At 47.2% G+C, this 54516-nt stretch carries 57 protein-coding genes, 5 tRNA genes and 1 other RNA gene (1 of these 63 only partly in view); 40 read left to right on the top strand and 23 right to left on the bottom strand.

Annotated features, from left to right (window positions below; translation table 11 throughout):
• Window positions 1-101: 101 nt before the first annotated feature.
• From ACIFQN_RS16600 to ACIFQN_RS16545, 12 genes are all read left to right on the top strand, one after another.
• Window positions 102-178, top strand: a tRNA-Asp gene (locus tag ACIFQN_RS16600).
• Window positions 179-231: 53 nt separating this feature from the next.
• Window positions 232-307, top strand: a tRNA-Phe gene (locus tag ACIFQN_RS16595).
• Between the two features lie 5 nt (window positions 308-312).
• A tRNA-Lys gene (locus tag ACIFQN_RS16590) sits at window positions 313-388 on the top strand.
• Window positions 389-469: 81 nt separating this feature from the next.
• Window positions 470-545: transfer RNA gene (locus tag ACIFQN_RS16585), tRNA-Gly, on the top strand.
• 146 nt (window positions 546-691) lie between these two features.
• Window positions 692-2335 carry a tetratricopeptide repeat protein gene (locus tag ACIFQN_RS16580; RefSeq protein ID WP_429834133.1) on the top strand — a complete coding sequence of 548 codons (1644 nt, stop codon included), beginning with the start codon at window positions 692-694 and terminating at the stop codon, window positions 2333-2335.
• 64 nt (window positions 2336-2399) lie between these two features.
• Window positions 2400-3359, top strand: coding sequence for a thioredoxin-disulfide reductase (gene trxB / locus ACIFQN_RS16575; RefSeq protein ID WP_429834132.1), 960 nt, complete (start codon window positions 2400-2402; stop codon window positions 3357-3359).
• 230 nt (window positions 3360-3589) lie between these two features.
• A complete protein-coding gene (rapZ, locus tag ACIFQN_RS16570; RefSeq protein WP_429834131.1) occupies window positions 3590-4471 on the top strand; it encodes an RNase adapter RapZ in 882 nt (293 codons plus the stop codon).
• 84 nt (window positions 4472-4555) lie between these two features.
• Window positions 4556-5566: a gluconeogenesis factor YvcK family protein gene (locus tag ACIFQN_RS16565; protein ID WP_429834130.1), complete on the top strand. Its 1011-nt coding sequence runs from the start codon at window positions 4556-4558 to the stop codon at window positions 5564-5566.
• Window positions 5567-5572: 6 nt separating this feature from the next.
• Window positions 5573-6520, top strand: a complete 948-nt coding sequence (gene whiA, locus ACIFQN_RS16560) for a DNA-binding protein WhiA (protein ID WP_429834129.1) — start codon at window positions 5573-5575, stop codon at window positions 6518-6520.
• Between the two features lie 50 nt (window positions 6521-6570).
• Window positions 6571-6828 carry an HPr family phosphocarrier protein gene (locus ACIFQN_RS16555; RefSeq protein WP_289142633.1) on the top strand — a complete coding sequence of 86 codons (258 nt, stop codon included), beginning with the start codon at window positions 6571-6573 and terminating at the stop codon, window positions 6826-6828.
• A gap of 126 nt (window positions 6829-6954) precedes the next feature.
• Complete coding sequence (locus tag ACIFQN_RS16550) at window positions 6955-7131, top strand: hypothetical protein (RefSeq protein WP_429834128.1); 177 nt, start codon at window positions 6955-6957, stop codon at window positions 7129-7131.
• Between the two features lie 23 nt (window positions 7132-7154).
• Window positions 7155-7334, top strand: coding sequence for an H-type small acid-soluble spore protein (locus ACIFQN_RS16545; protein ID WP_429834127.1), 180 nt, complete (start codon window positions 7155-7157; stop codon window positions 7332-7334).
• A gap of 57 nt (window positions 7335-7391) precedes the next feature.
• Here ACIFQN_RS16545 and clpP read toward each other — a convergent pair whose 3' ends face one another.
• Both clpP and ACIFQN_RS16535 read right to left on the bottom strand, forming a co-directional pair.
• Window positions 7392-7994 (bottom strand): ATP-dependent Clp endopeptidase proteolytic subunit ClpP, encoded by a 603-nt coding sequence (gene clpP / locus ACIFQN_RS16540; protein WP_007720441.1) that lies wholly within the window; start codon window positions 7992-7994, stop codon window positions 7392-7394.
• 132 nt (window positions 7995-8126) lie between these two features.
• A complete protein-coding gene (locus ACIFQN_RS16535) occupies window positions 8127-8339 on the bottom strand; it encodes a hypothetical protein (RefSeq protein WP_429834126.1) in 213 nt (70 codons plus the stop codon).
• Window positions 8340-8568: 229 nt separating this feature from the next.
• Here ACIFQN_RS16535 and ACIFQN_RS16530 point away from each other — a divergent pair, with 229 nt between their 5' ends.
• On the top strand, window positions 8569-9033 hold the full coding sequence (locus ACIFQN_RS16530; protein ID WP_429834125.1) for a copper amine oxidase N-terminal domain-containing protein: 465 nt from the start codon (window positions 8569-8571) through the stop codon (window positions 9031-9033).
• 366 nt (window positions 9034-9399) lie between these two features.
• Window positions 9400-10638 (top strand): branched-chain amino acid ABC transporter substrate-binding protein, encoded by a 1239-nt coding sequence (locus ACIFQN_RS16525; protein ID WP_429834124.1) that lies wholly within the window; start codon window positions 9400-9402, stop codon window positions 10636-10638.
• A gap of 382 nt (window positions 10639-11020) precedes the next feature.
• Here ACIFQN_RS16525 and ACIFQN_RS16520 read toward each other — a convergent pair whose 3' ends face one another.
• Together ACIFQN_RS16520 and ACIFQN_RS16515 are read right to left on the bottom strand one after the other, a co-directional pair.
• Window positions 11021-11158, bottom strand: a complete 138-nt coding sequence (locus ACIFQN_RS16520) for a DUF4023 domain-containing protein (RefSeq protein ID WP_429834123.1) — start codon at window positions 11156-11158, stop codon at window positions 11021-11023.
• Between the two features lie 34 nt (window positions 11159-11192).
• Window positions 11193-13064 (bottom strand): PAS domain S-box protein, encoded by a 1872-nt coding sequence (locus ACIFQN_RS16515; RefSeq protein ID WP_429834122.1) that lies wholly within the window; start codon window positions 13062-13064, stop codon window positions 11193-11195.
• A gap of 195 nt (window positions 13065-13259) precedes the next feature.
• Between ACIFQN_RS16515 and ACIFQN_RS16510 the strand changes: the two genes are divergently transcribed.
• Window positions 13260-13415, top strand: a complete 156-nt coding sequence (locus ACIFQN_RS16510) for a hypothetical protein (protein ID WP_429834121.1) — start codon at window positions 13260-13262, stop codon at window positions 13413-13415.
• A 70-nt stretch (window positions 13416-13485) separates the two neighbouring features.
• Here ACIFQN_RS16510 and ACIFQN_RS16505 read toward each other — a convergent pair whose 3' ends face one another.
• Complete coding sequence (locus tag ACIFQN_RS16505) at window positions 13486-14088, bottom strand: TetR/AcrR family transcriptional regulator (RefSeq protein ID WP_429834120.1); 603 nt, start codon at window positions 14086-14088, stop codon at window positions 13486-13488.
• A gap of 204 nt (window positions 14089-14292) precedes the next feature.
• Here ACIFQN_RS16505 and ACIFQN_RS16500 point away from each other — a divergent pair, with 204 nt between their 5' ends.
• Complete coding sequence (locus ACIFQN_RS16500; protein ID WP_429834150.1) at window positions 14293-15258, top strand: ABC transporter substrate-binding protein; 966 nt, start codon at window positions 14293-14295, stop codon at window positions 15256-15258.
• Between the two features lie 85 nt (window positions 15259-15343).
• On the opposite strand, the gene ACIFQN_RS16495 is transcribed toward ACIFQN_RS16500, so the two are convergent.
• Window positions 15344-15418 (bottom strand) — tRNA-Arg (locus tag ACIFQN_RS16495).
• Window positions 15419-15601: 183 nt separating this feature from the next.
• Here ACIFQN_RS16495 and ACIFQN_RS16490 point away from each other — a divergent pair.
• From ACIFQN_RS16490 to eno, 12 genes are all read left to right on the top strand, one after another.
• A complete protein-coding gene (locus ACIFQN_RS16490; RefSeq protein WP_429834149.1) occupies window positions 15602-16612 on the top strand; it encodes a FecCD family ABC transporter permease in 1011 nt (336 codons plus the stop codon).
• Window positions 16605-17645: a FecCD family ABC transporter permease gene (locus ACIFQN_RS16485; protein WP_429834119.1), complete on the top strand. Its 1041-nt coding sequence runs from the start codon at window positions 16605-16607 to the stop codon at window positions 17643-17645. Before ACIFQN_RS16490 ends, ACIFQN_RS16485 begins: the two co-directional genes overlap by 8 nt.
• A gap of 164 nt (window positions 17646-17809) precedes the next feature.
• Window positions 17810-19183 (top strand): RNA polymerase factor sigma-54, encoded by a 1374-nt coding sequence (rpoN, locus tag ACIFQN_RS16480; RefSeq protein ID WP_429834118.1) that lies wholly within the window; start codon window positions 17810-17812, stop codon window positions 19181-19183.
• A 6-nt stretch (window positions 19184-19189) separates the two neighbouring features.
• Complete coding sequence (locus ACIFQN_RS16475; RefSeq protein ID WP_429834117.1) at window positions 19190-19459, top strand: glutaredoxin family protein; 270 nt, start codon at window positions 19190-19192, stop codon at window positions 19457-19459.
• A 180-nt stretch (window positions 19460-19639) separates the two neighbouring features.
• A complete protein-coding gene (locus ACIFQN_RS16470) occupies window positions 19640-20653 on the top strand; it encodes a sugar-binding transcriptional regulator (protein WP_429834116.1) in 1014 nt (337 codons plus the stop codon).
• 29 nt (window positions 20654-20682) lie between these two features.
• Window positions 20683-21708, top strand: a complete 1026-nt coding sequence (locus tag ACIFQN_RS16465) for a Na+/H+ antiporter NhaC family protein (RefSeq protein ID WP_429834115.1) — start codon at window positions 20683-20685, stop codon at window positions 21706-21708.
• The gene (locus tag ACIFQN_RS16460) at window positions 21696-22046 is read left to right on the top strand and encodes a hypothetical protein (protein WP_429834114.1); all 351 of its coding nucleotides are present in this window, start codon (window positions 21696-21698) and stop codon (window positions 22044-22046) included. Before ACIFQN_RS16465 ends, ACIFQN_RS16460 begins: the two co-directional genes overlap by 13 nt.
• Window positions 22047-22065: 19 nt before the next feature.
• Window positions 22066-23070 (top strand): type I glyceraldehyde-3-phosphate dehydrogenase, encoded by a 1005-nt coding sequence (gap, locus tag ACIFQN_RS16455; protein WP_429834113.1) that lies wholly within the window; start codon window positions 22066-22068, stop codon window positions 23068-23070.
• 101 nt (window positions 23071-23171) lie between these two features.
• Window positions 23172-24356: a phosphoglycerate kinase gene (locus ACIFQN_RS16450; protein WP_429834112.1), complete on the top strand. Its 1185-nt coding sequence runs from the start codon at window positions 23172-23174 to the stop codon at window positions 24354-24356.
• Between the two features lie 11 nt (window positions 24357-24367).
• Window positions 24368-25126: a triose-phosphate isomerase gene (gene tpiA, locus ACIFQN_RS16445; protein ID WP_429834111.1), complete on the top strand. Its 759-nt coding sequence runs from the start codon at window positions 24368-24370 to the stop codon at window positions 25124-25126.
• A gap of 13 nt (window positions 25127-25139) precedes the next feature.
• Entirely contained in the window at window positions 25140-26681 is a 1542-nt protein-coding gene (gpmI, locus tag ACIFQN_RS16440) for a 2,3-bisphosphoglycerate-independent phosphoglycerate mutase (RefSeq protein WP_429834110.1), read from the top strand.
• 90 nt (window positions 26682-26771) lie between these two features.
• Window positions 26772-28058 carry a phosphopyruvate hydratase gene (eno, locus tag ACIFQN_RS16435; RefSeq protein ID WP_429834109.1) on the top strand — a complete coding sequence of 429 codons (1287 nt, stop codon included), beginning with the start codon at window positions 26772-26774 and terminating at the stop codon, window positions 28056-28058.
• 225 nt (window positions 28059-28283) lie between these two features.
• Here eno and ACIFQN_RS16430 read toward each other — a convergent pair whose 3' ends face one another.
• Genes ACIFQN_RS16430 through ACIFQN_RS16420 form a run of 3 tightly spaced genes read right to left on the bottom strand, consistent with a single transcriptional unit; the run spans window position 28284 to window position 31176 of the window.
• Window positions 28284-29111 carry an ABC transporter ATP-binding protein gene (locus ACIFQN_RS16430; RefSeq protein ID WP_429834108.1) on the bottom strand — a complete coding sequence of 276 codons (828 nt, stop codon included), beginning with the start codon at window positions 29109-29111 and terminating at the stop codon, window positions 28284-28286.
• Between the two features lie 20 nt (window positions 29112-29131).
• Complete coding sequence (locus tag ACIFQN_RS16425; protein WP_429834107.1) at window positions 29132-30169, bottom strand: FecCD family ABC transporter permease; 1038 nt, start codon at window positions 30167-30169, stop codon at window positions 29132-29134.
• Window positions 30169-31176, bottom strand: a complete 1008-nt coding sequence (locus ACIFQN_RS16420) for a FecCD family ABC transporter permease (protein WP_429834106.1) — start codon at window positions 31174-31176, stop codon at window positions 30169-30171. The genes ACIFQN_RS16425 and ACIFQN_RS16420 overlap by 1 nt, the downstream gene beginning before the upstream one ends.
• Window positions 31177-31385: 209 nt before the next feature.
• Between ACIFQN_RS16420 and ACIFQN_RS16415 the strand changes: the two genes are divergently transcribed.
• A complete protein-coding gene (locus ACIFQN_RS16415; RefSeq protein ID WP_429834105.1) occupies window positions 31386-32396 on the top strand; it encodes an ABC transporter substrate-binding protein in 1011 nt (336 codons plus the stop codon).
• Window positions 32397-32480: 84 nt separating this feature from the next.
• Here ACIFQN_RS16415 and ACIFQN_RS16410 read toward each other — a convergent pair whose 3' ends face one another.
• From ACIFQN_RS16410 to ACIFQN_RS16390, 5 genes are all read right to left on the bottom strand, one after another.
• Entirely contained in the window at window positions 32481-33740 is a 1260-nt protein-coding gene (locus tag ACIFQN_RS16410; RefSeq protein ID WP_429834104.1) for a YjgB family protein, read from the bottom strand.
• A complete protein-coding gene (locus tag ACIFQN_RS16405; RefSeq protein WP_429834103.1) occupies window positions 33730-34254 on the bottom strand; it encodes an RNA polymerase sigma factor in 525 nt (174 codons plus the stop codon). The genes ACIFQN_RS16410 and ACIFQN_RS16405 overlap by 11 nt, the downstream gene beginning before the upstream one ends.
• 116 nt (window positions 34255-34370) lie before the next feature.
• A complete protein-coding gene (locus tag ACIFQN_RS16400; protein WP_429834102.1) occupies window positions 34371-35114 on the bottom strand; it encodes an ABC transporter permease in 744 nt (247 codons plus the stop codon).
• Window positions 35111-35872, bottom strand: a complete 762-nt coding sequence (locus tag ACIFQN_RS16395; protein WP_429834101.1) for an ABC transporter ATP-binding protein — start codon at window positions 35870-35872, stop codon at window positions 35111-35113. Before ACIFQN_RS16395 ends, ACIFQN_RS16400 begins: the two co-directional genes overlap by 4 nt.
• 78 nt (window positions 35873-35950) lie before the next feature.
• Window positions 35951-36352, bottom strand: coding sequence for a YqzM family protein (locus tag ACIFQN_RS16390; protein ID WP_429834100.1), 402 nt, complete (start codon window positions 36350-36352; stop codon window positions 35951-35953).
• Window positions 36353-36716: 364 nt separating this feature from the next.
• Between ACIFQN_RS16390 and secG the strand changes: the two genes are divergently transcribed.
• The 4 genes from secG (at window position 36717) to ssrA (ending at window position 40801) form a co-directional block, all read left to right on the top strand.
• The gene (gene secG, locus ACIFQN_RS16385; protein WP_429834099.1) at window positions 36717-36959 is read left to right on the top strand and encodes a preprotein translocase subunit SecG; all 243 of its coding nucleotides are present in this window, start codon (window positions 36717-36719) and stop codon (window positions 36957-36959) included.
• A 142-nt stretch (window positions 36960-37101) separates the two neighbouring features.
• The gene (gene rnr, locus ACIFQN_RS16380) at window positions 37102-39603 is read left to right on the top strand and encodes a ribonuclease R (RefSeq protein ID WP_429834097.1); all 2502 of its coding nucleotides are present in this window, start codon (window positions 37102-37104) and stop codon (window positions 39601-39603) included.
• Between the two features lie 146 nt (window positions 39604-39749).
• Window positions 39750-40223, top strand: coding sequence for an SsrA-binding protein SmpB (gene smpB, locus ACIFQN_RS16375; protein ID WP_376909284.1), 474 nt, complete (start codon window positions 39750-39752; stop codon window positions 40221-40223).
• Window positions 40224-40445: 222 nt separating this feature from the next.
• Window positions 40446-40801, top strand: a transfer-messenger RNA (tmRNA) gene (gene ssrA, locus ACIFQN_RS16370).
• 280 nt (window positions 40802-41081) lie between these two features.
• On the opposite strand, the gene ACIFQN_RS16365 is transcribed toward ssrA, so the two are convergent.
• From ACIFQN_RS16365 to ACIFQN_RS16355, 3 genes are all read right to left on the bottom strand, one after another.
• Entirely contained in the window at window positions 41082-42692 is a 1611-nt protein-coding gene (locus ACIFQN_RS16365) for a recombinase family protein (protein ID WP_429834096.1), read from the bottom strand.
• Between the two features lie 102 nt (window positions 42693-42794).
• On the bottom strand, window positions 42795-43646 hold the full coding sequence (locus ACIFQN_RS16360) for a recombinase family protein (RefSeq protein ID WP_429834094.1): 852 nt from the start codon (window positions 43644-43646) through the stop codon (window positions 42795-42797).
• Between the two features lie 146 nt (window positions 43647-43792).
• Window positions 43793-44524, bottom strand: coding sequence for a helix-turn-helix transcriptional regulator (locus ACIFQN_RS16355; RefSeq protein ID WP_429834093.1), 732 nt, complete (start codon window positions 44522-44524; stop codon window positions 43793-43795).
• Window positions 44525-44804: 280 nt separating this feature from the next.
• Between ACIFQN_RS16355 and ACIFQN_RS16350 the strand changes: the two genes are divergently transcribed.
• Complete coding sequence (locus ACIFQN_RS16350) at window positions 44805-45887, top strand: hypothetical protein (RefSeq protein WP_429834092.1); 1083 nt, start codon at window positions 44805-44807, stop codon at window positions 45885-45887.
• 87 nt (window positions 45888-45974) lie between these two features.
• Here the strand turns inward: ACIFQN_RS16350 and ACIFQN_RS16345 are convergent, their stop codons facing one another.
• From ACIFQN_RS16345 to ACIFQN_RS16320, 6 genes are all read right to left on the bottom strand, one after another.
• Entirely contained in the window at window positions 45975-46583 is a 609-nt protein-coding gene (locus tag ACIFQN_RS16345; protein ID WP_429834091.1) for a JAB domain-containing protein, read from the bottom strand.
• A gap of 19 nt (window positions 46584-46602) precedes the next feature.
• Window positions 46603-47217: a RadC family protein gene (gene radC / locus ACIFQN_RS16340; protein ID WP_429834090.1), complete on the bottom strand. Its 615-nt coding sequence runs from the start codon at window positions 47215-47217 to the stop codon at window positions 46603-46605.
• 116 nt (window positions 47218-47333) lie between these two features.
• Window positions 47334-47510, bottom strand: a complete 177-nt coding sequence (locus ACIFQN_RS16335; protein ID WP_429834089.1) for a hypothetical protein — start codon at window positions 47508-47510, stop codon at window positions 47334-47336.
• Between the two features lie 214 nt (window positions 47511-47724).
• Entirely contained in the window at window positions 47725-48009 is a 285-nt protein-coding gene (locus ACIFQN_RS16330) for a hypothetical protein (RefSeq protein ID WP_429834088.1), read from the bottom strand.
• A gap of 145 nt (window positions 48010-48154) precedes the next feature.
• Window positions 48155-48583 (bottom strand): antirestriction protein ArdA, encoded by a 429-nt coding sequence (locus ACIFQN_RS16325; protein ID WP_429834087.1) that lies wholly within the window; start codon window positions 48581-48583, stop codon window positions 48155-48157.
• A gap of 347 nt (window positions 48584-48930) precedes the next feature.
• Window positions 48931-49275 carry a helix-turn-helix domain-containing protein gene (locus ACIFQN_RS16320; RefSeq protein WP_429834086.1) on the bottom strand — a complete coding sequence of 115 codons (345 nt, stop codon included), beginning with the start codon at window positions 49273-49275 and terminating at the stop codon, window positions 48931-48933.
• 152 nt (window positions 49276-49427) lie between these two features.
• Here ACIFQN_RS16320 and ACIFQN_RS16315 point away from each other — a divergent pair, with 152 nt between their 5' ends.
• The 6 genes from ACIFQN_RS16315 to ACIFQN_RS16290 form a co-directional block, all read left to right on the top strand.
• A complete protein-coding gene (locus tag ACIFQN_RS16315; RefSeq protein WP_429834085.1) occupies window positions 49428-50294 on the top strand; it encodes an ankyrin repeat domain-containing protein in 867 nt (288 codons plus the stop codon).
• 73 nt (window positions 50295-50367) lie between these two features.
• Window positions 50368-50970 carry a zinc ribbon domain-containing protein gene (locus ACIFQN_RS16310; RefSeq protein WP_429834084.1) on the top strand — a complete coding sequence of 201 codons (603 nt, stop codon included), beginning with the start codon at window positions 50368-50370 and terminating at the stop codon, window positions 50968-50970.
• A 313-nt stretch (window positions 50971-51283) separates the two neighbouring features.
• Window positions 51284-52654 carry a flagellin gene (locus tag ACIFQN_RS16305; protein ID WP_429834083.1) on the top strand — a complete coding sequence of 457 codons (1371 nt, stop codon included), beginning with the start codon at window positions 51284-51286 and terminating at the stop codon, window positions 52652-52654.
• 286 nt (window positions 52655-52940) lie between these two features.
• Window positions 52941-53627, top strand: coding sequence for a restriction endonuclease (locus tag ACIFQN_RS16300; protein WP_429834082.1), 687 nt, complete (start codon window positions 52941-52943; stop codon window positions 53625-53627).
• A 4-nt stretch (window positions 53628-53631) separates the two neighbouring features.
• Entirely contained in the window at window positions 53632-54153 is a 522-nt protein-coding gene (locus tag ACIFQN_RS16295) for a UvrD-helicase domain-containing protein (RefSeq protein WP_429834081.1), read from the top strand.
• Window positions 54144-54516: the start of an ATP-dependent helicase gene (locus ACIFQN_RS16290; RefSeq protein ID WP_429834080.1), read on the top strand. Its footprint extends 1376 nt past the window's final position; only the first 373 of its 1749 coding nucleotides appear in the window; its start codon is at window positions 54144-54146; its stop codon lies off the right edge, out of view. The genes ACIFQN_RS16295 and ACIFQN_RS16290 overlap by 10 nt, the downstream gene beginning before the upstream one ends.

The raw sequence follows: 54516 nt of genomic DNA, 5'->3' as shown, positions 1-54516 counted from the left end.
TCGGTCGAGGACTTATCCACAAATTCTTAGCAATCATGCGTATTCAGTTTTGAAGGAACGAATTGCTTGAAATAAAGCATGATGTAATGTTTCTTTCATACGGAGCTGTGGTGAAGTTGGAGTTCACGCCGGTCTGTCACACCGGAGGTCGCGGGTTCGAGTCCCGTCAGCTCCGCCATTTTTTTAGTCCTCGATAGAGGTTTTTTTATGGCGATTTCTTTCATAGCGTGTGGCTCGGTAGCTCAGTCGGTAGAGCAGAGGACTGAAAATCCTCGTGTCGGCGGTTCGATTCCGTCCCGAGCCACCATGTACGAGCCATTAGCTCAGTTGGTAGAGCATCTGACTTTTAATCAGAGGGTCGAAGGTTCGAGTCCTTCATGGCTCACCAGGATTTACCCCCCAAAAAAAGGGAAGTACATCCTTGCAGCATATTTCAGTGCCTTTCGGGGACCCCACTATTAATAAACTTGCGGACGTAGCTCAATTGGTAGAGCGTCGCCTTGCCAAGGCGAAGGTCGAGGGTTCGAGACCCTTCGTCCGCTCCATTTTAGTTCGTAAACACCACTTGCTATGGGCCAGTGGTGTTTTCCTGCTTTTACCAAGAGAACATTTAAAAGACGTGTCAGCTTGTGGGGTAGCAGCGCTTCTGGTACGATACTTGGAGTGCTGCTCCTACGATGTTGGAGGTTCTATGAAACATAACAAAAGTATTTTGAAAAAAACGACTGTCGTTGACTTTAAGCAAGATGCCGCTTTTTTTGTAGACCGCGGAATGCGCTTTTTGAATCGCTACGACTATGAAAAAGCATTACGGTCATTTCGTCGGGCAATCGAACTTGCGCCCACAAGTGCTGAGTGTCATTGCCATCTGGCAAGCGCGTTAGCGGAAACAGGACAGTTTGAGGCATCGAATGATGTTCTCTATGAGGTTATTGAAAAATGGGATACGTCCATGACGGAAGTGTACTTCTACATGGCGAATAATTATGCCAATCTGGAAGACTTCCAAATGGCCGAAGAGCTAGCTATCCGCTACTTGCAGGAAGATAGCAATGGTCCGTATCGTGAAGAGGCAGAGGAACTGCTTGATTACATTTACTTTGAACTAGACATGCCACCGCGCCATTTCCTTCCGAGCGACAAAGAAGACGTCTACAGCAAGCACGAGCGTGCGAGACGGAGTCTAGAAGAAGGACGTTTTTTAGAAGCGCTTGATATTTTGAAGGAAATCGTCGAGGCGGATCCTGAATTTCTACCTGCTTGGAACAATTTGTCGCTCGCCTACTATTATGTCGGGGACTTTCAAAAAGCGATGAACACGATTGAGAAGACGCTGGAGATGGAAAACGGAAATTTGCATGCGTTGTGCAATTTAGCCGTTTTACTTTCCCATCACAACCATGCCACAGAACTGCTCACATTGATGGACATGCTAAAGAAAGTGGTTCCGTTTCATCCGGAAAACACGTATAAGCTGGCAACTACGATGGGCGTGCTGGGACAGCATGACGAAGCGTACTTCCATTACCAGCGAATGCTGCGTGCAGGGCTGCCACAAGAAGCGTGCACATATCACTATGCGGCCATTTCTGCTTATCTGAGTGGACGTAAAGACCAAGCGCTCCGCTGGTGGCAAAAGGCCAAGCAAATGGACCCAGCAGCAGGTGTGGCCGACCAATACATTCAAATGGTAAAGAACGAACAAGAAGGGGAAACTATAAAACCGATCCCTTATCAATACAATCCGCCACAGCGGGATGTTTCATGGGAACAAGCCTCGTTCACGGGTGTACAGGACTTTAAAACCGATCCAATGATTCGTGCTTCGCTTCTCTGGGCACTGCAGCATGGTCGGGATGAGGTGAAATTTGCGGTTCTACAAACATTGTCGCTTATTGGCGATGATGAGGCTGAAACAGCCGTCCGCCAATTTTATTATCAGACGGACAACCAGCAACTGCAAAAGCTCGCTTTGCTCGCACTCGCAGACATGGGAGCTGCCATGCCAGAGGGAATACCAGAACAGACAGAATGCCGGATTGCCGATGTACATTATGAGGATAGTGTAGAAGTAGGGATCCGCAAACTTATGCTCGCAGAAGGACAAAAAGAAGCAGGAGAATGGTGCTTACGTATATGGAGTAAATATCAGGAGTATGCACAAAACCATGTACAAGTGCGGAAATCAGTAGCATGGGTCGCTGCATTAGAATATGTATACGGAACTGTAAGTAACGAGAAAAAATCGCAAACCTATCTGGCAAAGAAATACGGAATCTCTGTCCATACTGTGGCAAAGTGCGTCAAAGTATTGTCGACACTTGATTTTAAATAGATTATTACATTATAATTAATTTAAACAAGGAAGAGAAACCGTGTCAATCGAGGAGGCAATAGATATGAGCGATCCAAAAATTTATGATGTGATTATCGCTGGAGCCGGACCTGCCGGAATGACGGCTGCTGTATACACATCTCGTGCGAATATGAGTACACTTATGCTGGAGAGAGGGATACCCGGAGGCCAGATGGCTAACACGGAAGATATCGAAAACTACCCAGGATTCAGCTCTATTCTCGGTCCAGATTTGTCTACGAAAATGTTCGAGCACGCACAGCAGTTCGGTGCAGAATACGCATACGGTGAAATTAAAGAAATTCGTGACGAAGAGCCGTACAAGCGTGTCATTGCCGGAGACAAGGAATATCTGGCAAAGTCTGTCATTGTAGCTACAGGAGCAGAACACCGTCTACTGGGCGCTCCAGGTGAAAAAGAACTGTCTGGCCGTGGCGTATCTTATTGCGCGGTGTGTGACGGGGCCTTTTTCCGCAATAAAGAGCTGGTTGTCGTCGGTGGCGGGGATTCTGCGGTGGAGGAAGCTGTGTTCTTGACTCGTTTCGCTTCCAAAGTAACTATCGTTCACCGTCGTGATCAATTCCGTGCACAAAAAATCCTGCAAAAACGTGCGTTTGAAAACGAAAAAATTCACGTTATCTGGGATTCTGCTGTAAAAGAAATCCGTGGTGAAGGCAAAGTACAATCCGTGCTGCTGGAAAACATGAAAACAGGTGAGCAAACCGAGTATCCTACCGACGGCGTGTTTATTTACGTAGGGATGGATCCATTGACTGAGAGCGTACGCCCGCTTGGTATCACGAACGATGCAGGGTATGTCTTGACTGATGAAAAGATGTACACCAAAGTAAAAGGCGTATTCGCAGCTGGGGACGTACGGGAAAAAATGCTCCGCCAGGTTGTAACAGCAACAGGAGACGGTTCGATTGCAGCTCAATCGGCTCAGCACTTCGTAGAAGAGTTGAATGAGAAACTAAAAGAACAAAATGTCACAATCTCTTAATTTGCTTGTAACATAGTTGAAACATTCAAAGGGTAAGATAAAGACAATGAATTGACCCCCTTATCTATATAAACATTGTTGCGTGGCTGGAATTTCAGTCGCGCATCTTTTTTTGTCCAAAACAGCTTGTACAAATTTGTGTGAGTGGATGGAAACGATGGGTTTCAAAAGGGTGCGAATAGGGCAGCCAATATGGTATGCTATTGACAGAATCGTAGGAGGCGAGTTGCGTGACGGAATTGGGAAACGACAAGGCCATTAATCTCCTGATTATTACCGGAATGTCAGGTGCGGGAAAAACAGTTGCTGTTCAGAGCTTGGAGGACTTAGGTTATTTTTGTGTAGATAACTTACCGCCAGTACTGATTCCCAAATTTGCAGAGTTAGTGCAACAATCTGGTGGGGGTATTGAACGGGTCGCACTGGTTATTGATTTACGGGGGCGAGAGTTTTTTGAAAGTCTGTCCGTGACAATCGAAAGCCTGAACCAGATGAACGGACTTTCCTTTCACATCTTGTATCTGGATGCGAGTGACCAAACCCTGGTTTCCCGATACAAAGAAACGCGTCGTCGCCATCCGCTTTCGCCAAATGGTTCACCGCTTGAAGGGATTCACGCTGAGCGTCGCTTATTGCAGGAAATGAAAGGATGGGCGCATCAGATTATCGACACAAGTCAAATGAAGCCAACACAGCTTCGGGAGAAAATTATCAGCCAATATGGACAACATGGATCTCCACTTACAATCAATGTGTTGTCGTTTGGCTTCAAGTATGGGACACCAATTGACGCAGATCTGATGTTTGATGTCCGATTCTTACCAAACCCGCACTACGTAGAGGAGCTGCGCCCGAGAACAGGGTGTGACCCAGAAGTGGCACAATACGTAATGGATCATAAAGAAACCAAAGAGTTTATCGAGAAGCTCACTGATTTTTTGGCGTATACATTGCCGCATTACCAGCGTGAGGGAAAAAGTCAGCTCGTGATCGGAATTGGCTGCACGGGAGGGAAACACCGTTCGGTAGCCATCGCAGAATATCTGGGAGAAACCTTTGGAAAAGATTTTTCGGTACGTGTCAGCCATAGAGACATGGAAAAGACCAAGTAAGCATAGGATGGCAGGAAGAAAACGTACGTTATTACATCAGATCGGGCCACCTATTATGTGTATCAGGGGATAACGAGGTGACATATGCCGACTAAGGGAATGGGGAGGCCGCAGTCAAAACAATTACGGATTGTCGTAATCGGAGGAGGAACAGGTCTATCCGTCCTGTTGCGAGGACTCAAACACGAGCCGGTGCATATTACTGCTATTGTGACTGTCGCTGATGACGGAGGAAGCTCCGGTCGTTTGCGTGAAGAGATGGATATGCTCCCGCCAGGTGACATTCGTAACGTTCTGACTGCTTTGGCCGATACGGAGCCATTGATGGAAAAAGTGATGCAATATCGTTTTTCCACAGGCACGGGATTAGCCGGGCATAATTTGGGAAATCTACTACTTGCAGCAATGAACGAAATTACGGGGGATTTTGTCACCGCAGTCAAAACATTGAGTGGAGTATTAGCTGTTCGGGGAGATGTATTGCCTGCTTCTACTCAATCGATTCGATTGAAAGCGGAAATGACAGACGGATCGCTAGTAATCGGAGAGTCCCAAATACCGCTCACAGGCAAAGAGATTAAGCGGGTTTTCCTCGATCCAGAGGACGCTGTACCACTGAGCGAAGCTTTGCTGGCCATTGCTGACGCCGATGCTATCTTAATTGGACCGGGTAGTTTGTACACGAGTATCTTGCCTAATCTGTTAGTACGCGGGTTGTTTGCAGCAATCAGACGCTCGCAAGCTCCGAAGATCTACATTTGTAATGTGATGACACAGCCGGGAGAGACGGATGGTTTTACTGCCTCCAAGCATGTGAACGTGATGTATGAACACGTGAATGAACCATTTTTAGATACGATCATTGTCAATTCAGCAGAGCTGCCGAACCATGTATTGGAGAAGTATGCAGAAAAGGGAGCAGCTCCTGTCCCATGTGATCTCAAACAGTTGCGCCGCTTAGGATTGCATGTTGTGGCGAAGCCGCTGGTCACATTTGAGGACGGCTACCTAAGGCACGATGCGCATGCGGTTAGCAAACAAGTAGTTGCACTCGTCAAGCGCAGGCGAAAGGTGCTGAAGATAGAGAAGGAGTGAAAGTCAATGTCATTCGCCGCGCATACCAAAAAAGAATTGACCATGCAGGAGGGCAAAGATTGCTGTAGTCTGGCGGAACTGTCAGCATTGATCCGCATGAATGGCAGTCTACAATTTGGAGCCGGACGACTGGTACTGGATGTAACAACGGAAAACGCGGCGATTGCCAGACGTATTTATACGCTGATCAAAAGAATGTTCCATCTCCACGCCGAACTGCTGGTGCGCAAAAAAATGCGGCTGAAAAAAAATAATGTGTACATTGTACGCATTCCGCATAAGGCGAATGAGATTCTGCAAGATTTGGGAATTATGGATAAAAGTCTTTCCTTCATACCCGGGATCGCTCCAGAGATCGTAAAAAAATCTTGCTGCCGGGCTGCCTATTTACGTGGTGCTTTTTTGGCGGGAGGCTCTGTCAATCATCCGGAGGCATCCAGCTATCATCTGGAAATATTCACTTCCTATCAAGATTTTTGCGAAGCATTGACCAAGATCGCCAATCGGTATAAACTAAATGCCAAGTGCATCGAGCGGAAAAAAGGGTATGTTCTCTATATTAAAGAAGGCGAGAAAATCACAGAGTTTTTGAGCCTGATTGGGGCGCACCAGGCACTCCTGTATTTTGAGGATGTCCGAATCGTCAAGGATATGCGTAACTCCGTAAACCGTTTACATAATTGCGAAATCGCCAATATTAATAAAACGGTAAACGCTGCCACCAGGCAAATGGAAAACATCCAGCTTATCGACCAGGAGATAGGCTTAGAGAATCTGCCAAAGCGTCTACGTGAAGTAGCAGAGCTGCGCGTGGCTCATCCCGATATCAATTTGAAGGAATTGGGGGAAATGGTGCCGAGTGGGGTAGTTAGCAAATCCGGAATTAACCACCGCTTGCGAAAAATAAACGAAATCGCTGACAAATTACGAGAAAAACAAAATATTTCGATCTAGATGCATGATATACTATATGATAATAGTCGATGGAGTAAGGAGGTACATTCATGGTTCAACAGCAGGTTGTGGTTGCTTTAAAAACCGGTTTGCAGGCGCGTCCGGCGGCGTTTTTCGTACAAGAGGCCAACCGTTTTGCATCGGAAGTATTTGTAGAGAAAGAAAACAAAAAGGTAAATGCGAAAAGCATCATGGGTATCATGAGCCTCGCAATCAGCTCGGGAACGGAAATTACCATATTAGCAGAAGGGCCGGATGCCTCCCAGGCAGTTACGAGCCTAGTAAACTTGGTAAGCAAAGAGGAATAGTACAAGGATAGACTGCAGGACACTTTCTCCATGAGGAAGTGTCTTTTTTTGTAATGAACACACATTATTTTCCTGTCGACAGGGCATTGCTAATGATTGTAGTGCACGAATAAGGAGGGGAAAAGAATGAGCAACCGTGATGCAAAGCATGAAGGTCGTGATGCTTATGATATGGACATCGACCGTATGATCAATGAAGGCTTGGGCGGGGGCGTCGTCTCTGACCAAAACGGCTTGATCGAAGAGACGAGTGTGGATACGATGGCGGGAGCAAGTTCTGCCGAGCAAGCTCTTGACGACTAAACGATAGCAGGAGGGAACAGTTAGTGGATGTGACTAGAGTACAGGAAATTATCCGCTCCGAGGAAAAGATTCAGGTTCGATATCAAGGGGAGTCTGTCTGGATCGATGACGTAGATGAGGGTACCGCGACTGCGCGGGTTCATACAGAACGCAATCCCGCTCAGAGTGTAACCGTTGACGTGAATCAATTGGTAGAAAAATAAAAAGAAACACCCGGCTCGTTTGTCGGGTGTTTCCCCTTTTTCAAAGAGTATTCATTCTTACTTTTTCGAAGAAGGCTCTGAAGTGATGACTTTGTCAATCAGTCCATACTCTACTGCTTCAGCCGCAGAGAGGAAGTTGTCGCGGTCAGTATCCTTTTGAATGCGCTCCAGTGGCTGCCCAGTGCGTTCGGCCAGGATCGTATTCAAGTGATCGCGCATCTTCAGAATGCGCTTTGCAGCGATCTCAATGTCGCTTGCTTGTCCTTGAGCGCCACCGAGTGGTTGGTGGATCATGACTTCGCTGTTAGGCAGTGCAAAACGCTTGCCTTTCGCTCCAGCAGCGAGCAAGAAAGCACCCATGGAAGCAGCCATTCCGATACAAATCGTGGAGACATCTGGCTTAATAAAGTGCATCGTATCGTAAATCGCCATGCCGGCAGTAATCGAACCACCTGGGCTATTGATGTACAGATGAATGTCTTTCTCCGGATCTTCCGCCTGAAGGAACAACAACTGTGCCACAACAATGTTGGCTACCGTGTCGTTGATTGGGGTTCCCAGAAAGATGATGCGGTCTTTGAGCAGGCGCGAATAAATATCGTAAGCACGTTCACCGCGGTTTGTCTGTTCAATGACGGTTGGAATCAAGTTCATGTGCATCTAGTCTTCCTCCTCTCTTTGTAAGATTAATCATACACAAAAGGTCAGTGAAGGTCAAACACTTAAGTGCATGTCCTCCCTACCATGTTTGCCAAATCCTCACTCCCTAAACCTATTGCAAAAGGAAATGATTTATTCGTCTTCCCAATCAGTTAATTCTACAGCTAGTCGTAGGGCTGCTTTCATCTTTTTCCCTTGAATAATTGTATATTCTTCGATCTGTTTGGTCTGCAATTGATTGATCGCTTCGGCAAGGGCTTGTTTGTCTTTATAGGGTTGAATGGTTAACAGGCACTCCTCGTCACTCGCTTCCTGGTATATCAGATAAAACGGCTCGTTTGCCATCCGAACACCCTCCTTCTTATAGTTATCCACAACTTTATCAACAGGTTGTGCACAAAAACGTTTGTTCGCGGGATATTTAGTAGTCAGCGAAGCATTTTTACATAGTTTGGCATGATTGGCGTTTCTCTTACATAGGAAAAGAATGGGAGAAATAAAGAAGGATATAGTTAATTCGTGTCGAATCTTACATAATTGGTATTCATTTCATTTTGAACAAGGGGTGTTACTTATGCTTCGCAAGGCTTCTGCAATGCTGTTAACTGCTGCTTTGTTGACAGGGAGTGTAGCCGCAACTGCTGCATTCGCACAGACGGCACCAGTACAACAACAAAAGAAAATCACTGTTCAACTGAATGGTAAAGAGTTCCCATTCCCACAAGACATCGTGACTGAAAACGGTGTAGCTTATGTGGATGCGAGCACATTGGCTATTGCTCTTGGTGGTGCTGCAGCTTGGGATACAACGACCAAATCCCTCTTGGTTTCCAAAGACAACAAATACGGACTGCGTATGTACGAAAACAGTAATTTTGCATATAAAAACGGCAAGGAAACAAGAGTAGCGAATCCTCCGCGCCCGATAAAAGGCGGAGTGCTGGTTCCGCTCGTATTTATTGCACAAGAACTGGGTGCAACAGTGACTTATGATGAAAAAACGTGGACGTACCACTTGTCGATTGAAATCAAATCGTAAGAACTTTGGATGAGTCATCCGTTGTAGCACCTTCATCTATTTTCGTATAATAGAAGAAAGAGCAACGGAGAGGGGAACTCGGGCATGCAAGGAAGTACATTTGCCAATGTAGCGTTGTTAATTGGCTTTGTGGCATTGGCAATATACGTTATGTGCAAAGCGTATTCCCAAAAATACAAAAAGTAGTGATAAATTTCCAAAAAGCAGCTACTGTTCCTCGGGAGGTAGCTGTTTTTTACTTGTTGATATGGTAGAAAATAATATTGATGGAGAATGTCATTATTTCTATTGCAAATTTTCTAAAATATTTTACAATAAGATAGTGAATCATAGTTTGCTCGTAAATAAAGAGGGGGATGTTTCGCTATGAAAAAACAGAAAACGCTGTCTATTCTAGCTGCTACGGTAGCACTTGGATCAGTTCTCGCAGGTTGTGGCGGTGGACAAAGTACAGCTCCACAACAAAATAATGGTGGAAGCACAACTCCAGCCCCACAAAGCGGTGGTGGCGGCGGAAGCACAGCGACAGAAAAACTGGTGATTGCGGTAGTAGGACCAATGTCTGGTCAATACTCCGATTATGGCAGCACGGCTAAAGCGGGTGCGGAATACGCGCTGAAAGAAAAGCAAGAAGCATTCAAGCAGCTTGGCTTCGACGTACAGCTCCTGGCTCAAGATGATCAGGCTGACCCGAAACAAGGTGTAGCCGTGGCACAAATGCTTATTTCCAATGCTGACGTAGTCGGTGTTGTCGGTCATGCTACGACAGGCGCTTCGATAACGGCTGCTGCTCAATACGACCAAGAGAAGCTCGTGATGGTTTCTCCTTCCGCTACAGGCTCAGACCTGACGGAGCAAGGCAAAAAGATCGTTCACCGCATTTGCGCGCGTGATGACCAACAAGGTTCCAAGGCAGCCGTTTATGCGAAAAACCAGCTTGGTGTCAAATCAGCGTTCATCATGCATGACAAGGCTGCTTACGGCCAAGGACTGGCTGATGAAGTGAAAAAGCAATTTGAAGCTGACGGTGTACAAATTGTCGGTTATGAAGGCGTAACAGCCGGCGAAAAGGACTACAGCGCCATCATTACCCAAATTCTCGCAAAGAATCCTGAGATGATTTACTTCGGCGGATACTACTCTGACGCGGGTATCATCGTGAAGCAAGCACGTGAAAAAGGCTTCAAGGGAGTATTCATGGGTGGAGACGGTTACGACTCTGCTGACCTGGTGAAAATCGCGGGTGCTGAAAATGCCAATAATGTCGTGTTCACATCGACAGTAGGTGACGTAGGTGCTACAGAGGAAGGTAAAAAGTGGATTACTGACTTCGAATCTTCTACAGGCAACAAAGTCGGGATCTTTACCTCGTTTGGATATGATTCGATGGGCGTCATGCTGAATGGTCTGGAAGAGGCGATCAAAGCAAACGGCGGCAAAAAGCCATCCCGCGAGCAGGTTCTGGACGCCGTTCACAAAACAAAAGATTTCAAAGGTAAATTTGTGAATGTAACCTTTAACGAAAAAGGCGATAACGAGTTCGCTTCTGTATACGTGTACAAGTATGAGAATGGTCAAAAAGTGTACATCGGCGAAGCGAAATAATTCGGTATCATAAAGCCTAAGCCGTTTGGGACATACTACGTTTGGCGTGAAGATCAGCACACAAAGGAAGGGATTCGCATGTCAAACAATCGAAATACCAAAAACGGCGGCAACAAAGGTCACAGCAGCAAGACACAAGAGAGTCAAAAGCAAAAGTCTGAACGTGACCGCAATCTAAACAAACAAGACCCACAATGAAGCTTGGGCCCTGGGGATGACCTTCTCCAGGGCTTTTTCATACAGATAGGAATTTATAAAATTCCTATCCAGTATAAGTGCAATCGCGGCTCCGCCAAAAGGCATGGCGTAGCCAGGTTTTCTAATTGGAAAAGCCCACCCGATTAAGCCGTGCAACATTGCTTGTGGGTGGGCTGATTCCATTTTAGCGGATGCCGTGTTTGGTAGGCAGATTTTTTTCCGGATGACCGTAACCTTGGTGCTGCTTGTTCTTGAGATCTTTCACCTGGGCCTCGTGGATTTTTGCGACAAACTCGCTTGTGCTCATCTTGGTAAAATCCATGTGACACCTCCCTAGAAAATTTGGCATCGCTTTTCTAGGATGACCCATTTTGCTTCTCCACAATCGGTAACGTAATTTCAACGACGGTCCCCTCGTCCTTTTGACTGGTAATTTGGAAGCTGCCGTTGTGATCCTTGATAATTTTGCTGCTGATCATGAGACCGAGTCCAGTTCCATTGTCTTTTGTCGTGAAAAAAGGCTCTCCCAGTTTGGGAATTAGTTCTTCTGGTATACCGCACCCATTGTCTTTCAGCCGGATCAATACGCGATTTTGATCCAGTAAACGAGTGGATACGTGAATTTCACCATGACCTAAAATGGCTTCAATGGAGTTTTTGATGACATTCAGGAAAACTTGCTTGAGCTGATTTTCTTCACCGGCGATAATGGGATTCTCAGGGAAGGAAGTTAGGAAATGAATGTTTTTCAAATTCGCCTCAGACTCCAAAAGCTGCAGAACATTGTTAATTACGTCCACAAGAGAAAGGGATTTGATTTTCACATTTTGTGGCTTGGCCAATACAAGCAGCTCGCTGACGATAAAATTGATTCGATCTAGCTCAGAAAGCATGATGTCAGCATACATCTGCTTGTCCTTCAAAGTCGGATACAGCAATTGGACAAAACCTTTCAAAGCCGTAAGAGGGTTGCGGATTTCATGGGCTATGCCAGCAGCTAATTCTCCAATCATCGAGAGCTTTTCAGCTTTGCGCAGCAAATTTTCGTTATTCCGGCGGTCAGTAATGTCGCGGGAAACGATGATAAACCCGTCGCAATCTCCACTCTTGGTCAAGATAGGGACACCTTTTGATTCCAGCACAATCCAGCTGCCGTTGGCACATAAATAGCGGAACTCACAAGTCTGCGGTTCTTGGGTGGTCATTAGGCGTTTGAAGTGCTGGGTGACCTCTGAACGATCATCAGGATGAACATCAATGAGGGTGATGATCCCTGATTGATTTCGTTTACCGTGAATGCGTTCGTGAGAAGGGGAGAGGTAAATCACATCTCCGTTTTTATCGGCAATCATGATGAAGTCATCCGTGTGTTCAGCGATGATTCTGTGTTTTTCCTCGCTTTTAAGCAACGCGGCCTCTGAGTATTTGCGCTCCATTACATTGCGTGAAACAAGCAAAATATTTTGAACAGCGCCTGATTCATTTACAAACGGTATGCCGCGTACTTCAAATGAGACCCACGTCCCGCTTTTGTCTTGTACCCGGGCTTCAAACTGAACGGGTAATTTTGTAGTTAGAATTTCTTGTTGCTTGGCGAGAAGTAAGGGCTGGTCTTCTGGGTGCAGGAAGTATCGGCCATTTGGTCGAGTATACTCGTCAGGCAAATAGCCGAGCTGTTGTTCAATCGAAGGAGATACATAGCTGAGTTTTAATGAATCGTCGTAAATAGAGACAATGTCCTGGGTGTGATCAATGAGAAGCCTGTACTTGGCTTCTGTTTGCTTGAGGGCTTCTTCTGTTCTTTTGCGATCCGAAATGTCACGGGTAATGCAAGAAGCACCGATAATAAAACCCGTCTCGTCCATGATAGGAGCAGCGGATAATGTTACATCTATCAGGGTACCGTCTTTGCGCTTGCGAATCGTCTCATAATTGGTGATGTGAACCCCCATACTCCTGACTGCTTCGAACAATTGTCTAGTTTCGGGTATCAGTTCATCCGGAATAAAGCAGTAAGGAATGGCACTGACCTCTTCCATCGACCAGCCGTAATAATTTTCAAAAGCCTGGTTCACCAGGATGATGTCGTTATTCATATCGCTAATCGAAATGGAATCTGTCGTGTAATGGAAAAAGGCCTTCAGGATTTGATTGGGAGGCAAGTCACTTGTGTATTCCTGTTTAGAACGCTTTCTTTTCCATCTGAAAGGGGTAGTGGGTTTGTCCATTTGTGTGTCCCCTGCCTTAGGATATTGAGTAGTTTGCGTAACTGCATACGCAAACCGTATATATTCGCCAAAAAGTTCCATTTTCCTATCGGCATTTTTGAAATTGAAAAGTTTGGTTAAAATTCAGGAAGGTTTAAAAATGGGCTCGAAATAGGCTATAATGAAGGGAGAATAGAGAAGGCGGAGGTACGAATCATGACAACAGGCTTTTTTATAGCGGTGGTGATTATTTTCGTCTTTGTCATCGGAATTACGATTATCGTTACGAACAAGGCGTATTCCCGAAAACCGGATGTAATTGATCCCATAAGACCGCTACCGGAAACAACCCAAAAAGAGCTGGATCAATAACGATCATAACGATAAAGCCGAAAGCCTGCGGGATGAACCAAAATCGCAGGCTTTGTTCGTGAATGAAGACCTACAGGAGAAGCTCTCGCATGGAGCTTGTTAATTGATAAGCGATTCGTCCCATTTCCTCAGGGGACTCACGAAAAAGTCCAGTCGTCCATTCGATCAGGAGAATATGCAGCGTGGACGCCAACGACCTTTGCGCATAATAAAGCATTCCTTCTTGCCGACTCGTCCCTCCTTCGTTAGGTCCATTATGAAAAAGCCCCTGGATGTAGTGCTCTACGCTTCTAAAAATAATTTGCCTGATTTTACGGTCTCGGTTCCATATGTTTTCAAGTAAAGAGTCCGGAGTTTGATCCCTCCACATCCGAAACAGCGCCACGTACATCTTTTCTCCTAAAACGTCCTGATCTTCTGGAATACGCCAATATTTCGCATACTGACTGCACAAGTAATCAAATAAAATGTCATCTTTATCCTGATAGTTGCGGTAAAAAGTCTGCCTAGCAAGTCCAGCCTTTCGAGTAATCTCGGTAATGGAGATGAGAGAGTAAGGGTTTTTTTCCATGAGGTGGAGAAGGGCCAGGATGATCCATTCTCGGGACTGCATAGAGCGGGTGCCATGATTCATGGTCAAACGTGACACTTCCTTGCTTTTGTCTATTTTCACGATTGTTTTCCTGAAATCATTTGAAAAAGGGAGAAATCTATATTAGTGTTACAATTGTAACATTTGATCTGCCAGATGTGCATCGGGAGAATTAGTCAGGAGGAGGCAGAAACGGAAGAGCAGAGGTGTATTTTTTTTGAGTGCAAATAAATGATAATGATAATCGTTATTATTTTAAAACGCATAAAGGGGAGAATCAGGTTGCTGAAAAGAGGAAAGATGTCTTTGTTTTTGCTCATGGTCTTGTCGCTCTTGGTGACGGCTTGCGGCAACGAAGCTGGGAGTCCGGCGCAAGCGGCAGGTCAGGCACAAGCGGAACAGACTAGGACGATCACACATGCGATGGGGAAAACCCAAATAACCGGAACTCCAGAGCGAATCGTTGTCTTGACCAATCAAGGAACGGAGAGCTTGCTGGCACTGGGCATCAAACCGGTGGGAGCGGTGAAATCGTGGATCGGAGAACCGTGGTTTGACCATATCAAGGATCAGATGAGCGGTGTAGAGGTCGTGGGCGATGAAGTTCAACCAAACGTTGAATTGATTGCCAGCTTGAAGCCGGATTTGATTCTCGGAACCAAAGTACGCCAGGAAAAAATTTATTCACAGCTCTCAAGCATAGCTCCTACCGTATTTACAGAAAATCTGGGCGACAGTATGATCGAGAACTTTGAATTGTATGGGACGGCGTTGAACAAGGACGAAGAAGCAGCAAAGGTCGTAGCCGATTTTAACAAGATGATTGAGGACACAAAAGCCAAGTTGGGCGAGAAAACAAAAATGACGATCTCGATGGCGCGGTTCCAGCCGAATAAGGCTCGCGTATACTACAAGCAAAATTTCGCCGGCGTCATTTTGGACAAGCTCGGATTCGCACGACCAGATGCACAGAATCAGGACAAGTTCTCTGAAGATATTGCAAAAGAGCAGATGAATGTGTTGGATGGAGATGTCTTTTTCTATTTTGCATCAGACAGAGAAGGCGACACTGGAGCGACGAAGACAGCACAAGAATGGCTCGGTGATCCACTCGCGCAAAATCTGAACGTCACGAAAAAGGGACATACGTATCAGGTGAATGAAGCCATTTGGAATACTGCTGGAGGAATCGAAGCGGCAAAATGGATGATTCAGGATATCGAACAGCGATTTGCTGCAATCAATCCGTAAGAACGCTGCATTTGAGGGAATCAGATGGGGAGCAAGGAAACAAAAAAAGGACTGGAATCATCCAGGCCTTTCGTTTCTTTTCTAATGGTACGCCTGAAGGGAATCGAACCCCCGCACATGGTTCCGGAGACCATTGCTCTATCCACTGAGCTACAGGCGTATAATGGGATACCTATTTATTATATGACAGGTAACTGGCAGATGCAAATGAAAAAAGCGGTGATTTAGTCAATTTTTTCGTTGTGTGTGAAATCTTCAATAAAAGGGGAGGCGGTTGCGAGCTGCAGACCGCTTCTTTTTGCTTCGATTGAAGCAAATGCTATCAGGAAAGAAGGGAATACGCGTGGAATCATTCTTGCGCAGTCGGTATCAAAAATCGGCGGTACTGATTTTAGGAGTCTGTATACTTGTACTGGCCATGATAGCGAGTATTCTGTATGGCTTGCAAAATTTCAAAATCGAGACTGCTGTCCAGTCATTCACTGGCTTCAATGGCAGTACTGAGCATCTCATCATTCAAAATACCCGTGTTCCGCGGGCAATCACAGCAGCCTTTGTCGGGGGGAGCCTGGCTGTCGCGGGTGTCCTATTACAAGCACTCACGCGTAATCCATTAGCCTCGCCCTCGGTGTTTGGAATCAACTCGGGAGCTGCCCTTTTTATCATTCTTGCACTCTTTTTCTTTGGGTCGATCTTTTCGTTCACTGATTTGATGTGGGTAGGATTTGTTGGGGCGGGAATGACCGCTATGATTGTCTATGTGCTCGGGTCAGCCGGGCGGGGAGGGATGTCGCCGGTTAAAGTGACACTATCCGGCGCGGCAGTAGCTGCGTTTGCCTCGTCTTTGACCTCGCTTCTGATGCTGGTAGACAATAAGACGCTGGAGGAGGCGCTCTACTGGCTCATCGGCTCCGTGTCGGGCAGGGATTTGAAGCACGCTGTCATGATCATTCCTTATTTGGTTGGTGGATGGATTTGTGCAGGCATGATGACAGGCTCGCTCAATCTGATGTCTTTGGGGGATGATGTAGCCAAAAGCTTGGGCCAAAGAATCGTCTGGGTAAAGGTAGGGATTGTGCTGGTAGTTGTCCTGCTTGCTGGAGGCTCTGTAGCGCTGACTGGACCTATTGGCTTTGTCGGCATCATCATTCCTCATATCGCCAGGTACTTGGTTGGATTCGATCATCGCTGGATTGTTCCCTACAGCATTGTACTCGGAGCCATTTTTCTCGTCGCAGCTGATTTGATATCGCGGTTTTTGCTGATGCCAAAGGAAGTGCCCGTTGGTGTGGCGACGGCTGTCATCGGTGTGCCGTTCGTTATTGCCATTGTAAGGAGGAGGGCACATGAATAGATATACGGTCGTTCGAAGTCGAAAGCCTCTGTATTCGATTCAAGTGGATAAACGCTCTGTTGTCGTGATAGGTGTATTAGTGTTCCTTCTTGCGGCTGTGATCGTAGCGAGTATTGGGATGGGCAGCATTCGGATACCCGTGTCTGAAGTGTTGAAATCGTTGGTGGGTTTGGGGGACAGTACGTACCAGCTAGTCGTGCTTGATTTACGTTTGCCGCGCATTGTGGTCTCGGTGTTGGTGGGAGCCTCTCTGGCTGTGTCGGGGGCTATTTTGCAAGGGCTTGTACGCAATCCGTTGGTTTCGCCAGATTTGATCGGAACAACAAATGGAGCTACGGCTGCGGCGGTCGCCTTTATTGCTTTTACCAATGGGACCTACAGTATTCACTGGCTTCCGCTCGTAGCGCTGATTGGCGGATTTTTTGCAGCTTCCTTGACCTATATCGCTGCCTGGAAGCATGGACTTTCACCGTTTCGTTTTGCGCTGATCGGTGTCTCCATTTCAATGGCCATGGGTGCCTTGACGATCTTTTTCATGCTCTCTGGTCCGATCTATCTTGCTGGGCAGGCGCTTGGCTGGATGTCTGGCACAGTATATGGGAGCTCGTGGAAGCATGTATTTAGCCTGCTGCCGTGGACGCTTGTTTTTCTCGTGATTACAATAATTCATGCGAGGACACTCAATGCAATGGAATTAGGGGATGATGTAGCGATGGGAGTAGGGGTAAGTGTCGAACGAAAGCGTCTTACATTCGTTGTGATTAGTGTAGCATTGGCAGCGGCAGCAGTAGGAATTGCAGGGGGAATCGGGTTTGTCGGTTTGATGGCGCCGCATATGGCCCGCAAGCTGGTTGGTTCAAGCTACGGCTGCTTGTTGCCAGCTTCAGCACTGCTAGGGGGGCTTTTTGTCCTGCTTGCTGATTTGGCTGCACGCACGCTTTTTGTCCCATTAGATATCCCAGCCGGTGTTTTCACTGCTGCGGTAGGGGCTCCTTTCTTTATGTTCCTGTTGTATCGAAGTCGCCGCACATAAGCCTACATTCATGCAAATGATCCTGCTTCCCTGGGGATCACTTTTTTTGAGTAACTTGATCAATAATTGGCAGGAAAATTGCAAGAAGGAACGAATATAATGAGAATATAGAAAAGTAAGATCGAAATCATCATGAGGGTATAAGGGAGAAGGGGGCGAGCTTCATGAATATGGGACTGGGATTATTTCAAGAACAGACGCTGAAATTAGTGATGACGCCAGAATTACGCCAAGCGATTACCATATTACAGTATTCCGCCGTAGATCTGATCTCCTATTTACAGGAGCAGGCAAATGAAAATCCTGTTATCGACTTAGAAGCGGCTGGAGAAGTGGCTTCGACGAAGGCAGAGAAGCCGACGCCTGAGATTGACTGGAAAGAAATCGTCGGTAATCGTGCTTCAGGTGAATATTCTGTAGCAAAAAATGAAAGCACTTACAATCCTTTGGATTATGTTCAACAAGGCTCTGACACGCTGTATGAGCATTTGGAACGCCAGTTGGGGTATGTCAAAGGCTTTTCACCGCTGCAAAAGCAGATTGCCCTGTTTATCATTGGGAATTTGGACGAAAAGGGATATCTGGAAATTACGCTGGAGGAAGCGAGTGCGACCCTGGAAGCGGAATTGCTGGAGATCGAAGACGTACTTTCCGTATTGCAGCATTTTGATCCGGTCGGTGTAGCTGCACGCAGCTTGGAGGAATGTCTGTTATTGCAATTGGAGCATCTCGCCCTCGATGATGAAAAAATTACCCAGGTCGTTCGGTTCCATTTGCAGGACCTGGCAGATAATCGTTACCAACGGATTGCCGATAAAGTGGGTTGTACCCCGCAAGATGTGCAAACGATGGCAGACCTGGTCCGTACGCTCAATCCACGTCCAGGAGCGGCCTTTTCCCGGTCAGAGACGCGTTATGTCATCCCGGACGTGACAGTCGAAAAAGTAGGGAGCGAGTACGTAGTGCTCGTGAACGACGTCGCGACGCCTCGATTGAAGATCAACAGCTTTTACGAGAAAATGCTGAGCCAGCAAAAGAGTCAAGAAGAAGCGAAGCAGTTTATCCATGAAAAATTGAACGCTGCAATGTGGCTAGCCAAAAGCCTGGAGCAACGCCGGATGACCTTGATGCGCGTAACGCAGGCGATTGTGGAAATGCAGCAAGACTTTTTTGATCGCGGCATTCATTATTTGAAGCCCATGACACAAAAAGAGATCGCCGAGCTCGTCAACCTGCATGAGTCGACGATTAGCCGGGCTACGAGCAACAAGTATGTACAGACTCCACGTGGTATTTTTGAATTGAAATACTTCTTTACCTCGGCACTCTCGACATCCAGCGGGTCATCGACGTCCTCGGAGAGCGTTAAACGCCGAATCAAGTCGCTGATTGAGCAGGAAGATCGAAAAGCTCCCTTGTCAGATCAGAAGCTGGGCGAAATGCTGCTCGCGGAAGGGATTGAAATTTCCCGCCGTACGGTCGCGAAGTACCGGGAAGAGATGCTGATTCCTTCTTCAGCGAAACGAAAGAGGTTTTAACGAATAATGAACGAAGAGCCATTGGAAATTGTATTGTACGGCAGAAAGAAATGTCACCTGTGCGACGAGGTGGAGCTTGCGATCCGCTGCTTGGCAGAAGAGTTCCCCCTCCGCTTGCAACTGGTGGATATTGAAAGGGACGACAAGCTGCATGAGGAAATGATGCTAGAGATTCCGGTTGTCGCCATCGACGGAGAGGTCGTCTTTCGCTCTGTCACGCATGTGGTGACGCTAGAAGAGCTCAGAGAGGAGTTCCTCAAGCGCTCGGTTGGTTAAAAGATTCCCCGAGCGAGAATGGGCTTGGGGGATCTTGAAAGTTTACCATAGATATGCTACATTCAATTTGTAGAGTTTGTTCCTTTTTTTTTGCATCAATTGGGACAAAAAATGTATATGCAGGGACAAAAAATGTCCCTATAAAAAATCAAACACTCAAACAACCAAGGAAGTAAGCACATGCGACATTTACTTGCGCTACAACAAAAGCTAGTGCCAGACCTGATTCCCATTTTGCGGGAAAGATACATGCTGCTGCGTTCCATTTATCATTTGCAGCCGATCGGTCGCAGAGCGCTCGCGCAGGCAATGAATACGACCGAGCGAATCCTGCGAGCCGATGTCGATCTGTTGAAAGACACGGGGTTGCTTCACGTGAATGCTGCAGGCATGACTCTGACAGAAGAAGGACAGCAAGTATTGGACGACATGGAGCCGTTGGTAGGCGAATTGTTCGGTCTGACTGACCTGGCGGAGCGTCTGCAGCTAAAACTGGGCATCGCAGAAGTAATTGTGGTGCAAGGCGATGCGGATCAATCCCCATGGGTGAAGGAGGAGCTGGGACGCGTAGGGGCACGAGTCCTGAAGCAAATCGTTCAAGAAGGGGATATCGTCGCAGTGACGGGAGGCTCCTCAATTGCCAGCGTAGCGAGTCATTTGTCACCATCGGCAGTGTTTAGAACAGTACAGTTTGTACCTGCGCGAGGCGGACTTGGCGAACGAGTCGAGCTGCAGGCCAACACACTGGCCTCAGCCATGGCAGCGAAGACTGGTGCTTCTTACAGGCTTCTACACGTACCAGATCGTCTGCATCCAGAAGCCTTGCAGACACTACTCAAAGAGCCGCAGGTTCAAGATGTACTGTCGCTCCTTTGCAATCCGGGAATCGTCCTGCACGGGATTGGCGATGCTGTGACCATGGCCAAAAGAAGGAACTACTCAGAGGAAGAGCTCGACGAATTGGTTAAAGCAGGAGCTGTATCGGAAGCGTTCGGCTACTACTTTAATGAGGCGGGCGAAATCGTCCAGCGCATGCCGACGATCGGGCTGCAGCTGGAAGAGGTACACAAGGCCAGCGCCGTGCTCTCTATTGCAGGGGGCGAAAGCAAGGCAAAAGCGATCCTTTCCTTTGCCAAACAATCGTGTCAGAATGTACTCATCACAGATGAGGGGGCCGCTCGGTCCCTGATATAACACGATTGTAACGGAAGGAAGTTGATTGTATGTCTATGGCGGCGGTGCTTCCCATTCTGTCGCTGATCGCTGGTATTGTTCTTAGCTTGACGATTGGTTTTCCACTCTCACTAGGAATTGTTTTTGCAATCATGGTGACACTGGTAAGTGTGAGAAGTCTAGGGTATTCCTGGAAACAACAGTTCGCATTCGGCTGGGACGGCGTCAAGCAGACAAAGCCTGTCCTCTTGATCCTTTTCTTTGTCGGATTATTGGTTCCGCTTTTGATGATGGCAGGAACGATCCCGGCGATTATTTACTACGGATTGTCCATCATCAATGTGAACTATTTGCTCGTTCTCGCCTTTCTTTTGACGGCAGCAGTCAGCTATTTGCTGGGGACGTCAGTTGGAACACTCAGTACCATCGGACTTTCTTTGATGGGGATAGCCCACACGGCAGGGATTTCACCAGCAATTGTTGCTGGCGCACTCATCTCAGGAGCGATGGTTGGGGAGAGGTTTTCCCCGATTTCGAGCAGTCGATTGCTGGTGCTGGCCAATGTCGGGATGACAGAAGCGCAGGATGTTAGGACCCGTCGTCCTGCCTTGTTTACGGTCGGGATATGTGCCGTGCTGTTCCTGCTGTTCGATCTGTTTCGCGGGCCAGCGGGATCGACGGATACGATTCCCATGTATCAAGAGCTGTTAGTTAGTCAATTTTCCGTAAATTGGATTCTCGTGTTGCCTCTGATTGCGTTGATCACATCTTTTGCACTACGAGTAAAGGCAGCTGCAGCCTTGGTGTACGGCATTATAGCCAGTGCGGTGCTGGTGGTTATAAAAGGAAATCTGGATGCTAAAACGTTTGTCTCATCCATGCTGAATGGATACGTGCTACATTCGGGGACGCCGCTAGATAAGCTCGTACACGGAGGCGGGATGACTTCGATACTCGGCGTCCTTACGTTGATCATCCTGGCAGGGTTTTTAAACGGCATTTTGAATAAGGCGAACCTCTTGACTCCCATCGTCGACAAGCTGATGGGGGATACAAAAAAACGATGGTGTTGGTAGCCAAGGCATCAGCCTTATCGCTTTTGGTCGTCATCATCAGCTGCAACCAGACGATTCCGATCTTGGTTCTCGGCTCTACACTTCTGGGACGGTTCTCCAAATGGATTGGCGGACGAGAATTGTTGGGCAAGACTATGATGGACTCTACACTCGTGATGCCGGTACTGGTTCCATGGAACGGGCTCGCCATGATGATGGCTGTCACCTTGGGTGTTTCCACCGTACAAACGCTGCCATTCTTATTCTTTTCGTTATTGTTGCCGCTTGTCACGATTCTTTCCACTCTGCGGAAGTCTCCCAAGGGTGGGTTCATAGCCACTGAGAAAAAAGCTAGCTAACGAGCAGGAGGTCTTTTCTATGGTAAAAGTAGGAATTAACGGTTTTGGACGTATTGGACGCAACGTATTTCGCGCAGCTCTAGCCAATCCGAATGTAGAAATCGTGGCGGTTAATGACTTAACAGACGCGCATACGCTTGCTCATCTCTTAAAATATGACTCTGTTCACGGCGTTCTCGATCTGAGCGTAGAAGCAGGTGAAAACACCCTGATTGTGGGCGGAAAAGAAATGAAAGTCCTGGCAGAGCGCGATCCTGCCCAGCTCAAATGGGCTGATTACGGCGTAGAAATCGTCGTGGAGTCAACTGGCCGATTCACCAAGCGTGAGGATGCAGCGAAGCACCTGGAAGGCGGGGCAAAGAAAGTCATCATCTCCGCACCAGCTACAAATGAAGACATTACCGTGGTTATGGGCGTGAATGAAGAAAAGTATGATCCGGCTCAGCATACCGTCATTTCCAATGCATCCTGCACGACCAACTGCCTGGCCCCATACGCCAAAGTGCTGAACGAAAAATTCGGGATCGTACGCGGCCTGATGACGACGGTTCACTCCTATACGAACGACCAGCAAATTCTGGATCTGCCGCACAAAGATTTGCGCCGTGCGCGTGCTGCAGCCGAGAATATTATCCCGACATCGACCGGAGCGGCAAAAGCAGTAGCGCTCGTTCTGCCTGAGCTGAAAGGCAAACTGAATGGCTTCGCGATGCGCGTACCGACGCCAAACGTATCCGTGGTGGACCTGGTCGTTGAGTTGAAAACAAATGCAACCGTAGATGAAATCAACAATGCGCTGAAAGAAGCGGCGGAAGGCCCGCTCAAAGGCATCCTCGGCTACTCGGAAGAGCCGCTGGTATCCTCGGATTACAACGGAAACCCAGCATCCTCGACAATCGATGCTTTGTCCACGATGGTACTGGAAGGCAACATGGCAAAAGTGGTTTCCTGGTACGATAATGAGTGGGGATATTCAAATCGTGTCGTAGACTTGTGTCATTATGTTGCACAGCGCGGCTTCTAACACGTAAAATAGAACTGTTGTGGAAAAAAAGGGAGAGCAATCTCCCTTTTCCCATATCTTTTTTTCGAAAGTAAAAAGCTAATGATTTGGGAGGATCGTTCATGAACAAGAAATCTATCCGCGATGTTGAACTGACAGGCAAGCGCGTTTTCTGCCGTGTCGACTTCAACGTGCCGATGCAGGACGGGGTAATCACCGATGATACGCGCATTCGTGCTGCTGTGCCAACCATCCGTTTTCTGATGGAAGCAGGAGCCAAAGTAATCCTGGCAAGCCATTTTGACCGTCCTAAAGGACAAGTAGTGGAAGAGATGCGTCTGACGCCTGTCGCTAGCCACCTTTCCACGCTGCTTGGTAAACCAGTGCGCAAGCTTGATGATTCCAAGGGAGCAGAAGTAGAAGCGGTCGTAGAACGGATGGAAAACGGTGACGTGATCTTGTTGGAAAATGTTCGCTTCTATGCGGGAGAAGAAAAGAACGATCCAGAACTGGCAAAAAGCTTTGCAGCGTTTGCTGATCTGTTTGTAAATGATGCTTTTGGCGCTGCGCATCGCGCACATGCTTCCACAGCGGGAATCGCCGGGTACATACCTGCAGTAGCAGGATTGTTGATGGAAAAGGAAATTCGCTTCATGGGTGGAGCTCTCACTCATCCGGAGCGCCCGTTTACAGCGATCGTTGGCGGTGCAAAGGTAAAAGATAAAATTGCAGTGATTGAAAATCTTTTGACCAAGGTCGATCATCTGATCATTGGCGGCGGCATGGCAAATACTTTCCTCAAGGCACAAGGGTACGGTATTGGTGCCTCTTTGTGTGAGGATGACAAGCTGGATCTTGCACGCACCTTGATGGAGCAGGCAAAAGAGAGTGGGGTTCAATTGCTGATGCCAGTCGATGTAGTCGTAGCGGACCGGTTTGCCGCTGACGCAGAAAAACAAATTGTCGCGATTGACGCGATTCCAGACGGCTGGATGGCACTCGATATCGGGCCAAAATCTGTGGAGGAATTCCAACGTGTCATTGTGGATTCCCAGACGGTAGTATGGAATGGACCGATGGGTGTCTTTGAAATGGACGCCTTTGCGAAAGGGACGATTGGCGTAGCAAAGGCTATGGCAGAGTGCAAGGGTACGACTATTATCGGAGGCGGCGACTCCGTAGCTGCGGTTGAAAAGGCGGGTGTAGCGGAGCAAATGACCCACATTTCTACCGGTGGCGGAGCTTCGCTGGAATTCATGGAAGGCAAGGAACTGCCTGGCCTGGCAGTACTGACAGATAGCGAATAGGGGGAGAAATCGTGAGAACGCCAATTATCGCGGGGAATTGGAAGATGTTCAAGACGATTGCTGAGGCAAAGGAATTCGCGCAAAATGCCAAAGCAGGCAACACAACGACTGGAGTGCAAAAAGTGATTTGCGCCCCATTTACTGCTTTGCCTGCACTCAGCGAGGTGCTTGCGGGTACAGATATCGCTCTGGGTGCGCAAAACGTGCATTTTGAGGAGCAGGGTGCTTTTACCGGGGAAATCAGCCCGTCCATGCTAAAGGAAATCGGTGTCCAGTATGTCATCATCGGACATTCAGAGCGTCGCCAGTACTTTAATGAAACAGATGAGACCGTAAATAAAAAGGTAGTGGCTGCTTTGAAAGCTGATTTGGTGCCGATTGTGTGCGTGGGAGAGAGTCTGGAACAGCGAGAAGCAGGTGAGACGTCCAGAATCGTGCGTACGCAGACTGAAGCTGCTTTTGCTGGTTTAGAAGCTGCACAGGTGGCTGAGGTCATCATTGCCTACGAACCGATTTGGGCAATTGGCACGGGCAAGTCTTCTACGGCTGAGGATGCAAACGAAACAATCGCAATTATTCGCGGCGTCATTGCTGAGCGGTTCGGTCAGGAGACAGCCGAGCAAGTACGCATCCAGTACGGTGGCAGTGTGAAGCCTGAAAATATCGCCAGCTACATGGCACAGCCAGATATCGACGGCGCATTGGTCGGTGGAGCTAGCCTGGTCGCTGACAGTTATCTGCAGCTCGTAAGCGGAGCATCGCAGCAATAGGAGGAGAAGACAGATGGCACAAAGACCGAAACCCGTTGCGCTGCTCATTTTGGATGGCTATGCCCTGCGCAGCGAAACGTACGGGAATGCTGTAGCACAGGCGAGCAAGCCAAACTTTGACCGTTACTGGAACGAATATCCGCATACAACGCTTGAAGCGAGCGGGCTCGCAGTCGGATTGCCAGAAGGACAAATGGGCAACTCCGAAGTGGGCCATCTCAATATTGGTGCAGGGCGCGTCGTGTACCAGGATTTGACGCGAATCACCAAGTCCATTCGGGAAGGCGGATTTTTTGAAAACGAAACGCTGATCGAGGCAATCCAGCACGCCAAGAAAAACGGCAAACAGCTGCATCTGTTCGGACTGTTGTCTGATGGTGGGGTCCATAGCCATATTGACCATCTCTTTGCGATTCTGGAACTGGCGAAAAAGCAGGACTTTGCGAATGTCTTCATTCATGGCTTCCTGGATGGACGTGACGTATCGCCAGACAGCGCAGTTGGATATGTCGAGCAGCTGCAAGCAAAGATCGCAGAAATCGGTGTAGGCCGTATGGCAACGGTACAAGGACGCTATTATGCGATGGACCGCGACAAACGCTGGGAGCGGGTGGAAAAAGCGTATCGGGCGATGGTATACGGGGATGCTCCGCATTATCAGGATCCGGTCCACGCAATCAAGGAATCGTACGAGAAATCGATCATGGACGAATTCGTCATGCCTACCGTGCTCGTCGACGATGCAGGAGCTCCTATCTCGACGATTCAAAGCGGCGATTCGATCATTTTTTACAACTTCCGACCTGACCGTGCGATCCAAATCTCGCAGGCATTTACGAACGAAGACTTCCGCGGTTTTGACCGAGGGAAAGAGCGTCCGCGCGATCTGCATTTCGTCTGCTTGACCCATTTTTCCGAGTCGGTCAATGGCTACGTGGCCTACAAGCCTTCCAATCTGGATAATACGCTTGGAGAGGTGTTGTCCCAACAAGGCTTGAAGCAGCTGCGGATTGCCGAGACGGAGAAATATCCGCATGTTACTTTCTTTTTTAGCGGAGGACGTGAACAGGAGTTCCCGGGAGAGACTCGCATCCTGATTCCTTCACCCAAAGTGGCGACATACGATTTGCAGCCCGAAATGAGTACTCCTGAGCTGACTGATGCGGTAGTGAGAGAAATTGAGGCGGAAAACTTTGACGCGATCATTCTCAACTTCGCGAACTGTGATATGGTGGGGCATTCCGGAAAAATGGAGCCTACAATCAAAGCAGTAGAGACTGTAGATGCATGCCTGGGCAGAGTCGTCGAAGCGATTGTGGCAAAAGGCGGCGTTGCCGTGATTACGGCAGACCATGGCAATGCGGACCTCATGCTGGATGAGGCAGGACGGCCTATTACTTCGCATAGTACGTATCCGGTGCCGGTGATTGTGACCAAAGCGGGGGCTGTACTCAGAGAAGACGGAATTTTGGCCGATCTTTCTCCGACGCTGCTTGATCTTTTGGATGCAGAACAACCAGTCGAAATGACAGGTAAATCGCTACTTGCAAAATAGTCCACTCTAGCACACACTAAATAGAGTTGGTTTTGGTGAATTCAAATACGTGTGGGGTTGCCTACATAGATTAAAAGGAGATGGAAGAGAATGGCTATGATTACTGACATTTACGCGCGTGAAATTATGGACTCTCGCGGTAATCCGACCGTGGAAGTGGAAGTGTATCTCGAAGACGGCTCCATGGGTCGTGCAGATGTTCCATCTGGGGCATCTACAGGGGCGTATGAAGCAGTTGAGCTGCGTGACGGCGACAAATCCCGTTACCTCGGCAAAGGTGTACTCAAAGCGGTTGAAAACGTGAATGAAATCATCGCACCAGAGCTGATCGGTATGGATGCCCTGGATCAAGTAGGCATCGACATGGCGATGATTCAGCTTGATGGCACAGGCAACAAAGGCAAGCTGGGCGCAAATGCGATCCTCGGTGTTTCCATGGCTGTAGCGCGTGCAGCAGCAGACTCCCTTGGTGTACCACTCTACAACTACCTGGGCGGCTTCAACGCGAGAACGCTGCCAGTGCCAATGATGAACATCCTCAACGGCGGAAAACACGCAGACAACACGGTAGATATTCAAGAATTCATGGTTATGCCTGTAGGAGCAGAATCCTTCAAGGAAGCACTGCGCACAGGCGCGGAAATCTTCCACTCCTTGAAAAAAGTACTCGGCGACAAGGGCTTGAGCACGGCTGTAGGGGATGAAGGCGGCTTCGCACCAAACCTGAAATCCAATGAAGAAGCAATCACCACGATCCTGGATGCGATCAAAGCAGCAGGCTATGAGCCAGGCAAAGACGTATTCCTCGCATTGGACGTGGCTGCTACTGAAATGTTCAAAGACGGCAAATACCACTTCGAAGGCGAAGGCGTTGTGAAAACAACCGAAGAAATGATCGCCTTTTACGAAGATCTGGTTAGCAAATACCCAATCATCTCCATCGAAGACGGTTTGTCCGAGGACGACTGGGATGGCTGGAAGGCACTGACAGACAAACTGGGCAGTAAAGTTCAGTTGGTTGGGGATGACCTGTTTGTAACCAACACAGAGCGTCTGGCACGTGGAATCGAATCCTCCACAGGAAACTCCATCCTGGTTAAAGTCAACCAAATCGGTACGCTGACAGAGACTTTTGAAGCGATCGAAATGGCGAAGCTGGCAGGATATACCGCTGTGATCTCCCACCGCTCCGGTGAGACCGAAGACTCCACGATCTCCGATATCGCAGTTGCAACCAATGCAGGTCAAATCAAGACGGGTGCTCCATCTCGTACTGACCGCGTAGCAAAGTACAACCAATTGCTGCGTATCGAGGACGAACTCGCAGATACGGCTCGTTTTGGCGGACGCGCTGCTTTCTACAACCTGAAAAAGTAAGCTGCTATTTTTATACCGGCAGCTAGCCGAATATAGTGGGCGGTGCCTATGTACAACGTACGTAGAGCACCGCCTTATTTGTTTTTGCTACGGAGGAGGAGGAAAGTTTTCAATGGGCATCTGCGGATTTTGCGTTTCGGCCAAAAGTGTGCGCTTGGATCATACAAAAAGGACTGTAACCGGGGAATCCGGCCAGTCCTTTTGCTGGTTAACATGGAGATTTTTTTACGACATGACTACTGTTTTTTGTTCTGCTGGTGCTGCAGTAAGGCGACTTTTACTGTAAGGAATACACATCGGTGTGCCGTAAAGAGGATCCTGCGTAATTTGGCAATCCATGTGAAAGACCGTCCGCACCAGATCGGTAGTCAGTACTTTATTTGGAGCACCTTCCGCTACTACACTTTGATCGTGGACTGCCACAATGTGATGGGCGTAACGGCAGGCTAGGTTCAAATCATGCAGGACCATGACGATCGTGCGCTGCTCCGTTTCATTTAATTCAAACAACAAATCCAAGATCTCAATCTGATGCGACATGTCGAGGTAAGTGGTCGGTTCATCCAAAAGAATCGTTTCTGTTCCTTGGGCCAAGGTCATCGCGATCCAGGCGCGCTGCCGCTGTCCGCCAGAAAGGGAATCAACGGGGCGGTTTGCCAATGAAGTAAGCTGAGTCGCTTCGAGTGCTCTCGTCACCATTTTTTCGTCTTCCTCAGACCATTGTTGGAGCCAGTTTTGATACGGATAACGTCCTTGTTTGGCTAGCTGCAGAACAGTCAATCCTTCTGGTGCGGTAGGGCCTTGTGGCAGAATAGCAAGGCGTTTTGCTACTTCTTTCGTCGAGCGCTTGGCAATCGATTGGCCTTCAAGCAAAATCGCGCCTTCTTTTGGTTTGAGCAGACGAGCCAGTGAGCGTAGCAAGGTCGACTTGCCACTGCCATTACTTCCAATGAAGACAGTGATTTTCCCCCGAGGGATGTGTAAATCCAAAGCCTCGATAATATTGCGGTCTCCATAGGACAAGGTTAACTGACGTGTTTCCAGAGCTGACATGGTGGGCAGGTCTCCTTTCACTACCGATTTCGGTTTTTATATAACAGGAAGATGAAGAATGGAGCGCCGACAGCCGATGTAAAGACGCCAACCGGCACTTCAATCGGGGAAAACGCCATTCGTGCGACGAGATCGGCAATCAAAACGATCAAGGCACCGATGAATGCTGAGACAGGCAGGGCGCTGCCAAAGGACGGACCGGTCAATTGTTTCGCAATGTGTGGTGCCAGCAAAGCGACAAAACTAATATCGCCCCCTACAGAAACAGCCGTTCCGGTTAAGGCTGCACAAATCATGAGCAAAAGGAAGCGATCCCACTGAAGAAAGCTGCCCAGGCTTGTTGCGACATCATCACCAAGCTGTTGTATGTTCACGCGTCTAGTGAGAACGGCAGCAGTCAGGATCAAAATAAGGACCCATGGCATAATCATCCAAACGTCGTTCCAATCCACACCGTAAATGCTTCCGGAAAGCCAGAGCAATGCTTTATTTTGCAAAAGAAATGGGCTGAAAATAATCAGAATCGTGACGATCGCACCAGTGGCAATTTTGATCCCGACCCCAATCATGACTAGTCGCAGCGGGGTTACGCCTTTTTTCCAGGCGAGCGCATACAAGAGAATGGTAGTTAAGGTTGCGCCGAGAAAAGCGACCGGGGGGAGCCATTTGATGCTGACTGTCTCGAACACGAGCAAAAAGCCAACTGCTGCAACGGAAGCGCCTCCCGCTACACCTAGAATATCTGGAGAGGCCAGCGGATTGCGGACAATGCCTTGCATAATGGCACCAGCTACAGCCAGGGCGGCTCCCACCAAAATGGCGATAATGATGCGAGGCATGCGAAACTGCTGGACGATCAGAGCATGATCTTCAGCCCCGATCCCGAGCAGGACCTTGAGCACATCTAGCGAAGGGATTTTCATCTCACCCATCCCGAGGCTGATAATGGCTACCAACAGGGTCAAAAGGAGCCCGATCACAGAAAACAACAAGGTTTTCTTATGTAGTTGAAAGGACGCAAAGCGCTTGCCTAAACGAAGCGGTACAAATTCTTTCATTATTTATCAAGCCCCTTTCGTGCGACATAGATGAAGAATGGAATGCCGATCAGGGCGGTCATGACACCAATAGGTACTTCAGCAGGCATGGCAATAAAACGTGCACCGATGTCTGCGATAAGCAGCAAAACAGATCCGAGCAATCCGCTGTACAGCATCACCCAGCGCGTATCGATTCCAACGAAATAGCGAGCGAGATGAGGCGTGACCAATCCGACGAAGCCGATCGGTCCTGCGACAGCTACAGCGCATCCGGACAGGAGAACGATGACGATCCCTGTAGCCAGCTTCACGAGGAGAGTACGCTGTCCCAAGCCTTTCGCTACATCGTCACCCATGAGCAAGGTTTGGATTGGTCGTGCTAATGCAAATGCAGCTAGCCAAGCAATAATCATGTACGGAAAGACTGTTGCCAAATACTCGAGCTTTCTTCCACCGACCGAACCAGCCAGCCAAAACAGAACCTCGTCCGCTGCCTTTTCATTTAAGACCATCATGCCGTGGCGGATGGATGCGGCCAGGGCGGTGATCGCTGCTCCGGCGAGGACCAGTTTGACGGGGGTTAATCCATCTCGGCCGAGTGACCCCAGCATATAAACGATCAGACCGGCAACGGATGCTCCGAGAAAAGAAATCCAAGTAAACTGGGTCAATGAGCTTATCCCAATAAAAGTGACAGCAAAAACGACAAAGAGAGAAGCACCTGCATTCAGTCCAAACAGCTCGACGTCTGCAACTGGGTTTCTTGTCAAAGATTGGAGCAAGGTACCGGCTAGACCGAGGCAGAAGCCTACCGTAAGTGCGTTTAATACACGAGGCACTCGTACTTCCTTAATCACAATATGCTCATTCGTACCATTAAAATTTGTATAAGCATCAATCGCAGTTTGCCAACTAGTATCAATGACACCAAAAATCAGACTGGCATAACTGAGATAAGTCAGAAGCAGAATAGCGATTGCCACTCCTGCTATTTTACCAAAGCTGCTTTTTAGCAAAGCGTTCATGAAGGCTACATCCTTATCTATCTATTTGCTTTGATGGTACACACGTATATGTTCTCTAAATAAGTTTAGATGCAGGGTAGGGATGTGTCAATGATGTTGAGAGTCATTATCAATTATTTTGTTGACTTCTGACAGGCAGGATTGTACGATAATCATTGTCATTGATTTAGATTCTCATTACATAGAGATTTGAAAGGGGTCCTCTCATCATGTTTTCTCGTACGAATCGGACCGCAGGCGGTAAAGTGTTCTTTGCTGTTTTGATGGCGCTTTTGCTGATTGTCACTGGTTGTGGCGGCAATCAAGCTAGCGAACAAAAGCCCGCAGAACAAAAGCCTGCTGACCAAGCTGCTGGCAATACAGGTGGTTCTGAACAATCTTATACAGTTAAGCATGCAATGGGTGAAACGACAATCAAAGGAACACCGCAGCGTATCGTCATGCTGACCAACCAAGGTATCGAAACGTTGATGGCTTTGGGCGTGAAACCAGTAGGCGCTGTAGGTGCGGCCAATGATCCTACCCAATTTTATGATTTCACGAAATCTTTCCTGGAAGGTACCAAGTCAGTCGGTACAGAAGGTCAACCAAACCTCGAAGCAATCGCTGCTCTGAAACCAGACCTGATTTTGGGGATGAAATTCCGTCATGAAAAAATTTACCAGCAACTGACTGCTATTGCTCCTACTGTTTTCGTAGAAGAACCGCGCGGCGACTGGAAAGCCAACTTCGAGTTGTATGCTGAGGCCATTAACAAAAAGGCTGAGGGAGAAAAAGTTCTCGCAGATTGGAATAAACGTGTGGAAGATTTCAAAGCAAAAGCTGGCGACAAGCTAAAAACACAAGTATCTGTTGTGCGTTTCATGCCTGGTAAAGTACGCATTTACTATAAGAACACCTTCACTGGCGCAATCTTCCAAGATCTTGGCCTGGCCCGTCCAGCTTCCCAAGATAAAAACGATTTCGCAGCAGAAGTAACCAAAGAGCGCATTCCAGAAATGGATGGCGACATCATGTTCTACTTCACTTATGAGACAGGAAAAGGGGAAGCGTCCAAACTGGAACAAGAATGGACCAACGATTCTCTTTGGAAAAACCTGAACGTAGTGAAGAACAACAAAGCGTTCAAAGTTGACGACACGATCTGGAACACATCTGGCGGCGTAATCGCAGCGAACAAAGTATTGGATGAGCTGGAAGGCTACATCATCGGAAAATAAATGAAATGAAAAAGAAGACGTGGGCATGTGCCTCGTCTTCTTTTTTGTTAGGGGAGATCAGCTTGCCTGAAATAGTTTCTATGATTATCCAGCCATATTATTGATGGTACCGCGTGGGTAGTAAACATTTACATGGTCGATATAGAGCGTGCTTGGTTTCTTACCCATCACACCAGAGAAGATGATTTTCAGCTCATACTTGTCGGTTACTTTGTAGGTGTAAATCGTTTGGCCACCGGCAGTCGTAACGCTTTGTGGTTTACCGAGCGCATCTTGTACTTCTGCAAGTGAGATGGATTGCAGTCGCGGATCATACGAACGGATGTCGACGATCTGCATTCCTTTGTTAAAACCAAAGACAAGATTTCGATCGCGATAGGTGTTATAACTAATTCCGTTTACGAAGGAGACGATATCAGGTTTGCCCCACACTTTTTCAATCTCATCAAAAACATCCTTTTCCACCCGAGAAGAGCTGCCGAGTGTTTGCCCGTTTTTAGCGAGGTCGCGAATGTTCTGCATGAGCTCCACATTGCTTCCGTAGAGCATCAGGTTTTTGTTGCCTTGCGGGTAGTACACATTGTAGCGTACGAGCTTCAGATCGTTGCCACCTGTGCTCTTGGTACCTTGAAAAATAAACTTGACCTGGTATTTGTTTGTGACGTCGTAGGTATAGATCGTCTGGCCGCCAAATTCACTGACACGGCTTGGATTGCCCCACTTCTTTTCGACATCGGACAGTGTGGCTTGTTGAAGGCGTGGATCAACGGACCGGATGTCAACAAGCTGCATGCCTTTGTTGTAGCCTAAAACAATTCCTTTGCTGTTATAGGTCGCGTAAATAAGTCCATTGGCATCGTCTGTGCGATCAGGAGCACCCCAATCTTTTTCCACCTGCTCAAAGACAATAGTTTCTACAGTGTATGGAGCGTTAATGACCATTCCTTTTTCAGCTTGCTTACGGATGAGGGATAAAAGCTCCTCTCCTTGTGGGATGACTTGTGTTGGTTGGGTGCTGCCACTATGATTTGAGCCATTCCCTGTAGAAGCAGTCGTAGAACCAGAACCTGGTGCTGTTGTTTGTGGCAGCGATCCAGGTAGTGCGTTTGGCTGATTCTGGTTGAAAAGGGATGAACCCATCCAGACGGCAGCCAGCAGAACGGAACAGATGGCGACACCTTTACCGAAAGTAGAAAAGCGGCGAAAGGAGACAGAACCATCTGGTTTCTTTGCATCGGTTTGGCGGATGGCCGTTACGATTTGTTGTTTTTTTCCGGGCTTCATTTTCATATCGGGCAGTCCTTTCATTTCATCTAGAAGCTGATCGTCTGTTTTATATGGCATTCCCAATCATCTCCTTTTTTTCCTCCTCCAGCTTTTCCCTGACAGCCTTCATGGCGCGGTGGAGAGTTACATTTACCTTGTTTTCCGACCAATGCAAAATCTCTGCGGTTTCTTTTGGCGACAGTCCTTTGATTCCGCGAAGGATCAAGACTTCTCGATAAGCGGGTTTGACATGCTGCATGGCTTGATACAGGGATTGCTGCTCCTCGTGAAGATGCAAGATCTCCTCGGGTGTTTTCTCTTCGGACTGCAAATGGGTAAGCCACTTGTCAGGCAGCCAGCTGCGCAGTCGTTTTTTTCGACCGTGATCTATTGCGGTATGACGGGCAATGGTTAACAGCCATGTTTTGGGCTGGGACCTGCCTTCGAACGAGTCCAATGACCGGAGCGCCTTGAGGAACACATCCTGTACGAGATCATCTACGTCTTTGTTCCCGGTGTAGTAGACAAGGAACTTGTAGATATCATCGCTATAGCGCAGAAACCATTGTTCAATGATGTCGTTTTTGTCCATAGCTGAACCACCTTTGCTCTTTCTACTTGTAATTTGACGACCAACACATGGTTTCATTACAAAAGATGAAAAAAAACTGCCGGAAAAAAACCGACAGTCGATGGTTCAAGCATTTATTAGCGGAGCATCGCGTCTTTGGTAAACCAGAGCGGGTAGCTGAGCAGGCTGATCAAGACAGCAGAAATGGCCGCAGAAGAAGAAAAGCTGAGCATGATAAGAATTTGGTAACGTACGGCTTCAATCGGGCTAGCACCGGCGACAATCATGCCCGTCATCATGCCGGGAAGCTGTACGAGTCCGATCGTTTTCATGGTGTCAAAGGTAGGGATCATGCTTGCTTTGACAGCGCGCTTCAGAACTCCCTGAACCGCTTGACGGGGCGTAGCTCCTAGGCTAAGAAGTGTTTCAATCTCGCCTTTGGCCATTTCTGTTTCGCGGTTCATATGAGTGAGAAAGAGACTGGATACGATCATCGAGCTGCCGATAATCATGCCGCTCATTGGGATCAGGTACTGCGGGGTAGGGGAAACGAGTCCGAGTATGAGTAGCAGCCCCATGGTAATCAGCTCCGTAATCGCGAGGGAAATCACGATCCGCCAAAAGATTCCGGGCAAGTTTTTGCCTCGGCTTGCAGCGTTCCAGGAGGCTACCGAGATCATCATGACAATCAGAAGCAGAATGAATACAACGCTATCGGAATGGAAGACAAATTGCAAAACGTATCCGATCGCAAGCAGTTGGAGCGTAGAACGAATGGTACCTACCGCGATTTCTTTTTCTAATCCGAGCTTTTGCCAAACAGAAAGCAGCAGGGCAATCAGGACAAAGGCAAAAGCAAACCACATAGAAGTATAAGTCATGAAGTAGCCTCCTCGGTGGCAGGGACCAGAGGGCTCTGATTGTGCAAAAAGTCTTTTGCCTCTGCTGATTGCGGTGCTGTGAAAAAGCATTCGCTCGGGGCATCCTCTAGTAGCCTGTGATTTGCCAGAAACCAGATGCGTTTGCAGGCGTAGCGGGCCTCCTCCAGGTCGTGCGTGACCCAAAGCAAGGTCGTGCCGGTTCGGGTGTGCAGATCGACGAGGAGGCGTTCAGCCGCTTGTTTGCTCAAGGCATCGAGAGAAGCTGTTACTTCATCTAATAGTAAAACAGCAGGCTCTAGCAGCAGAGTACGGACAAGAGCGAGCCGCTGCTTTTCGCCGCCAGACAACTGCTGGGCAGGTTTAGACCAATCCAGATTTTCCAGGTAAAGCTGTTCGAGCAGCTCACGTGCACGCTTCTGATCAAATGGACGCTGATGCAGCGTGCTTACCGTGCGCAAATTATCTTCGACACTGCCGGGAAGCATGACGGCCTGCTGGGCGACGTAGCTCATTTTCATTCGCCAAAGCGCTGGCTCCCAGAGCGTCATCTCTTTTTTATTCAAGATAATCATACCCGTGTCAGGTGAGAGGAGGCGGCCTAGAATCCGGAGTAGAGTACTCTTTCCTTGGCCTGATTTTCCTACGATTCCGATTATGGTAGGTTCTGTGATTTGGGCGTTTAGGTCACGAAACAGCCAATGACCCGAGGGAGAATTGATTTGCTTGCCCAAAGATTCGATCTCGATTGACGTTTGCATGTGAAACCTCCCTCTAACAAAAGAAAACACCAAAGAGGACGAGTCTTCGGTGTTTCTCCCATATAGCTATCTATGTACTTATTTGTGTTCAGACAGCCATTGTGCAACCGCTTGAATTTCTGGTTGCTTTTTAATAATTCCGCCAGGCATTGCAGGTGGTTTACCATCTTTAATGATCTTGGCGATGTCATCAGCGCTGTGAGTTGCCCCGACTTTAGTCAGGTTCGGACCCATGATCCCTTCCAGGTTTTGACCGTGACAGGAAGCGCAGTTTTGTTTGAAAATAGCAGCAGCGTCAATGTTTGCAGTAGGTGCTCCACCATTGCCTTGTGCCTCTCCGCCATGTTGTGGTGGGAAAATAATCGATCCTACGAGTGCAATGAGAAAAACTAGAAACAAGATACCAAACGAAGTAAAAAAGGCCTTCGCGGAATCAATTACGTCGTTTTGATTCATGTCTTTTTTGTTGGACCCAGCCATCTGACAAAGACCTCCCAAAGCAAATTATAAAGGTACAACTGCAATTTTACGGCAAAATCTTGACAGTTGCAAGGAGACTGCCAAACCGACAAAGAAAGTACACAATTTTCCTTTTTATACAGTCCGTACTCAGCTATATTCTACCTTAACTACGTGAATATTATTTCATTGAAATTGTCATATATAATGGAAGGGTTGGCGGGTTGCTGATAGCATTCAAGTATGATAAAGTAGTTACATTGGTTATTTACTGGTCGCTCATCCAAGAGAAGTCCTCGGTAGAGTAAACGCAGTTGCTCCTTGTGAGCAGGCTTCGATCGGGGTGTTTTTACCGCCTTGGAAATACGTTTTGAGGTGAATGAAGATGGCATTGGCTGCTAAAATTTTACTTGTGATCGCAAGTATTGGCTTAATTATCGTCGTTTTGCTGCAATCTGGAAAAAGTGCCGGTCTCTCGGGTGCGATCGGCGGTGGTGCTGAGCAACTGATGGGCAAACAAAAAGCTCGTGGGATTGACGCACTTTTAGGGAAGCTGACTGTTGCATTCGCAATTGGTTTCATGATCTTTGCGATTTTGCTTGGTTATTTCTTAAAAACAGGAGCGTAATAGACGTATGGCCGAAAGACAGCGAGTGCGACTTGCTGTCTTTTTCTCTATTCCGATTGCGACGTGTGCGAACGGTGAATACTACATAGTAAAAGAATAAATGGAAAAGCGCGGCAAAGCCACGCGAAAAGGAGGTTTGTGAATGAATGAACAAGATATCCTAGCGTTTATGCGGGAGCAAGCATACCACCCGATGACGGTAAAGGAACTAGAGGAAGCATTCGGGATTGCAGATTCCGCTACTTTTAAGGAATTAGTGAAGACCCTCAATGCGCTGGAAGCAAGTGGAGAGGTAATTCGTACGAGAGCCAATCGTTATGGCGTGCCGGAGAAAATGAATTTGGTGCGCGGACGGTTGCAGAGCCATCCGAAAGGTTTTGGCTTTGTTATTCAAGAGACACCGGGCATGGAAGATGTTTATGTACATGCGAATGACATGAATGGTGCGCTCCACGGAGATACCGTCTTCGTGCGTGTAGAAAAGGAAGCAGGCGGAAATCGTCTGGAAGGGCGCATTATTCGTGTCGTAGAGCGTGGAATCAAGCAAGTGGTGGGTACGTTCAAGGATGAACAGCACTACGCTTTTGTCATCCCGGACGAGAAGCGGATCGGCAAAGAAGTCTTTATCCCCAAAAATGCTTACAATGGGGCGGTAGACGGTCACAAGGTAGTCGTCAATATCGTTCGTTACCCAGAGGGACGAGTCAATCCGGAGGGAGAGGTTGTCGAGATTCTGGGACATAAGAACGATCCAGGAGTCGACATCTTGTCTATTATCCGCAAGTTCGGGCTGCCGGAGGCGTTTCCTGAGGATGTATTGGCAGAGGCAGAAGCAGCGCCAGACGCCATTTCCGAAGAGGAGATTCGCGGACGTCGCGATTTGCGTGATCGGATGATGGTGACGATTGACGGCGCAGATGCCAAGGACTTGGATGATGCCGTTTCCTTGGAGAAGCTGCCAAACGGGAATGTGCGTCTGGGCGTGCATATCGCCGACGTCAGTTATTACGTGCGTGAGAAATCACAGCTAGATAATGAAGCGTACCGTCGCGGCACCAGCGTCTATCTGGTTGACCGTGTCATCCCGATGCTGCCACATCGCTTGTCCAACGGGATTTGCAGTCTCAATCCACAGGTAGATCGCCTGACGATTTCCTGCGACATGGAGATGGACCAAAACGCAAACCCGGTGAAGTACGATCTCTTTCTCAGTGTGATTCGTACGGATGAACGGATGACCTATGCAGATGTACGCAGCATCCTGGAAGATAAAGACGAAGCACTGATCGAAAAGTACAGCGCGTTGGTGCCGATGTTCCAGGAGATGGAGCAGTTGGCTTTGAAGCTGCGTGCCAAACGGATGCAGCGCGGTGCAATTGATTTCGATTTCCGTGAAGCGAAGATTTATGTGAATGAAGAAGGAACTCCGACAGATATCGGCTTCCGTACGCGCTCCATCGCGGAGCAAATTATCGAGGAGTTCATGCTGGCTGCAAACGAAACCGTAGCGGAGCATTTCCACTGGATGAAGCAGCCGTTTATGTACCGGGTCCACGAAGATCCAAATAGTGAAAAGCTCATGGCTTTCATGGAGTTCATCACCAATTTCGGGTACTCCATTAGAGGAAAAGGGAATTCCGTTCACCCGCGGGCATTGCAACAACTGCTGGAAGAAGTGAAAGGGACTCCGGAAGAGATTATTATCAGTACCGTAATGCTGCGTTCGATGAAGCAAGCGCGTTATGACGCGGAAAGCCTCGGACACTACGGCTTGTCTACCGAGTTTTACACGCACTTCACGTCCCCGATTCGCCGCTATCCCGACCTCATCGTCCATCGCCGTATCCGCGATTGGATCGAGCAGGGCGAGCAATTGTCGGAAAAACGGATCGCGTATTGGGCAGAGCAAATACCCGAGATTGCACAGCACGCTTCGCAGCGCGAGCGTTTGGCTGTAGATGCGGAGCGAGAAACAGATGACCTGAAAAAAGCAGAGTTCATGCTTGAGCGTGTAGGCGAGGAATTCGAAGGCGTCATTTCCAGTGTCACTTCGTTCGGGATTTTCGTCGAGCTGCCGAACACCATTGAGGGTCTCGTTCACGTCAGCTTTTTGACAGATGACTACTACCATTACCATGAGAAGATGTTTGCACTTGTTGGAGAGCGGACAGGCAAGCAGTACCGCATCGGGGATGTCGTGCAGGTTCGCGTGGCAAGTGTCAACGTGGATGAGCGTACCATCGACTTCGAGATCGTCGGCATGACGAAAGCAGCAGGCTTCCGTGGCAGCCGCGAGCGTACTCCGCGCGTCATCGACGGACGAGGGGGAGACCGCAAGCCTACGCGTGGCAAAAAGCCGGATCACTCCCGTTCAGATCGTCCAGATCGTCAGAAGGACAAGGCGCACCCAGCGGCCGTCCGCCAGAAATACAAGGATCGTCGTAAAAACGAAGGGAATAAACCGCCTCGTCGTGCAGGAGCAAGTGCAGGTGCTACACCTGGAAGTGAGGATGTCGTACCACTTGGCACTAGCGAAGGAGATACGCCAACGACGCGCCAGAAGGGATTCTGGGAAGATCTTGTCCGGTCAAAGAAAAAGACTCGGAAGAATGTAGCCAGCCAAGCGAAGCGGAAGCGTCGTTAAACATTTGTGTAAGGGGGCTCTTCTTCACTGGGGCCACGGAAAGTACCCGGAATGCAATTGCTTCCCGGCAAAAGTCTTGTCACAACGAGAAAAATTTGCTAGACTAACTGATACGAAACGCAGTACGAACAAGTGAGGTGATCTCCATGTCAAAAGATAAGGCCGGAACCAAGACAGTTGCCCAAAACCGAAAAGCACGCCACGATTACCACATCGAGCAAGTATTCGAAGCAGGCATTGCCCTGACCGGTACAGAGATCAAATCAGTGCGAGCTGCTCGTGTCCAGCTAAAGGATAGCTTCGCTCGCGTGCAGGATGGCGAATTGCTCTTGTACAACGTACACATCAGTCCGTATGAACAGGGTAACCGTTTCAACCATGAGCCGGAGCGAACCCGCAAGCTTTTGATGGGACGCTTGGAAATCCTCAAGCTAAACGGCTTGATCCGAGAAAGAGGGTACTCGCTGGTCCCGCTCAGCATTTATTTGAAGGGCGGCTGGGCCAAGGTCGAGCTGGCTCTCGTCAAAGGGAAAAAGAACTACGACAAGCGCGAAGACCTCAAGAAAAAGGACGCTGCGCGTGAAGTGGAACGTGCCCTGCGCGAACGGCAAAAGGTATAAAGCTGTAATGCCATGCAACTACGCTTTTTGAGAGCGGTTTGGCGCAAATGGTGCACTCTGGCAAGCTTGGCAAAGAATCAACGTTGAGTTTTGGTTGCCCGATGTGCTATATTTAATAGGCAGCAAGCAGTACACACTGTTAACAACACAGTCTAGGTGTGGAACGGTTAGTCCTTTTCTTCACCTAGACTTTTTGTCACCTTTCCCAACCTCTTATACCTTGGGGGCGTTCTGGATTCGACGGGGATGGTAGAGCATGAGAAGCGAGCCGGGGGGCTGCGGACCTCGTCAACAACGCGGAACGCCATTAACTGGCAACAAACAACTTTCTCTCGCTGCTTAATAACCAGTGAGGCGCTACCATTCCATCGCCCATGTGGCATGACTAGCGCTCAACTTTAGTGGGATACGCCGGAGGCTTCCGCCTGGAGCCGAAGGAAGAAGATCAATCAGGCTAGGTGTTGGGTCAGCGCGTCACTCCGCGAATCCACCACCGAAATTTAAATGAGTGACTGCGCTCGGAGATGCTCATGTATCGCTGTTTTCGGACGGGGGTTCGAATCCCCCCGCCTCCACCAATACATATCAGTGATGTCACCTGTAGAGGTGGCTTTTTTTCGTTTATGGGGAAGGTTCGCTATTCATTGAGATTTGGGAATTGCGTCATATCAAGTGTTTTTGTTAGGGAGTCAATGTATAGCGGGTTAGATCTGATGTTATTCGAGTCGGTGAGCACACCGTTCTGAGAGATTTTGGGCGGATTTTAGGGGAATCAGTAAAGAAGAAAGACGATGATTTGGGATGCGCAGGGGGCACTTTGGAGAGAGATACCCCCTGTGCAAAAAAGACTTGAGTTTGTTATTTCACGACAGTAAACTCAGCAACCAAGGTCTTCTCGTACAAAGTGATATCGCCCGTCTTGAACTGCAATATCATATGCAAGACCTTCGTCTCGCGTTGAATAACCACCCGCGACAAGTATTTGCTTGCAACTTGGTAAATCATCTGCGGGCTTGAATCTTCATTATCAAGCAGGCTGATCAGCGTCTTCATGTCGTATTTGACAGAATCGATGTAGTATTCAGGTATGGTGACCGACTGTATCGTAGCTGATAGGCTGGAGTACTCCGTATCTTTTTCAAGAAGCTCCTGCCGCATTTCGTTTACCATGTCGATGTAGTAAGGCTTTGCTTTGCCTGATGCTATATCTTTCTCGATGACTTCGATGCGCTTTTTCAGGAACGTGATTTCTGTCTCCAAGTCTGACAACTTCATGTAGACATGCTTGTTTTGTTCTGCGTGATGACGATGGATTTCTTCCTCAAAATGATCATCGAGTGAAAGACGGAGTAAGGCATTTCTGAGCTTCATCGATACGATCTCTTCCACGCGTTCTTTTCTCCATCCGACATAACTGCAATAGTCCTTACCATGCCGTTGATAGCCTCCGCAGATGTAGTATTTCTGGCCGCCATTCTTTTTGTGCGTTGACGATGAATTGCCGACCATTTTGCTTCCGCATCTGTCGCAGTACATGATGCCGCGCAACCAGAAAGGGGAGTACGGTTTGATCTGAAATGGGTTATGCACTTGCCCGCCGCCGTTGTGACGCTTCTTCGCCATCTCTTGGCATCTTTCGAACAGGTCTTTTGCGATGATCGACGGATGGGCGTTCTCCGTGATGATCCATTCAGAGCGATCCTTCCATTTCTTGCCTTTTGTCTGGTAGTCCTGTTTGTTCCATACTCTGCGCCCGATGTAGGATTCATTGAAGATGATTGCGCGGATCGTGCTTGCCGACCATTTGCCGCCTTTCAGGGTAGGTACGCCTTTCTGATTAAGCATAGTAGCAATTGCTTTGTATCCTAGACCTTCCTGAGCGTACTGGTTGAAAATCCATTTGATCGTATCTACTTCTTCACGAGGGCCGAGCACCCATACAGTTTTCGTTTTGTTTGCGCTGAGTGCGATATGTTCTGTCCGATAGCCATATGGGGCATTACCGCCGTTACTGTAGCCTTGTTTGGCGTTCTGAGACATGCCTTTTTTCACTTCAGCGGCGAGGTTGACGTTGAAAAATTCTGAAATCAATTCTAGTACCCCCTCAAGCAACATTCCGTGCGGTGTCTCAGGATCGGTTTGTTCCGTTGCAGATACAACCTTTACGCCGAGTTTTTGTAGTAATGCTTTGTAGATGATGTGATCTTCGCGTTTACGCGAGAAACGGTCAAACTTGTGGACGATGATGGCATCAAAATGACGATTCGGACGTTTCGCCATCGCAATCATCTTCTGGAACTCTGGGCGGTCGTCTGACTTTGCAGATTTGCCTTTTTCGAGATATTCGCCGACGATCAGCCATCCTTTCTCTTGGCAGAACTTGTGGATCGCCTTCAGCTGAGCGGGAATGGACAGTTCTTTTTCTGCCTGATTATCGGTTGATACGCGAGCGTAGATGACAACTTTCATGTGGATACATCTCCTTTGTGGTTGTGTTTTTAGTCCTGAAAACGCAAAAAAGGCAGGTATGCTCGATGTGAGCGATACCTGCCTTGAGGACTACGTGTGGCGTTATTTGTTTTTCTTTCGTTGTTGCAGTTCTGTCTGCGCGGCGTCCCATTGCTGTTGACTGATGAGGGGAGGGTGACAGTTGGGTGTGATAATCCATTCATCTTCATCCTTGAACTGCGTCATGCCTTTGGTGCGTTTGTTCCAGATGCGATGACCGAGATAAACTTGGTTGCTCAGGATGGAGAGGACTGACGATGGACTCCAGCGACGATCATTTGCATTCGCGAGGTTGCATTCATTCAGGATGCGTGCGATCTTTTTGCCGCCCATTCCTTCTGTCGCCAGCTTGAAGATGAGTTGTACGGCCTCCACTTCATGTCGTTCGCCGGGGATTAGCGTAACATGTCCATCGACGACGATGGTGCGATAGCCGAATGGAATACGACCACCGCAATGAAATCCTCGCGATGCGTTTTCCTTCAATCCCTTCAATGTTTCATTCTTGAGGTTCAGGCGATAATACTCACTGATCGTCTCTAGCATGCCTTCCAGCAACATGCCATGTGGAGTGTCGGGTTCTGTTTGTTCTGTCGCCGAGTACACAAAAATACCAAGTTTCCTGAGCAGGGCTTTGTAGATGATATGATCTTCCCGACTGCGGCTAAAACGGTCGAACTTGTGGACGACGATGGCCTTGAAATCTTTCTGCGGCTGTTTGGCTTTGGCGATCATACGCTGGAAGGCGGGGCGATCTGCGGTCTTTGCGGATTTGCTTTCGTCGACGAATTCGTCGACGATGATCCATCCCTTTTGATCGGCATATCGTTGGATTGCTTCTCGTTGAGCGGGGATGGACAGTTCGCGTTCGGATTGCATTTTGGATGACACGCGCAGATAGGTGACTATGTTCATTGTGGATGCTCCTTTCCGTTAGTCGTATACAATGCTTCCTTACCGAGACTCGATCTAATAACCACCTCCTTTATTGGTGTATAAAAACAAAAAAGACCCGATCTACAATGAGATCAGATCTAGGACAATTAATAAACAAATTGTGTTCAGACAGTTTCCTTTTGCTTTTGATACTGTTTTGCGTGTTCATTAAAGTCAGCAATAAGGTTATTCCAATATTCTGTTTTCCCTTTTGGATAATCATGAGGGTTAGCTAAAAAGGAGTGGTACTGCTCTACAGCAACATTGTATGGATTGTTAGTCAGCTCAGAGAACTGGATGTGTCTACTAGGTGAAGATGCCTGGTCTAAAATCAATAACTCCGTGCTGATTCGGCACAATGTTTCAACCAATCGTGTTGGCTCAATATTGTTTCTTGTCAGGTGGCTGGTAATAATACGTGTTTCACCTTGGGCAAAATGCTGGGTGATGTAGATGCCCAATTGTGCGTTTTGTTGAAGAGTATCTGTTAAATTGCCGATGTCGTTATCATCTTTTTCCCAATCAAGATCCAGCACTTCATCTTCCTCAGTAAATCCAATTGTAAAAGGTTGAATAGGCTGTGTCTGGTAGTACTCATCAGTGAATACCTCTACTTTCACATGAAACGCCTTGGCAAGACAGTGAATTACATTAAATGATGGATTTTGAGAGTCTCCTCTTTCGATAGCGGTAAGAGTCTGAGGAGTAACCCCAATTGCCTTTGAAAGAGAGTTGGTAGAGTATTTTGTTTTCCCGAAAAGATTGCACATTAACTCTCTGATGAACCTGACCCTTTGTCCGAGGTTCATTGAAGCAAGAATGAGCAATTGAAAATCCTGTACAGTTTGTTTTGGCATACTTTTGTCCTCCCAAATAGGTTCTTTACAGGGATTATAGCATGATGATAAAGTAGATACAAATTTACTTTCAAATAAATTATATTTGTTTTTTTGACAAACGTTTAGGCGATCGCGATGCCAAGAACTAAAGACGATACATCAAAAAGGGGGTCAAGACCAGTCACAGCAAGGGTTAGAGGCGATTTGTAGTAACTACCCCTCATTTTGTACAGACAAAGTGGATTCAGCCTTACAGCCACAAGGCTTCGGAGTACAAAAATACATCGGAGGTTCTGCCATGGTTTACGAATTCTGCATGGACAAGCTGGACTCAGTGCTAAAGAAACACAAGGGTCTGCGCCGCTTGCTTTCCCCAAAAATGAAGACGAGTCCATGCCCCTATGATGGGATTACCTTTTATACGGACAGGAGTATTACACCAGAGTTTTTCATGCTTGTGAGGCCCGCAATGTTCGGCCTTGCAGATGCAGACAGAAGGTATCGTTACTGTCTAAAGCACAGGCGATTTACGATTTTTTGGGCACCGCTTAGTCCTGATATTTCACAAACTATCATCAGATTGAATCCTCACAAGAATAAATACAGCCCCGCCCAGGTTCTGGATTTGATCGGCTTTATAGTTGGAGATTACTCAGGCGTGCACGTAGGGAAGTTTGATGAGAAGGTCGATCTACCTGACCGCACAGTAGAAGATGTTGTGAAGCGTCTCCATGTTCCATATAAGCGAAAAGCCTTGGATTATAAGGAAAAGGGGGAGACTTATTACTTTGGATCTCGTAAGGGTCAACAAGTTAAGGTATATAACAAGGGTAAACAACGGGGAATACATAAGAAACTGGTCAGGATCGAACGGACGACAAAATATAAGAAAAACCAACGCCCAGCAGTCGCCGATTTCTTCCTAAATAGCAGAAATGACATTATGAGCCAACTTTTGCTGGTGGATACAGATAAAATCGACAATCGGACAGCTATCAAGAAGCGTCTAAAAACAAGTAAAACGTTTTTTGAGGGGTACAAGATGTTAGATGACAAACAGAAGCGAGAACTTAAACGTCATTCCGCGTTTAAGCACCCCCTGATCGATCTCCAACAAGTGGTACAGGATGAACTGAAGGAATGGTTGAACTCATCGCCTCACCTTTTTATAAAAGTACAATTTGGTCATTTAAAGCTAGTACTAGATGCTTGGAGGTCGGGAACATGGAGATTTGGCAAGACGGAAAAGTTCTCGCCAGTTTTGAAACGCAAACCACAAAATATTCATGTATGCCTCGATGCGTTAGGATGGGGAATTTCCTGTCCAAACTTCATGAAGAAAGGCAGGATGAACTTCGATGAGACAAAGCTCATCATTTAAGAATGACTGTCCCAAGCTTTTAAATGCTAGCTGGGGACAGTCATGGTAGTGATAGCGCTTAGAAATAATAATCTGATTTCCTAACGACTAAATCCATCCGCTTTCCTTGAAGCTAAGGTACTTAACTTCTGTGATTACTATTGCATCTAAAAGCGAGATGCCAATTACATCAGCCGCCGCTATTATCTGCTTAACCAAGCTTACTTCCTCCTGAGATGGATTGATGTCGCCAGCACTAAGCATGTGAACTAAAATACCCGATGCACACTTATGGATGATCAGATGACGGAATACAGCCCGCTGATAGGCAGTAAGGCACTGCATCGTTTCGTCGGCAATACACATGGTTGTCGTGATCATGTTCTTGGTATTTAACCCGATTAGGAACGTGTTTCTCTCGCCGATAGTCGCAATGTTGTCTCTGCAATACTGGACAATATCTCTAGGATGACGAACAGTAACATGATGTCGTTTTTGTGGAACGGCAAGGAGATGAGCAAGATGTAGGGTAGCCCGCAATTGTTTCGTCGCGGTAGCGTTATTGCCTGCGATACGTTGGATATCCTTGTCGGAAAGCGTAGTAAGCTGTTGAGGATGGGAAACCTGCGTCATCAGAGTGTGAAAGGCATCGACTAGCTGTGTTTCTTTCAGGATATGTTGATGATGCGGTTTGCTCGTGAAAGGTTGATTTATCATAGCTTTGGCCTCCTGTATGTTATAGATGCCCTTGTTCGGCTAAAGAGCAATATGTCTCGAATCCAACAATAATGTGATCGATAACCCGGACATCCAGAATTTCTCCTGCCTGTCGTAGTCTTTTGGTTATTTCGATGTCCTCTTTGGATGGGGTTGGATCGCCAGAGGGATGATTGTGAACAAAGATCACTGCATCTGAGTTCCTATTCAACACGGGGCGGAACGCTTCTCGTGGATGAATGATTGCCGCATCCAACGATCCGACTGCGACTATCTCCCAGAAAAGAGTCCGTATTTTGTTATCCAGTCCAACGACCACAAAATGCTCTTTGGGGAGATACTGCATTTCTACCCTGAGATGATTGAAAATGTCTCTTGCAGATCGGACAATTGATGGGAAGGTCGCTCGTAAGCATATGGAGCGAGCCATATCCAATGCAGAAATGATTTGCCGGGCCTTGACCACCCCGATACCAGAAACGGCTCTCAGTTCGTCTTCTGTGGCGTCTAGCAGAGCGGGCAGGGTAGGGAAGCGTGTCATCAATTCATTGACGATTCTACCTTCTGGTTTCTCCTGTATGATTTGGGCCAGTACTGTCGATAGTGTTGCTTGAGCGATGTATTTATCTGTCATGCTTTTTCCTCCATATAATGAAATAAGGAGAGCGGCGCCGCCCTCCTTGTGCTTGTGAAGTGAAATCCTGTACAATACAATCAGCAAAGTTAATTAGGTGTGATTCCTATCTTGGATCACATCTTTTTTTGTTTTTCGATCTGTTCAATCTGCATTTCTATGAGAACCAGTCGTGAAAGGGTACGCGCATATAACCGTCCCCAATCAGGACGCATCTGCTTGATTCCTCTCAAATGGCGCAATGCCGCCAACAGCCAGTTTCGTTGTTCGTACAAGTCCACTTTCCTGCGCATTGATCTTCACCTCCCTTCAATAGCTGAAATGAAAAAATGACCCATCTGCGTGATAATTGCATGCAGATGAGTCATCTAGGTTTGCTGTAGCTTTTTCAAATGATGCTGAAAGAGTTTGTGCGGGTACTTCTTTATAGGGCTGATAACAGAATCGCAATCAATCTTCCTGTAGCGGATAATGTACGACTGCAAGACATGTCCGGCCATACGAATATCATCGTTGTGAGCCAAACGGTTCAACAACACCGGAAGATTGTCGTCCGACAGCTTCAGTTTTTTTTGTTGCACTTGAATCATTCCTTTCTCTGGTGAACTCATTCTCAATGGATCGCAGAACGTCAATCATATCGATCTGGATTTGCAGGCTCTTAATTTGACTGCGAATCTGCTTTAGATTACGAGCAATGAGGGGATGGTAGGTATCGCTGTTTCGTAGCATTCTTTCACGTATGAGCAAATCTGCATGTTTCAACTCCAGCCTTTTTAACAACTCTCTCATAGGCGTGTTTCACCTCCTTTCATTGCAGATAACCGCGGTATTGGCGATGCTACTGCGTGACAACGACAAATAACCCGCTTTGACACAGGCAGGCTTGATCGCAATTATTCATTTGAGAGTTAAGAGAAAATTTAGCTTCAGGGATTCATGGGTGAGGACGAACGGCAACCTTTAGGTCATAATGCATGTACCATCCGTCCATCTTCAAATCTCTCGCAATCTTTTCGTAATCAATGTAGCAGGATAAGGATGGGGGAATCGGGCCAAAGTAACCTCCATCTACCATATCCGCCGCGACATCGAGTAAATTGTCCACGTCAAAATACAGGCTGTAGTCACCGCTCTCCAACAGCCTCACAACGTCATCTACATCGTCCATGCATTCAGAGAGGGTAACAACAACCCTGCTGTCGTAGCGGCTTAAGACAGCGGCGATTTCATTGGTTGCATATACGTCGGAATACTCGCCAAGACGAAAAGGTGCTTCGTAATCGTGGATGGCGTATTCTTCATCCTCACCCAGAATCCCTTCGTTGTACTTCGCCAGATTGGCTACATAGAGCTTTACATCCATGCTCATTCCCTCACTTTGCAAGATTTTGTCTACTGCGATACGTCATGACAATCAGCACACTGTAATCCGGGCAGTCTTTCTAAACAACAATGCCTCGATTATATGAACCACCTCCTTTCAGTGATGGAAGCCTCTCACCTTCCCTGTCGCTGTCGTATTACCCAGACGACCAAACAAAAAAAGGACTGCAACCTACTGACGAACAGTAGATCACAGTCCATATGAAACCGGGTGGGGCATGAAACGCTTGGTACCCCCCTTGTATTCTTTATTGTGGAACTGGGGAAAATTTTGTGCAATTTTTTGACCTGATAAGGCTTTCGGAACCTGAGAAAGAAAGGAAATACTTACTGTCTGTCGGGCTTCAGGGTGGATTCCAGTGATAGAAGTTCTTGCCCGATATTGTTTAGGGTTTTGCGTCCGGGTTCACTAAGGGTTCGATAAATACGATTCAAACTCTCCCAGTCTTTTTCCGATGGTGAGGCATCATGCCCAAACAGTATCACATCTGTAGACACATTTAACAGAATCGAGCTTCTCACCAACAGATCGATGCTGGGTAGACCAAGACCGTTTTCTATACGTTTCACATTACCTTCAGAGGTTTGCAAGGCTTCTGCAAACTCAGTGCGGTTACGATATTTCTTCTTGCGTAACTCCTGTATCCGATTGCCGATTTCGATGGGATTCAAACATACCACCCCTTTATTGCAAGCCTATCGGAAATATCAGACAGCAATAAGGGTATTCAAAATGACTGTTTTTCGGTTATTATTAATGCCATATAACTAAATTTTCCATGAATGGAGTACGATCAGGAATGTCACTAGGAGAAGAGTTGATCTTGGCAACAAAATCGAAAGACGATGATAAAGTTAGATATTTGCTTGGTACAGGTGCTGATCCCAATTACAAGGGGCAATATGATTACACTGCTTTAAGATGGGCTGTCATAAAGGAGTCCGAGAGTATCGTCAAGTTACTTCTTGACGCTGGTGCCGATCCCAATTCAACAGATATGGTTGGAGACCCCGTGATTAAATCCGCGATTGATAAGAACAATGTCGTCATCCTTAGAATGTTATTGGATGTGGGGGTGCTGACAGCATCTCTTCCGCATTTTCAACAGGAATCTTTGCGAGCACTAAGACTTCTACCGGTTAACAAGAACGGAAAACATGAGAGTTCTCTATCTGTTTTCTATCGGGAACGATATGACGACATGGGAGAGCATGGTATACATCATAATAAATATCATTCCGTAACTGCTACGATGGAAGGATATTCTGGCATTATTGAGATTTCATTCAGGGCAGAAAAGTTCTTCAAGGAAGGTGCAGGAGATGGGTATCTTGAGGAAATTTCATATGAATGGGACAGGGAAGGCATGGTCAACAAGCTTCACATATACAGCAAGGAAAGACTATTATCCCCGAATGATGAACCGGTCTATTACAGAGGAGGCAACTATTATCCCTATCAAATGCCAGCAGACATCATGAATCCAAAAGAGTTTTATTGCTTTAATCCCAACGGTTACATGGGTAACAGCTCCATCGAGGTACGGGAACTCTTCAGTAACATGAAGGAGTACTATAGAAAAATCTTCAAGGTAAAGCCGAAACAGAACGATCTGTTATCTTTCAGTAGTTCGAATGGGGATGATCTGCGGGATGAGGGAATCGGTTATGGCTTTACGATCTATACTTGATTAACGGAGTTCAGGAGTAAATGCAATCAGCAAGTTGTTTGAATTCATACAGAACGCTTGAGGAGCAATGACCATGCAAAACATTGTCAGAACGATAGATACCACCGAGGCTTTCAGGCTGAAGGTGCAACAGCTTGAAACAGAATTGCAAAAGCGGGAAAAAGAACTGGTCAGACTGGAAGATACCGGTATGCTCACATCGGCAAGTGGAAGTTTTCAAAACTTTATTGGGACGCTAGCGTATACCGCAAGCTTTTTTGTTATCGTAATTTGCTTGTTTACGGCAATGGTTGCAAATAGAGATGGTGGTGTATATATTTATTTCGCAGTTTTCTTCGGCGGAATCTGCTTTTACTTTGGACGCAGATGGAAGAAAGGGTCTAGGGAAAAACATCGTGAAGCAGAAGAGAAGCGTAGATCGGTCGAGGAGAGAAAAGTCCAAGTCCGGGAAGAGATTGAGAACTTGCGGACAGAGATAAAACAGCAACAGGACTTTATCAACAAACACATGCTAAACCAACAGGAACTGTTGAATCAGGAGATCAAAGCTATCCAAAACGCCTCCCAGATGTCAGATGCTGTTGGAAGCGATACAAAGGAATGTCCGCAATGTGCTGAGATTATCAAGGCAAAGGCAAGAATTTGCCGTTATTGTAACTTCAAGTTTGATCAGTAGAGGAAGAGGCGAGTATTGGATTCAGATGTATGCCCTTTTACAGAATCAAAAATAATATTCAAGGTTACAATTTGCCGAGAGACAGGATAAATATGAGCAAACGAGCCAGAGCATTTGAATCGACTATTGATGGTGGTACTACGCCAGAAAGCTGGTTTTTAATGATCTTTAGCCCAATACATGCGGGATAAATTTTCGGTGCTGATCTTTCAAGTAAGGGACTAGAGAATAATAGGGATGTGACTCTGGTGTATCGCCGCAGGCGGCCATGCAGGAGCATTCTTTATCAAGTCATGAACAAAGGGTGTAAGGGATGGTAATCCAATCGAATGTGCCTGCACTGAACACGTTAAACAGACTACAGAAGAACAACAAAAATACTGCCAGCGCCTTGGAAAGATTATCGTCAGGTCTGCGTATCAACAAAGCGGCAGATGATGCGGCAGGCTTGTCGATCTCAGAGAAAATGAGGGCGCAGATCAGAGGACTGAATCAGGCGCAACGAAACATACAGGACGGTATCTCTCTTGTGCAAACGGCGGAAGGGGGGCTTGCTGTCATACATGATCCCCACCTGCAACGTTTAAGGGAGCTGGCGGTCCAGTCCGCAAACGATACGCTCACACATGATGACAGGCACAAGATTCAGGAAGAGATTGAGCAGATCAAAAAGGCGATAGATGAAATAGCGAACAACACAGAGTTTAACGGCATCAAGTTATTGAATGTCCCGGACTCCGGTACGGTTACAAAAACGACTGAAGTCATGAAGTCTGTTACCAAAACAGAAACGACATATGTGCCGGAAGTCGTTGACCTTGCTAAAGCTACCAGTATTACAATCTATGAAAAAAGCACATCCTTGAATGAGCTTACGATTCCGATCACTTCTTTTCCCATCACTCTGGAATGGAGTCCACCTGATTCACCAACAGAAAAATATTGGTTTGATATTTACCAATACGCTTTCCAAACGACAGCCTATGGGCCAGAGTCAGGATATACACCGGGAAACAATATAACCGGTGTACGACTGAATGGGCTTTCAGGATATGACGGTGTAACAGAAATGTGGGCTAATAAGCTTCTTGCTTATACAGGAGCAGGCTGGGAACCATCAGATGCAGAGGGGGATCATTCTCCAGATGCCATATTAGGAAGTGATCTATCCGATTATCCCAAATATACACAAGGGTCAAATATCTTGCTTCGCTTTGAATATATGCGAGCGGTAACCACAACAACCACAGTCACTGTTCCTGAGCTGATTACCATCGAGGAGTCAATCGATCCCAAGGTAATTTTGCAGGTGGGTGCAAATGCAGGAGACACATTTGGAGTTGATCTGTCGGATGTCAGAGTATCTTCACTGGGAATTGATCAAATCATGGTCGATCCTCGTGATAAGGCGGTAGAGGCGATTGGAAAGATAGACGTGGCCATCAGCAAGGTATCTTCAGAGCGTTCCAAGTATGGTGCCTATCAGAATGCATTGGAACATATCCATAATAATGTTGCCAACTATTCACTTAATCTCTCTTCAGCAGAATCAAGAATTAGGGATGCAGATATGGCTAAAGAGATGATGGAGATGACAAAGAGTAATATTCTGGCTCAGGCGGCGCAGGCAATGTTAGTGCAAGCGAATCAGACACCTGAATCGGTTCTTCAATTACTCAGATGAGTTAAGAAGAAGTGGTAGCTGTGAGCTGTAGCTACCGTGAGATCAGAATAAATGGTTGATCAGAAAGGTATGGTTCCTTATGACCATGCCTTTTTGGTATCGAAAATGCTATTGAAAAGAACTGATCGTCTCTCAGTTGTTACAAGATAGATATAAATAGAGATATAATCTGCCAAGTCGTTTACATGTTTGTGAGATTTTCGGTAATATTGTACCAATAGACCCGCTTCTTATGGATCATCCTCGTAAGTGGATGATAAGCAGTTTTACATTCAGGAGGACTTTCATGGCTAAAACCTACTATGCAGAAGGGCGACAAATCGCATTTATGTTCCGAGGAATGTTCGTTATTTTGGCAATCTTGTTATTCTTCTATTTTGCACCTGGATTACACTGGGGGTTCTTCTTCCTGTTTATCGGTGGAGGCGTGTTTCTGGCGGAAATCATGGGTACTATGTGGACACGATACAGGAGGCAAATGAAGCGAACAAAAAAGTCTGCTGTACCTAAGAAGATAAAGCGTTCATCCGATATAGTAACATTACAGGAACAAGGTAGAACCAGAGTAAAATTAACAGACGACGAAATTAAAAATGCTGATATAGAATCATTGTCTGGTACAAATTTTGAGCGATTGATGGAATTCTATTATCAGGATAATGGCTATACTGTGGAACGCATCGGCGGCTCAGGAGATCATGAAGTCGATCTGATTCTGAAAGGAAAAGAAGGGTATAAAATTGCAGTTCAGTGCAAGCGATGGAAGGGAAGCGTTGGTAACGATATCGTTCTCAGACTGAAAGCAGGCAAACAAGTTCATGGTTGTTATGATGCATGGATTATCACGACCAGCCATTTTACGAAGGCGGCCCAGGAAGCCGCAGAACGGCTTAATATACGTTTGATAAACGGAGTAGCCGTCCACAACATGATAAACCGATGGAGAAAACAGAGAATGAAATCAAGAAGGTGATGAAGTGAGCAAACGAACTTATTTCAGTGCTCCGCTTGGTGCGGATTTTCAAAAGGTACCGTATGTCGGTATTACCAAACCTAAGACAAGCAAGGAGCTGGTTTCCAACCAAGAATGGGATGCTTATTACTTTCGTTCATTGGAGAAACAAGGCATCTTTTTAAATGAACCGCAAATTCAGGCCATCCGCCATTTTCAAGGGCCGTTGCTCACACTTGCGGGCGCAGGTTCCGGTAAAACGTCTGTCCTCGTTTGTCGAACAGGCCACCTGATCTCCGTTCGTAAAGTTGATCCACGAAATATTTTGTTGGTCACCTTCTCCAAAAAAGCGGCAGATGAAATGAAGGAACGGATCGCACGATTACCCGGAATCGACAAGAGTATCACCGAGAATATACAGGTACGTACATTTCATTCATTTTTCCTCGCGATTGTCCGTAAACACGGTGTTCTACAGGACATCTTAGGGGAGACTCGGCATCAGCACATTGTACTTAAGCGGATATACTACGTGACATGGGCTTGAAGGACACTTACCAGCCGGAAACGCTCCTTTCCTTACTTTCATCGTACAAAATGCAAATGGTGGGTGTTAATCAGTTACCGGAGAAGACGGAGGAAGAAAAAGAACTGAAACAGATTTTCAGTGAGTATGAGCAGTGGAAGGACAAGAACGACAAAATTGACTTTGACGATGTTCTATTGCATGCGTATCGATTGCTTCAGAAAAAGCCATCCTTGTTGCACTCGCTTCAAAAAAGGTTTCTGTATGTGTCAATAGACGAGTTTCAGGACACGAACATGGTGCAGTACGAATTAATTAAAATGATTGTGAAACCACATCAAAATCTTATGATAGTAGGAGACGACGATCAAACCATCTACTCGT

The organism is Brevibacillus sp. NRS-1366, from assembly GCF_050467985.1.
This window is presented reverse-complemented; position numbering and strand designations above follow the sequence as displayed.

Excerpts from the sequence above, each read along its gene's own strand:
- ACIFQN_RS16580 (WP_429834133.1), top strand. The coding sequence starts at position 692 with ATGAAACATAACAAAAGTATTTTGAAAAAAACGACTGTCGTTGACTTT.
- trxB (WP_429834132.1), top strand. The coding sequence starts at position 2,400 with ATGAGCGATCCAAAAATTTATGATGTGATTATCGCTGGAGCCGGACCT.
- ACIFQN_RS16565 (WP_429834130.1), top strand. The coding sequence starts at position 4,556 with ATGCCGACTAAGGGAATGGGGAGGCCGCAGTCAAAACAATTACGGATT.
- whiA (WP_429834129.1), top strand. The coding sequence starts at position 5,573 with ATGTCATTCGCCGCGCATACCAAAAAAGAATTGACCATGCAGGAGGGC.
- ACIFQN_RS16555 (WP_289142633.1), top strand. The coding sequence starts at position 6,571 with ATGGTTCAACAGCAGGTTGTGGTTGCTTTAAAAACCGGTTTGCAGGCG.
- ACIFQN_RS16550 (WP_429834128.1), top strand. The coding sequence starts at position 6,955 with ATGAGCAACCGTGATGCAAAGCATGAAGGTCGTGATGCTTATGATATG.
- clpP (WP_007720441.1), bottom strand. The coding sequence starts at position 7,994 with ATGCACATGAACTTGATTCCAACCGTCATTGAACAGACAAACCGCGGT.
- ACIFQN_RS16535 (WP_429834126.1), bottom strand. The coding sequence starts at position 8,339 with ATGGCAAACGAGCCGTTTTATCTGATATACCAGGAAGCGAGTGACGAG.
- ACIFQN_RS16530 (WP_429834125.1), top strand. The coding sequence starts at position 8,569 with ATGCTTCGCAAGGCTTCTGCAATGCTGTTAACTGCTGCTTTGTTGACA.
- ACIFQN_RS16525 (WP_429834124.1), top strand. The coding sequence starts at position 9,400 with ATGAAAAAACAGAAAACGCTGTCTATTCTAGCTGCTACGGTAGCACTT.
- ACIFQN_RS16520 (WP_429834123.1), bottom strand. The coding sequence starts at position 11,158 with ATGGATTTTACCAAGATGAGCACAAGCGAGTTTGTCGCAAAAATCCAC.
- ACIFQN_RS16515 (WP_429834122.1), bottom strand. The coding sequence starts at position 13,064 with ATGGACAAACCCACTACCCCTTTCAGATGGAAAAGAAAGCGTTCTAAA.
- ACIFQN_RS16510 (WP_429834121.1), top strand. The coding sequence starts at position 13,260 with ATGACAACAGGCTTTTTTATAGCGGTGGTGATTATTTTCGTCTTTGTC.
- ACIFQN_RS16485 (WP_429834119.1), top strand. The coding sequence starts at position 16,605 with ATGAATAGATATACGGTCGTTCGAAGTCGAAAGCCTCTGTATTCGATT.
- rpoN (WP_429834118.1), top strand. The coding sequence starts at position 17,810 with ATGAATATGGGACTGGGATTATTTCAAGAACAGACGCTGAAATTAGTG.
- ACIFQN_RS16475 (WP_429834117.1), top strand. The coding sequence starts at position 19,190 with ATGAACGAAGAGCCATTGGAAATTGTATTGTACGGCAGAAAGAAATGT.
- ACIFQN_RS16470 (WP_429834116.1), top strand. The coding sequence starts at position 19,640 with ATGCGACATTTACTTGCGCTACAACAAAAGCTAGTGCCAGACCTGATT.
- ACIFQN_RS16465 (WP_429834115.1), top strand. The coding sequence starts at position 20,683 with ATGTCTATGGCGGCGGTGCTTCCCATTCTGTCGCTGATCGCTGGTATT.
- ACIFQN_RS16460 (WP_429834114.1), top strand. The coding sequence starts at position 21,696 with ATGGTGTTGGTAGCCAAGGCATCAGCCTTATCGCTTTTGGTCGTCATC.
- gap (WP_429834113.1), top strand. The coding sequence starts at position 22,066 with ATGGTAAAAGTAGGAATTAACGGTTTTGGACGTATTGGACGCAACGTA.
- ACIFQN_RS16450 (WP_429834112.1), top strand. The coding sequence starts at position 23,172 with ATGAACAAGAAATCTATCCGCGATGTTGAACTGACAGGCAAGCGCGTT.
- gpmI (WP_429834110.1), top strand. The coding sequence starts at position 25,140 with ATGGCACAAAGACCGAAACCCGTTGCGCTGCTCATTTTGGATGGCTAT.
- eno (WP_429834109.1), top strand. The coding sequence starts at position 26,772 with ATGGCTATGATTACTGACATTTACGCGCGTGAAATTATGGACTCTCGC.
- ACIFQN_RS16430 (WP_429834108.1), bottom strand. The coding sequence starts at position 29,111 with ATGTCAGCTCTGGAAACACGTCAGTTAACCTTGTCCTATGGAGACCGC.
- ACIFQN_RS16425 (WP_429834107.1), bottom strand. The coding sequence starts at position 30,169 with ATGAAAGAATTTGTACCGCTTCGTTTAGGCAAGCGCTTTGCGTCCTTT.
- ACIFQN_RS16420 (WP_429834106.1), bottom strand. The coding sequence starts at position 31,176 with ATGAACGCTTTGCTAAAAAGCAGCTTTGGTAAAATAGCAGGAGTGGCA.
- ACIFQN_RS16415 (WP_429834105.1), top strand. The coding sequence starts at position 31,386 with ATGTTTTCTCGTACGAATCGGACCGCAGGCGGTAAAGTGTTCTTTGCT.
- ACIFQN_RS16410 (WP_429834104.1), bottom strand. The coding sequence starts at position 33,740 with ATGCCATATAAAACAGACGATCAGCTTCTAGATGAAATGAAAGGACTG.
- ACIFQN_RS16405 (WP_429834103.1), bottom strand. The coding sequence starts at position 34,254 with ATGGACAAAAACGACATCATTGAACAATGGTTTCTGCGCTATAGCGAT.
- ACIFQN_RS16400 (WP_429834102.1), bottom strand. The coding sequence starts at position 35,114 with ATGACTTATACTTCTATGTGGTTTGCTTTTGCCTTTGTCCTGATTGCC.
- ACIFQN_RS16395 (WP_429834101.1), bottom strand. The coding sequence starts at position 35,872 with ATGCAAACGTCAATCGAGATCGAATCTTTGGGCAAGCAAATCAATTCT.
- ACIFQN_RS16390 (WP_429834100.1), bottom strand. The coding sequence starts at position 36,352 with ATGGCTGGGTCCAACAAAAAAGACATGAATCAAAACGACGTAATTGAT.
- secG (WP_429834099.1), top strand. The coding sequence starts at position 36,717 with ATGGCATTGGCTGCTAAAATTTTACTTGTGATCGCAAGTATTGGCTTA.
- rnr (WP_429834097.1), top strand. The coding sequence starts at position 37,102 with ATGAATGAACAAGATATCCTAGCGTTTATGCGGGAGCAAGCATACCAC.
- smpB (WP_376909284.1), top strand. The coding sequence starts at position 39,750 with ATGTCAAAAGATAAGGCCGGAACCAAGACAGTTGCCCAAAACCGAAAA.
- ACIFQN_RS16365 (WP_429834096.1), bottom strand. The coding sequence starts at position 42,692 with ATGAAAGTTGTCATCTACGCTCGCGTATCAACCGATAATCAGGCAGAA.
- ACIFQN_RS16360 (WP_429834094.1), bottom strand. The coding sequence starts at position 43,646 with ATGAACATAGTCACCTATCTGCGCGTGTCATCCAAAATGCAATCCGAA.
- ACIFQN_RS16355 (WP_429834093.1), bottom strand. The coding sequence starts at position 44,524 with ATGCCAAAACAAACTGTACAGGATTTTCAATTGCTCATTCTTGCTTCA.
- ACIFQN_RS16350 (WP_429834092.1), top strand. The coding sequence starts at position 44,805 with ATGGTTTACGAATTCTGCATGGACAAGCTGGACTCAGTGCTAAAGAAA.
- ACIFQN_RS16345 (WP_429834091.1), bottom strand. The coding sequence starts at position 46,583 with ATGATAAATCAACCTTTCACGAGCAAACCGCATCATCAACATATCCTG.
- radC (WP_429834090.1), bottom strand. The coding sequence starts at position 47,217 with ATGACAGATAAATACATCGCTCAAGCAACACTATCGACAGTACTGGCC.
- ACIFQN_RS16335 (WP_429834089.1), bottom strand. The coding sequence starts at position 47,510 with ATGCGCAGGAAAGTGGACTTGTACGAACAACGAAACTGGCTGTTGGCG.
- ACIFQN_RS16330 (WP_429834088.1), bottom strand. The coding sequence starts at position 48,009 with ATGAGAGAGTTGTTAAAAAGGCTGGAGTTGAAACATGCAGATTTGCTC.
- ACIFQN_RS16325 (WP_429834087.1), bottom strand. The coding sequence starts at position 48,583 with ATGGATGTAAAGCTCTATGTAGCCAATCTGGCGAAGTACAACGAAGGG.
- ACIFQN_RS16310 (WP_429834084.1), top strand. The coding sequence starts at position 50,368 with ATGCAAAACATTGTCAGAACGATAGATACCACCGAGGCTTTCAGGCTG.
- ACIFQN_RS16305 (WP_429834083.1), top strand. The coding sequence starts at position 51,284 with ATGGTAATCCAATCGAATGTGCCTGCACTGAACACGTTAAACAGACTA.
- ACIFQN_RS16300 (WP_429834082.1), top strand. The coding sequence starts at position 52,941 with ATGGCTAAAACCTACTATGCAGAAGGGCGACAAATCGCATTTATGTTC.